This is a genomic window from Geodermatophilus sp. SYSU D00708 (assembly GCF_054050115.1).
This window is the reverse complement of record NZ_JBJGYS010000015.1, coordinates 57,672-112,356: the sequence shown is the minus strand read 5'-3', so window position 1 is coordinate 112,356 and position 54,685 is coordinate 57,672. Positions and strand designations below refer to the sequence as shown.

The following is a 54,685-nucleotide window of genomic DNA, read 5'->3' as shown; positions in this document are numbered from 1 at the left end:
GCGACCATGCGCAGCGCGTCGTCGGCCTCCCAGATGTCGCCGTTGCCGAGCACCGGGATGTCGACGGCCTCGACCAGCCGGGCGATCGGCGCCCAGTCGGCGGTGCCGCTGTAGAGCTGGTCGGCGGTGCGCCCGTGCAGGGTGATCGCCGCGGCGCCCTCGTCCTGGGCGATCCGCCCGGCGTCGAGGTAGGTGACGTGGTCGGCGTCGATGCCGATGCGCGTCTTGACGGTGACCGGCACGTCGCCGGCCGCCCGGACGGCGGCCCGCACGATGTCGCGGAAGAGCACCCGCCGCCACGGCAGCGCCGACCCGCCGCCCTTGCGGGTCACCTTGGGCACCGGGCAGCCGAAGTTGAGGTCGACGTGCGCCGGACGGGTGCCGGCCACGCCCTCGTCCACGAGCATCTCGACCGCCCGGCCGACGGTGGCCGGGTCGACGCCGTAGAGCTGCACGGAGAAGGCGTCCTTCTCGTCGGGCGTCGCCCGGACCATCTGCAGCGTCTTCTCGTTGCGCTCCACCAGCGCCCGCGTGGTGATCATCTCGCAGACGTAGAGCCCGGCCCCGAACTCGCGGCACAGCGTGCGGAACGCCGGGTTGGTGATGCCGGCCATCGGCGCGAGCACGACGGCGGGGTCGACGGTGAGGGCACCCAGCTGCAGCGGAGCAGTCCGCGCCACCGGCTCCAGGGTGCTCGTCACGTCCCCAGGGTAGGCGGCGACGCGCGTCACTCCAGCAGTCAGCCACGGTGTCGGGTCCGGGGCGGCCGGGATCCGGCATGCGGACAGGATCTGACCGCATCCCTCCCTAGCGTGCGGTCATGGACCCGACACGGACGACGGTGGACTGGCCGCATGAACTGCTCGAGCAACTGGACTGGCACTGGCGCACCCAGCTGCGGCCGCGGCTGGACGGGCTGACCGACGACGAGTACCGCTGGGAGCCGGTCCACGGAGCGTGGAACGTGCGGCCGCGCGGCACGTCCCCCGCCCCGATCGCCGCCGGCCGGGGCGACTTCACCATCGACTTCGCGTTCCCCGAGCCCGACCCCGCACCGGTCACCACCATCGCGTGGCGGCTCGGGCACGTGGTGGTCGGCGTTCTGGGCATGCGCGCTGCCGCCCACTTCGGCGCCCCGCCGACGGACTACGAGAGCCACGAGTACCCGGGCGACGCGGCCACGGCGCTCGCCCAGCTGGACGCGGCCTGTGCCGCATGGACGACGGGCGTCCGGGAGCTGGGCGAGGAGGGGCTGCACCGGCCGTGTGGCGCCGCCGAGGGCCCGTACGCCGACGCGCCGATGGCCACGCTCGTCCTGCACATCAACCGGGAGGTACTGCACCACGGCGCCGAGATCGCACTGCTGCGCGACCTCTACCGCTGGCGCTGAGCGAGGTGCGGTGCACGTCCGCCGCCCCTCCTGTCGGTTTCCATGGGAACCGACAGGAGGGGCGGGGTTCAGCAGACGGGCAGCCGGGCCTTGAGGTAGCCCTCGACCTGGTCCAGCGAGATGCGCTCCTGGCTCATCGAGTCCCGCTCGCGGACGGTCACCGCGTCGTCCTCGAGGGTGTCGAAGTCGACGGTGAGGCAGAACGGCGTCCCGATCTCGTCCTGCCGGCGGTACCGGCGGCCGATGGCACCGGCGTCGTCGAAGTCGACGTTCCAGCTCTGCCGGAGCTTGGCGGCCAGGTCCCGCGCCTTCGGTGAGAGGTCGGCGTTGCGCGACAGCGGCAGGACGGCGGCCTTGACCGGCGCCAGCCGCGGGTCCAGCCGCAGCACCGTGCGGGTGTCGACGCCGCCCTTGGCGTTGGGCGCCTCGTCCTCGGTGTAGGCCTCGATGAGGAAGGCCATCAGCGAGCGGGTCAGGCCGGCCGCGGGCTCGATGACGTACGGCGTCCAGCGGGTGTTCGTGCCCTGGTCGAAGTACGTGAGGTCGGCGCCGGAGTGCTCCGAGTGCGTCTTCAGGTCGAAGTCGGTGCGGTTGGCGATGCCCTCCAGCTCACCCCACTCCGAGCCCTGGAAGCCGAAGCGGTACTCGATGTCGACGGTGCGGGTCGAGTAGTGCGACAGCTTCTCCTTCGGGTGCTCGTAGTGCCGCAGGTTGTCGCGGGCGATGCCGAGGTCGGTGTACCAGCGGGTGCGCTCGTCGATCCAGTACTGGTGCCACTGCTCGTCGGTGCCCGGCTCGACGAAGAACTCCATCTCCATCTGCTCGAACTCGCGGGTGCGGAAGATGAAGTTGCCCGGGGTGATCTCGTTGCGGAACGACTTGCCGATCTGGCCGATGCCGAACGGCGGCTTCTTCCGTGCCGCGCCCATCACGTTGGCGAAGTTGACGAAGATGCCCTGCGCGGTCTCCGGCCGCAGGTAGTGCAGGCCGGACTCGTCCTCGACCGGGCCGAGGTAGGTCTTGAGCATCATGTTGAAGTCGCGCGGCTCGGTCCACGCGCCCTTCGTGCCGCAGTTCGGGCAGGTGATGTCGGCCAGGCCGTTCTCCGGCGTCCGGCCCTTGCGCGCCTCGAACTCCTCCTCCAGGTGGTCGGCGCGGAACCGCTTGTGGCAGTTCTGGCACTCGGTCAGCGGGTCGGTGAAGACGCCGACGTGACCGGAGGCCACCCAGGTCTGACGGGGCAGGATGACCGAGGAGTCCAGGCCGACGATGTCGTCGCGGCTCTGGACGACGGTGCGCCACCACTGCCGCTTGATGTTCTCCTTGAGCTCGACGCCCAGGGGCCCGTAGTCCCAGGCGGAGCGGGTGCCGCCGTAGATCTCACCCGACGGGAAGACGAAGCCCCGTCGCTTGCAGAGGTTCACCACCTTGTCGAGGCGGGCGGGGTCGTGCTTGGCGGTGCTCTCGCTCACGGCGGGGGGCTCCATCCGGCTGGCGGTCGGCGGGTTGACCCGTCCACGGTAGTTGCCCGCTCCGGGCGGGCCGGTGGCGCACCGGCAGCGCCTCCCCACGTCGGGGGTGCTCGGGCCGGCCGCCTCAGGCCGGGGAGGCGGCGTCCCCGCCCGGCAGGTAGACCCCGGGCTCGTCGAGGGCGTGCACCCACACCGGGGCGCCGGCGATCTTCACCTCGGCCGCCGACAGCGCCCGGCGGTAGGAGCCGACGCCGTCCCAGCGGGTCACCAGCGCCCACAGCCCCGGGTCGTCGGCGGACCGGCCGAGCTCGCCGTCCCGGAAGCCGGGCCGCGCGGCGAGGGCGGCCAGCAGCGCCTCGACGTCGGCGGCCAGGGCGCCGGCATCGCCTCCCGACACCCGCAGGCGGGTCACCGCGAACACGCCGGCCCCCTACGCGGACCCGAAGCGGCGCTGCCGCGAGGCGTACTCCTCGCACGCGGCCCACAGGTGCCGGCGGTCGAAGTCCGGCCAGAGGGTGTCGAGGAAGACGAACTCGGCGTAGGCCGACTGCCACAACAGGAAGTTGCTGGTGCGGTTCTCGCCGGAGCTGCGGACGAACAGGTCGACGTCGGGCATGTCGGGCTCGTCGAGGAAGCGGGCGACGGTCGCCTCGTCGACCTTGTCGGGGTCCAGCCGGCCGGCGGCGACCTCGCGGGCGATCGCTGCGGCCGCGTCGGCGATCTCGGCGCGGCCTCCGTAGTTGACGCACATCGTGAGCGTGAGGACGTCGTTGTCCTTCGTCAGCTCCTCGGCGACCTCCAGCTCCTTGATGACGCTGCGCCACAGCCGCGGACGGCGGCCGGCCCAGCGCACCCGGACGCCGAGCTCGTGCATCTCGTCGCGGCGCCGGCGGATGACGTCGCGGTTGAAGCCCATGAGGAAGCGGACCTCGTCGTGGCTGCGCCGCCAGTTCTCCGTGGAGAAGGCGTAGGCGCTGATCGCGCCGATGCCCAGCTCGATGGCGCCCTCGACGCAGTCGAACAGCGAGGACTCCCCCGCCTCGTGGCCGGCGGTGCGCGGCAGCCCGCGCTGCTTGGCCCAGCGGCCGTTGCCGTCCATCACGATCGCGACGTGCCGGGGCACCTTGTCGGCCGGCAGCTCCGGCGGGCGGGCCCCGGACGGGTGCGGGTTCGGGGCCTTGACCTCACGCCGCACGACCTCACGCCTCACAGCCCCAGGCTCACTTCCCGGCGGGGCGCCGACTCGCTCCGGTCCACCAGCGGCAGCGAGCGCAGCCCACGCTCGAGGTGCCACTGCAGCAGCGCGGCGACCAGGCCGCTGCCCTCGCGGCGGCTGGTGCCCTGGCTGGCCTCGGCGGTCGTCCAGTCCCCGGTCAGCAGGGCGTCGAGCAGCTCGATGGTCGCCGCGTTCGGCATCGCCGACCCCGCGGGCCGGCAGGGCGGGCAGACCATGCCCCCGGCGGGCACCGAGAAGTGCCGGTGCGGGCCCTCCTCCCCGCAGCGGGCGCAGCCGTCCAGCGCGGGCTCCCAGCCGGCCACCGACATGGCGCGCAGCAGGAAGGCGTCGAGCACCAGCCCGGCGGGGTGGGCGCGCTCGGCCAGCGACCGCAGCGCGCCGATGACCAGCAGGAACAGCCGCAGCGAGGGCTCCTTCTCCTCGGCGGTGAGCCGGTCGGCGGTCTCCAGCACCGCGGTGCCGGCGGTGTAGGCGGGGTAGTCGCCGGCGATCGGCTGGCCGTAGGAGCGGATCGTCTCGGCCTGGCTGACGATGTCGAGGTTCCGCCCGGTGTAGAGCTGCAGGTCCACGTGGGTGAACGGCTCCAGCCGGGCGCCGAACTTGCTCTTGGTGCGGCGCACGCCCTTGGCCACCGCCCGCACCTTGCCGTGCCGGCGGGTGAGCACCGTGACGATCCGGTCGGCCTCGCCCAGCTTCTGGGTGCGCAGGACGACGCCCTCGTCGCGGTAGAGCGCCTTCGGTGTGGTGGACATCAGTAGCCGAGCCTGTTCAGCTTCTTCGGGTCGTCCTGCCACTCGCCGAGCACGGTCACGTGCAGGTCGAGGTGCACGCGGGCGCCGAGCAGCGTCTCGATCCCGTGCCGCGCCTCGGTGCCGATCGCCTTGATGACCTCCCCGCCGCGGCCGAGCAGCATCGGCTTCTGACTGGGCCGCTCGCAGTGCAGCAGCGCGTGCACCTCGACCAGCTCGCCGTCCTGGCGCTTGGGGTCGGGCCGGCGGGTCATCTCCTCCACCGTGACGGCGAGGGAGTGCGGCACCTCCTGGAAGACCTTCTCCAGCGCGGCCTCGCGGACCAGCTCGGCGATCTGCCGCTCGACGTCCTCGTCGGTGGTCTGCTCCTCCGGGTAGAGCGGCGGGCCCTCGGGCAGCAGGCCGACCAGCAGGTCCTCCAGCAGCTCGACCTGGTCGCCTGCCACGGCGCTGACCGGGACGACCTCGGCGGCGTCGACGAGCGCGCTGGCGGCCACCAGCTGCTCGGCGACCTGCTTCTTCGAGGCGGCGTCGGTCTTCGTGACCACCACGACGACCGGGGCCTTCACCTCGCGCAGCTGCCGGGCGATGAACCGGTCCCCGTTGCCGACGGGCTGGTCGGCCGGCACGCAGAAGACCACGACGTCGACCTCGGACAGCGTGTCGCGGACGACGTCGTTGAGCCGGCGGCCGAGCAGGCTCTTGGGCTTGTGCAGGCCGGGGGTGTCGACCAGCACGAGCTGCCCGCCCGGCCGGTGGACGACGCCGCGGATCGCGTGCCGCGTAGTCTGCGGGCGGTTGCTGACGATGCCGACCTTCTCGCCGACCAGCGCGTTGGTGAGCGTGGTCTTGCCGGCGTTGGGGCGGCCCACCAGGCAGGCGAAGCCGCTGCGGTACGGCTGGTCCGGCGAGGTCACCCGTCCAGTCTCCCACCGCCGGACGACAGCCCCGGCCTGGCGTGGCCGACGTCGCGCGCCTGGGAGGATGCCCGTGTGGCGGGTCGGCGGAGACGGGAGCAGGACGAGCCGCCGGCGGTGCGGATCGGTCGGGAGCGCCAGCGGCATGCGTCGCAGGTCGCCGCGTACGGCTTCTTCCCCGGGCGTGGCGCGCGCCGCTCGGCCACGGTCGTCCCGGCGCCGCTGCGCTACTGGCAGTACTCCCCGGCCCGGCTGTGGCTCGTGGGAACGGTGGTCCTCGGGCTCGGCCTCTGGCTGGGGCTCGCCGCGTGGCGCGGTGGCGCCGCGGCGCTCGCCGGCGAGGTGCCGCTGGCCGTCGTCCTGGGGCTGGCCGTGCTGGTGCTGTCCACGACCCGGCTGACCGTCTCCGACGCCGGGCTCTCCTCCGACGTCGCCGGACTGCGGGCCACGTCGGTCCTGCACGTGGTCGCCCGCAGCGCCGTGCGGGAGGCCCGCCGCGGCGCCCCGCCGGCCGGCTGGCCCCGGGCGAAGCGCCGGGGCGGCTGGTGGCCGGGGCGCTCGCGGGTCGCCGTCCGGCACCTCGCGGCCGACGGCGCGACGGAGCAGGCCTTCACCGTGTGGGTGCGCGACCCCGAGGCGTTCGCCGCGGCCCTGGACGTGCCGCTGCGCTAGACCGTGGTGCGGACCGCGCCGTCCGGGCCGGCGAGGAACACCGGGGCCGACGGCGTGAGGTCGTGGACGGCGGCCAGCCCGGAGGACTCGACGGCGTCGGCGGCCGAGACGACCGCCGCGGCCTCGAGCCCCTCGACCCCGCTGGAGACGGCGGCGGCGACGGCGGCCTGCAGCGCGGAGAGCTCGAGTGACGGGAGCGCGACGCTGGCCGCCACGTAGGTGCGCCCGTCGGTGTCGCGGACGGCCGCGCCCTCGGCGGCACCGGTGCGGCCCCGGGCGGAGCGGGCGAGGGTGACGAGCTTGGCGTCCTCGGGCTGCAAGGGTGCGGAGGGCTGACTCACGAGGGGTCAGCTTTCCACGGCCGCCGGCACGTCCGCCCGGGTGGCCCCCGACTCCTCGGTCTCCTCGGCCTCCGGCTCGGGCGCGCGGCAGACCAGGATCGTGTCGATCCGGTTGCGCCGTCCGCCGGTGCTCTCGGCCACCAGCCGCAGCCCGGCGACCTCCGCCTCCGAGCCCTCGATCGGCACCCGGCCGAGCTCGCGGGCGAGCAGCCCGCCGACGGTCTCCACGTCGTCGTCCCGGGGCAGCTCGACGTGGAACAGCTCGGCGAGGTCCTCGACCGGCAGCCGCGCGGTGATCCGCACCGCCCCGTCGTCGAGCTGCTCGACCGGCGGCCGCTGGAACGCGTCGTGCTCGTCGGCGATCTCGCCGACGATCTCCTCGAGGATGTCCTCGATCGTGACCAGGCCGGCGAAGCCGCCGTACTCGTCGACGACGATCGCGATGTGGATGCGCTGGGCCTGCATGTCCCGCAGCAGCTCGTCCACCGGCTTGGACTCGGGCACGAACGTCGGCGGCCGCATGATCTCGTCGACCCGCGTGCCGTTCTTCGGGTCGTGGTGGCCCTGCGTCCGGCGGATGAGGTCCTTGAGGTAGACGACGCCGACGACGTCGTCGACGTTCTCGCCGATGACCGGCAGGCGGCTGAAGCCGCTGCGCATGGCCAGCGCGAGCGCCTGCCGGACGGTCTTGGTGCGCTCGATCCACACCACGTCGGTGCGCGGCACCATGACCTCGCGGGCGATGGTGTCGCCCAGCTCGAACACCGAGTGGATCATGTTGCGCTCGCCGGACTCCACGACGCCGCGCTCCTCGGCCATGTCGACCAGTTCCCGCAGCTCGACCTCGGAGGAGAACGGCCCGTCCCGGTAGCCGCGGCCGGGGGTGATCATGTTGCCGACGAGGATCAGCAGGGTCGCCACAGGCCCGAGCACCCGGCCCAGCAGCCGGACCACCCCGGCGCTGGCCAGGGCGACGCCGTAGGCGTGCTGGCGGCCGAGGGTGCGCGGCCCGACGCCGACGAGCACGTAGCTGACGACGGTCATGACGCCGGCCGCGGTGAGCACCGTCTGCCAGCCGCCGCCCCACAGCCGGTACAGCACGACGGTGCCCAGCACCGCGGCGACCATCTCGCAGGCGATCCGCAGCAGGAGCAGCAGCGCCACGTGGCGGGCCCGCTCGTCGACGACGTCGGCCAGCACCGCGGCCCGCTTGACGCCGTCGCGCCGCATCTCGTCGACCCGCGCCTTGGAGACCCGCTGCAGGGCGGCGTCGAGCGCGCCGAAGGTGCCCGCGAGCGGGATCAGGCAGACGGCGATCACCAGGAGGGTGATCTCGCCGGAGGTCATCGCTGGTCCGGCCCCCGGTCGACCGGGTCCCCGGTCACGGGCTCCCGGGGCGCGGAGCGCCAGCCCTCCAGCAGTTTGGACTGCAGGCCGAACATCTCCTTCTCCTCCTCGGGCTCCATGTGGTCGTAGCCCAGGATGTGGAGCACGCCGTGGGTGGCCAGCAGGATCAGCTCGTCGTCCATCGTGTGGCCGGCGGCGCGGGCCTGGCGGACGGCGACCTCGGGGCAGAGCACGACGTCCCCGAGCAGCGCCGGCCCCGGCTCGGGCTCGTCGGGACGGCCGGTGTCGAGCTCGTCCATGGGGAAGGCGAGGACGTCGGTCGGCCCCTTCTCCCCCATCCAACGCTCGTGCAGCGTGCTCATGTAGTCGGTGTCGACGCACAGCACCGACAGCTCGGCCATGGGGTTGACCCCCATCTCGGCGAGCACGTAGGTGCAGATCGCGGCCAGCGAGGACTCGTCGACGGCGATCTCGGACTCGTTGGCGACCTCGACGGGCATGCCGGTCAGCTCCCCTGCCGGCGCGGCCGCGACGGGCGCACCGCCGGCTGCCCCGGGCCGGCCGGCGCGCTGCGCTTCTGGGCGGCGTCCCAGCGCTCGTAGGCGTCGACGATGTCGCCGACCAGCCGGTGCCGGACGACGTCGGAGCTGGTCAGGTTGGCGAAGTGGACGTCCTCGATGCCGTCGAGGATCTCCCGCACGATCCTCAGGCCGCTCTGCGCGCCGCCGGGCAGGTCGACCTGCGTGACGTCACCGGTGACCACGATCTTGGAGCCGAAGCCGAGCCGGGTGAGGAACATCTTCATCTGCTCGGCGGTGGTGTTCTGCGCCTCGTCGAGGATGACGAACGCGTCGTTGAGCGTGCGGCCGCGCATGTAGGCCAGCGGCGCCACCTCGATGGTGCCCGACTGCATCAGCCGCGGGATCGACTCGGGGTCGACCATGTCGTGCAGCGCGTCGTACAGCGGCCGCAGGTACGGGTCGATCTTCTCGCTCAGCGTGCCGGGCAGGTAGCCCAGCCGCTCGCCGGCCTCGACCGCCGGGCGGGTGAGGATGATCCGGTTGACCTGCTTGGTCTGCAGCGCCTGCACCGCCTTGGCCATCGCCAGGTACGTCTTGCCGGTACCGGCCGGGCCGATGCCGAAGACGATGGTGTGCGCGTCGATCGCGTCGACGTAGCGCTTCTGGTTCAGCGTCTTGGGCCGGATCGTGCGGCCCCGCCGGCTGATGATGTCGAGACTGAGGACGTCGGCCGGCCGCTCGGACCCGCCGGCGCGGAGCATGCCGATGACCCGGCGCACCGAGTCCGGGCGCAGCGCCTGGCCGGTGCCGATCAGGGCGATGAGCTCGTCGAAGACGGCGACGGCGAAGGCGTTGTCGGCCGGCTGCCCGGTGACGGCGATCTCGTTGCCGCGCACGTGGACGTCGGTGTCGACCTCGTTCTCGACCAGCCGGAGCAGCTCGTCGCCGGTGCCGAGGAGGGCGACCATGGGGACCGAGTCGGGGACGGTGATGGTGGTCCGGACCGCGGCCGGGACGACGTCCTCCAGGCCGGGCACGGACGGGGCGGGCGAGCCGAGGTGGCCGTCCGCCGCTGCGGCCTGCGCCGATGCCTCACGGGACGTGGGTGCACCCGGCACGGGGACGTTCGGGGAGGAGTCGGGCAAGAACCCTCGACCCTGCCTTCCTGCTACGGCGATGCGGACCTCTCGAGTCTACCCGCGTGCCGACCCCCGGAACCCCGCGTCGAGCAGCCGGTCACCGTCCGGAGTACGTCGCCTTCCCCGGGCCCTCGGCGAGGAAGGACGCGACGGCGCCGCGCAGGTCCTCGGTGCCGAACAGCGCGCCGGAGACCTCCGGGACCAGATCGTCGGCGGCCCGCGCGCCCTGACGGACGGCGGTGGTCACGAGCGTCTTCGTGGCCGCGTGCGCGACGGTCGGCCCGGCGGCGACGCGGCGGGCGTAGCCACGGGCGGCCTCGGCGAAGCCGTCGTCGGGCAGGACGCGATTGACCACGTCCCACCGCTCGAGCACCTCGGCCGGGTATCGCTCGCCGGTGAAGACCAGCTCCTTGGCGCGCGCCGGGCCGGCCCGCTCGGCCAGCCGCTGCGGACCGCCCATCGACGGGGTCAGGCCCACGACGATCTCGACCAGCCCGAAGCTCGCGCTCTCCGCCGCGAGCAGCACGTCGCAGGCCAGCGCCAGCTCGAAGGCGGCGGTCAGGGTGAGCCCGTGCGCGGCGAAGACGGTGGGCACCGGCAGGTCCTCGAACGCCTGGGCGACGCGCAGCAGGCGCCGCCACAGGCCGGCGCCCTCCCCGGTGGGGTCGGGGCCCTCGGCGATGTCGCGGAAGAAGGTGACGTCGACCCCGCCGGAGACGACCTTGCCGCGGGCCTCGACCAGCACCGCGCGGGCGCGGCCGGCGTCGGCCGGGTCGGTGAGTGCTCCCAACTCGTCGGCGACCCGCTCGATCGCGTCGAACACCGGGGCGTCGAAGAGGTTCAGCGGCGGGTTGTCCAGGACGACGACGGCGACGTCGCCGTCACGCTCGATGCGCACGGGCTCGGTCATGCGGCCACCCTGTCGCCGGGGGGCCGAAATGGCCATCTCTGCTCCTCAGGGAGGGGTCAGCCCGGGGGCCAGTTCAGGTGGCGGCCGCCCAGGACGTGCAGGTGCACGTGGTGCACCGTCTGCCCGGCCGCCGGGCCGGTGTTGGTGACCACCCGGTAGCCGGGCTCGACGTCGTACTCGGTCGCCAGCCCCTCCTGCACCGCCACCTCGTGCGCCGCGCGGACGACGGTGGCGAGCAGGTCGGGGTCGGCGGTGGCGAGCGAGGCGACCGTGGGGTGGTGGTCCTTCGGGATCACCAGCACGTGCGTCGGGGCCTGCGGGTTGATGTCCCGGAAGGCGAGCGTGCGGTCGGTCTCGTGCACCACGGTGGCCGGGACCTCGCCGGCGACCATGCGGCAGAAGAGGCATTCCACGTCCCGGACGATAGGGGGCAGGTCACACCGGCGTGGGCCAGGATGGCCGGGACCCGCCCCCTCTCCGCCGGAGGTGTCCCGTGCCCGCCCTCTCCCCCCGCTCGAGGACGTAGTGAGCACCCGTCGCGTCGCCCGGTCGGGTGGCCCCGGAAGCCCTCTCCCCCCGCTGTCCCGCCGCACCCTGCTGGCCGGCGCCGGCCTCGCCCTCGCCGCCACGGTCACCGGCTGCGGCCGCTCCTCCCCCGTCTCCTCCTCGGCCTCCGGCCCGTCGGGCCCGCTGCGCATCGGCGCCATCCCCGACCAGGACCCCGAGGTCCTCCAGCGCCTCTACGGCACCGTCGCCGACTCGATGGCGACCGCGCTCGACGTCGAGGTGGAGTACCGCCCGGTCACCGACTACGGCGCGGCGGTCTCCCTGTTCAGCACCGGCGACCTCGACCTCGTCTGGTTCGGCGGGCTCACCGGCGTGCAGGCCCGCCTGCAGACCCCCGGCGCCGAGCCGGTCGCCCAGCGCGACATCGACGAGCGGTTCACCTCGGTGTTCGTCGTCAACGCCGGCACCGGCCTGGCCCCGGCCGACGACCTGACCGCCCTGGCGCCGCTGCGGTTCACCTTCGGCAGCGAGACGTCGACCTCCGGGCGGCTCATGCCGGCGCACTTCCTCCACGAGGCCGGCGTCGACCCGCAGGGGTTCCCCGGCGGGCCGGGCTTCTCCGGCTCCCACGACGCCACGCTCGCGCTGGTCGCGTCGAACAGCTACCAGGCCGGCGTGCTCAACAGCCAGGTCTGGACGTCGCGGTCGGCGGAGGGGCAGGCGTCCGTCCTATCGCCAGCGGGTGCGGACCGACAGGGCGGCCAGGGCCGCGGCGCCCGCGGTGGAGGTGCGCAGCACCTCGGGGCCCAGCCGCACCGGGCGGGCCCCCGCGGCGGCCAGGGCGACGACCTCGCCGTCGGAGAGCCCGCCCTCGGGGCCGACGACCACCGCGACGGTGCCCTCCGACGGCAGGTCCAGCCGGGCCAGCGGGTGGCGGGCCTGCTCGTGCAGCACGATCGCCAGGTCGACGTCGGCGAGCACCCCGCACACCTGCCGGGTGGTCATCAGGTCGGTGACCTCGGGCACCCGCGGACGGCGGGACTGCTTGCTGGCCGCGCGCGCGGCGGCCCGCCACTTGGCCACGCCCTTGGCGGCGCGGTCCTCGCGCCAGCGGGTGACGCAGCGCGAGGCCGCCCACGGCACGATCCGGTCGACGCCGAGCTCGGTGGCCAGCTCCACGGCCAGCGGGCCGCGCTCGCCCTTGGGCAGCGCCTGCACCAGGACCAGCTCCAGCGCCGGCGGGGGCACCTCGTGCCGTGCGGAGACCGCCACCCGCAGCCCCTCGGGCCCGGCGGAGAGCACCGCCCCCTCGGCGACGGTCCCCCGGCCGTCCCCGACGCGCACCTTCTCCCCGGCCGTGAGCCGCAGGACGTCGACGGCGTGCCGGCCCTCGGCGCCGTCGACGAGCAGCTCCTCGGCGTCGGGCAGCTCGTCGAGCAGGAACAGCGGCGCCCCGTCCAGCTCGGGCACGCGGTCGTCGGTCACGACGGTCACGCGACCTCCTCGCCGGCGCTCGTCGGCCGCGGTCCCGGCGGTGCCGTGTCCACCGGTGAGCTCGCGAGCTCGCTCACTTGAACGCGTCCCGCACGCGGGAGAACAGCCCGCCCTGCGCCCCGGAGGGGGACGCCGCCGGGTGGTCCTCGCCGCGCAGGGCGGCGAGCTCGCGCAGCAGCTTCTCCTGCTCGGCGTCCAGGCGGGTGGGCGTCTCGACCTCGACGTGCACGTACAGGTTGCCGCGCCCGGTGGCCCGCAGCCGCGGCGCGCCCTTGGCACGCAGGGTCAGCACGCTGGCCGGTTGCGTGCCGGGCCGGATGTCGACCTCCTCCTCCCCGTCGAGCGTCTCGAGGGTGAGGGTGGTGCCCAGCGCGGCGGCGGTCATCGGCAGGGTGACCCGGCAGTGCAGGTCCTCGCCGTCGCGGGTGAAGACCGGGTGCGGCTGCTCGTTGATCTCGACGTAGAGGTCGCCGGCCGGGCCGCCGCCGGGGCCGACCTCGCCGTGACCGGTCAGCCGGATGCGCATGCCGTCCTCGACGCCGGCGGGCACCTTGACCGGGATGGTGCGCCGGGCCCGGACCCGCCCGTCGCCGCCGCACTTGGGGCACGGCTCGGGGATGACCTGGCCGGTGCCGGCGCAGGTCGGGCAGGCGCGGGAGGAGACCACCTGGCCGAGGAAGGAGCGCTGCACGCTCTGCACCTCGCCGCGGCCGGCGCAGGTGGTGCAGGTGGTCGGGTGGGTGCCGGGCGCGGTGCCGGCGCCGGTGCACGCGTCGCAGAGGACCGCGGTGTCGACCGTGATCTCCCGCGTCGTGCCGAAGACCGTCTCGTCGAGGTCGAGGTCGATCCGGATGAGCGCGTCACCGCCGGCCCGGACGCGGCTGCGCGGGCCGCGCGTGGTGGCCCCGCCGCCGAAGAAGGCGTCCATGATGTCGCCGAGGCCACCGAACCCGGCACCCGCGAACGGCCCGCCCGCCCCCGCGCCGGCGCCGTTGTCGAACGGGTCGCCACCGAGGTCGACGATCCGGCGCTTGTCCGGGTCGGTCAGCGCCTGGTAGGCCCGGCTGACCTCCTGGAAGCGCTCCTTGGCCCCCGGGTCGGGGTTGACGTCGGGGTGCAGGTCCCGCGCCAGCCGCCGGTAGGCCTTCTTGATCTCGGCGTCGGTGGCGCCGCGGGACAGCCCGAGCACGCCGTAGTAGTCGGTTGCCATCGAGAAGTCTCAGCCTCAGCTCTCGGCCAGGATCTGGCCGACGTAGCGGGCCACGGCGCGGACCGCGGCCATGTTCATCGGGTAGTCCATGCGGGTGGGGCCGACGATGCCCAGGCCCCCGAGCGCGCGGTCCCCGGAGCCGTAGCCCACGGACACCACCGACGCACCGGTGAGCGCCTCGTGCGCGTTCTCCTCGCCGATGCGGACGAGCACCGCGCCGCCGGTGTCCACCTCGCTGATCAACCGCAGGACCACCACCTGTTCTTCCAGCGCCTCCAGCAACAGCCGCAGACTGCCGGGGAAGTCCCGCGCCTCGCGGGCCAGGTTCGCCGTCCCGCCGACGACCAGCCGGTCCTCCCGGGGCTCGACGAGGGTCTCGATCAGCGCGGCGCCGACCGTGGCGACCAGCGGGCGCAGGTGCGGGGGTGCGGTCTCCAGCAGGTCGGGCACCTTGCCCCCGGCGTCGGCCAGCTTCGCCCCGCTGAACGCCGTGTTCAGCAGGTTGCGCAGCTCGGCGACGTCGTCCCGGTCGACGTCGACCGGGCACTCGACGACGCGCTGCTCGACCCGGCCGGTGTCGGTGATCAGCACCAGCAGCAGCCGGGAGCTGGCCACCTGCACCACCTCGAGGTGGCGCACCGTGCTGCGCGACAACGTCGGGTACTGGACGACGGCGACCTGGTGGGTCAGCTGCGCGAGGAGGCGGACCGTCCGGTTGAGGACGTCGTGCAGGTCCAGCGCGCCGTCGAGGAAGCGCTCGATGGCCTTGCGCTCGGCGGCCGACAGCGGCTTGAGCCCGGAGAGCCGGTCGACGAAGAGCCGGTAGCCCTTGTCGGTGGGCACCCGGCCGGCGCTCGTGTGCGGCTGGGTGATGTAGCCCTGCTCCTCGAGCACGGCCATGTCGTTGCGGATGGTGGCGGGCGAGACGCCGAGGTCGTGCCGCTCGGCGAGGGCCTTGCTGCCCACCGGGTCGTTGGTGGACACGAAGTCCTGGACGATCGCCCGCAGGACCTGCAGGCGGCGCTCGTCGTGCGCCACGGTGACACCTCCCCGTACCGGTCGACGCGTCGTGCGACCCCGTCGCGGAGGCGCCCGGGCGCTCCCGGCACCGGCCGCTCGGACGGCTGGCACTCGCACGGACAGAGTGCCAGAACAGCATACTTGAAGGACCCCGTCCCCCTCACCGCTCGCAAGCTCGCGGCGAGCCTCCGGACGGGGCCGTCCACGAGGCGGCCGATAGGCTCGCGCCGTCGGTCCGGTGCCCACGCGGGCCCGCAGAGCGGAGGTCGGTGCCCTGATCTTCAAAGCGGTCCGCAACGGCCGGCCCTATCCCGAACACGGCCTCTCCACGCGGGACTGGGCCATGATCCCGCCCCGGCAGATCCGGCTCGACACCCTGGTCACGACCAAGAGCGAGCTGGCGCTGGACACCCTCCTCGCCGACGACTCCACCTTCTACGGCGACCTGTTCCCGCACGCGGTGCAGTGGCACGGCGACCTCTACCTGGAGGACGGGCTGCACCGGGCCCTGCGGGCGGCGCTGCAGCAGCGCAACGTCATCCACGTCCGGGTGCTCGACCTCGACGCCCTGATGCCGGCCGAGGCCGCCGGCCCGACCACCGCGGCCATCCCCGCCCAGCCCCCGGTCCCCGGCCGCCGGGACTGAAGGCCCCTGGGGCCCCGCCGCCGGCCTCCCTGCAGGGCCCCGCCGTGAGCCTGCGAGCGGAGGGGGGCAGGGAGGTCCTCCTCCGGTGGGGGGCGAGGGGGTCCTCCTACAGCCAGCCCTTCTCCTCGGCCACCCGGGCGGCCTCCACGCGGGTGCGGGCGCCGGTCTTGCCGATCGCCGAGCTCAGGTAGTTGCGCACCGTCCCCTCGGACAGGAACAGCCGCCGGGCGATGTCGGCGACGGTGGCGCCGTCCGCGGCCTCCCGGAGGACGTCGGCCTCCCGCGCCGACAGGGGCGTCGCGCCCAGGGCGAGCGCCGCCGCGGCGAGGTCGCGGTCGATGACCCGCTCCCCCGCCACCACGGCGCGGATGGCGCGGGCCAGGTCGGCGACCGGCGCGTCCTTGACCAGGAACCCGGCGGCGCCGACCTCCATGGCGCGGCGCAGGAACCCCGGCCGGCCGAAGGTGGTGAGGACCACCGCCCGGCAGGCGGGCACCACCTCCGCCAGCTCCCGCGCCGCCTCGATGCCGTCCCCGCCGGGCATCTCGATGTCGAGCAGGGCGACGTCGGGCCGGTGCTCCCGTGCCGCGGCGACCACCTGGTCCCCGCGCCCGACCTCGGCGACGACGTCGATGTCCTCCTCCAGCTCGAGCAGGGCGCGCAGCGCCCCGCGGACCATCGTCTGGTCCTCGGCGATCAGCACCCGGATCACGGCGCCCCCACCCGGGCCGCGAACGGCACCTCCGCGGCGACGCGGAACCCGCCGCCGGGGGCCTCGCCGGCCTCGAGCCGGCCGTCGAGCACGGCCAGCCGCTCCTCGAGCCCGGACAGGCCCGCGCCCCGACCGCGCGCCGCCTCCGCGCAGCCGCGGCCGTCGTCGGTCATGGTCAGCGCCGCCCGGCCGTCGGTCACCGCGACGTCCACCGTGACCGTGCGGGCACCGCTGTGCCGCAGCACGTTCGTCGTCCCCTCGCGGACCACCCAGCCGAGGACGGCGTCCACCGGGCCGGGCAGCGGCGGCACGCTGCGCGGCGCCCGCAGCGTGATGCCGGCGGCGGACAGCGCGGCGCGGGCCTCGGCGAGGGCGAGCGTGACGCCGATCTGCCGGTAGCCGCTCACCGCCTCCCGCACCTCGGCCAGGGCCCGGCGGGCCGCGGCCTCGACGTCGGCCATCTCCGCCCGCGCCCGCGCCGGGTCCCGCTCGGCCAGCCGGCCGGCGAGCTCGCTCTTCAGCGCGATGAGCGACAGGCTGTGGCCCAGCAGGTCGTGCAGGTCACGGGCGAAGCGCAGCCGCTCCTCGGCGACCGCCGCCCGCGCCTGCTCCTCCCGGGCCTCCACCAGCTCGGCGTTGACCGAGACCAGGTAGCGGGTGCCGCGCAGGGCGAAGCCGGTGAGCACGCAGATCACCGGGAGGATGAACAGGTCCGGGAACATGCCGTGCGCGGCGATGACCGACGCGCAGACCGCCGCCGCCCCGCCGACGGCCGGCCAGACCCAGCGCTCGGGCAGGCCGCCCGACGACGCCGCGGCCACGTAGATCATCAGGCCGGCCCAGGACGGGCCCAGCCAGACGGACAGCGAGACCCCGAGCACCGCCACCACGAGCAGCGCGCGCCACGGCCAGGCGCTCCCGCGGCGGCCGAACAGGCTGCTGAACACGACCAGGTACGCGGCGGTGAAGACCAGCAGCCCGGCCAGCGCCACCACCCGGACCCAGGCCGGCCGGGGCGTGGTGACCAGGTCGGCCAGCGGGAAGACCTGGAACAGCAGCCACGGCACGGCCCAGCCGAGCCGGTGCCAGCGAGTGCGCGGGTCCACGGCGCGGAACGCTAACCCGCTCACCCCGCCACGGCGTGCAGCGGACGACGCCGCGCCACCGCCGTGGCCAGGACGCCGAAGGCCGCGGCGAACCCCGCCACGGCCAGGACCGTCAGCGGGGCCGGCGCGCCGTCGGCGACCACGTCCCGGCCCAGCTCGGCGTACCAGTACGAGGGCAGGGTGTGCGCCAGCGCCCGCAGCGCCTCGGGGAAGACCTGCACCGGGACCCACAGCCCGCCCAGCGCGGCCAGGACGACGCCGAGGATGCCGATGGCCCCGCCGGCGGCCTTCTCCTCGAGGGCGAACCCGACCAGCAGGCCGAGCGCGACGAACGCCGCCGACCCGATCCAGAGGACCGCCACCAGCCCGGCCCACGTCCCCAGCCCGAGCTGCACGCCGTTGACCACCCGGCCGACCAGGGCGACGACCAGGAGGCTGGGCAGGGTCAGCAGCATGCCGACCAGCACGTCGACGGCCACCACCGAGGAGGTCGGCACCGGGGTGATGCGCAGCTGGCGCAGCCACCCGGAGGCCCGGTCGAACGAGATCCGGATGGTCGCGCCGAGGGCGGCTCCCAGGGCGCCGTAGGCCATCATCGAGACCATCGAGGTGGTCGCGTACGCCTGGTACTGCGCACCGCTGCCCGCCTGCGCCCCGAAGACCTTCGTGAAGAAGACCGTGAACAGCGCCGGCAGCAGCACGGTGAAGAACAGGTACTGCCGGTTGCGGGCGACCCGGCGCAGCTGGAAGGCGAACAGCGTGCTCATCGGTCGGCTCCGATGGGGGTCGCGGTGCGGGCGGTGAGGGACAGGACGGCGTCCTCCAGGCTGGCGCCGCGGACCTGCAGGTCGGGCAGCCGGCCCCCGTCGGCCAGCAGGGCGAGCAGGGTGGCCTCGACGTCGTCGGTGGCGAGGCTGACCCGCTCGCCCAGCCGCTCGACGGCCGTGACGCCGGGCAGCCCGTCCAGCCGGGTGCCCGCAGCGGCGGTGAAGCTCACCGTGCGGCCGGAGATCCCGGCCTTGACCTGCGCGGCGGTGCCGTCGGCGACGATCCGCCCCCCGGCGACGACGACCACGCGGTCGGCGACGGCGTCGGCCTCGTCGAGGTGGTGGGTGGCGAAGACGACGGTCGTGCCGCGGGCGGCCAGCGCGCGCATCGTCGTCCAGAAGGCCCGGCGGCCCTCGACGTCCATGGCCGAGGTGGGCTCGTCGAGCAGCAGCAGCGGGGGCTCGCCGGCCAGGGCGAGGGCGAGCAGGACCCGCTGGCGCTGGCCGCCGGAGAGCGCGTCGACCGGGCGGGCCAGCAGCCCCTCGATGCCGGCGGTCGCCGCGAGGTCGTCGAGCGGCCAGGCTCGCGGGTAGCTGCGCCGGACCAGCTCGAGGACCTCGCCCACCCGGCTCTCCCCCGGCAGCCCGCCGTGCTGGAGCATCGCGCCGACGCAGCCGGCCCGCACCGCTGCCGCCGGCGTCCGGCCGAGCACGCGGACGGTCCCGGACGAGGGCACCAGGCCCAGCACGGCGTTGACGATCGTCGACTTGCCGGCGCCGTTCGGGCCGAGCAGCGCGACGGTCTCACCGGTGCGCAACTGCAGGTCGAGGCCGTCGACGGCGACGGTGTCGCCGTAGCGGGCGGTCAGGTCCTGGACGTCGAGGGCGGTCTCCCGGGGCACCCGACCAGCCTGCGGACACCGGCCGCCCGCCAGTAGTGCGGGACGTCGGGAGTCCGGTCTGACATCCGTCAGGTGCGCTGGGAGCAGGCCACGCAGCTGGTCGCGAAGGGGCGCAGCTCCAGCCGCTCCTCGGGGATCTCGGTGCCGCAGCCGGTGCACCGGCCGTAGGTCCCGGCGGCGATGCGGCCCAGCGCCGCGTCGATGTCCTCGATGGTGCGCCGGAGGCTCGCCACCCGGGTCACCGCGACGTCGTCGGGCAGGGACTGCACGGTCTCGGCGAGGGCCAGCTCGCGTTCGTGCACCAGCTCGGCGCGCTGGCTCTCCAGCCGGAGGCGGAAGTGGTCCCAGCGGGAGTCGCCGGTGTCGGCGGGACTGCTCGGGATGCTGCTGGTGGTCACAGCGGGCCCCCTTCCTGGCCTGGCTGGCTCGCCCGGGAAGCCGGACGATAGCCCGCCCGAGGGGGTTCTGGAACGGGTCCGTCGGCCCCGCCGGGTCAGTCGGTCAGCTCCCGGACGAGGGCGTCGGCGAGCAGCCGCCCCCGGTCGGTGAGGACGGCGCGGCCGGCCTCGTGCGCCGCCGGCTCCAGCAGGCCGCGGGCCACGGCGCCCTCGGCGCGGGCCCGTCCCGCGGGCGACAGCGCGGTCAGCGGCAGGCCCTCCCGCAGCCGGAGGCCGAGCATGACCGTCTCCAGGGCGCGGTCGGCGTCGTCGAGCAGTTCGGAGTCCTGGGCGGGGCTCTCCCCGCGCAGCAGCCGGCCGGCGTAGGCCGCCGGGTGCTTGACGTTCCACCAGCGCAGCCCGCCCACGTGGCTGTGCGCGCCCGGTCCGACCCCCCACCAGTTCGCGTTGGCCCAGTACAGCTCGTTGTGCCGGCAGCGGGCGGCGTCTCCCCGGGCCCAGTTCGACACCTCGTACCAGTCGAAGCCGGCTCCGCGCAGCGTCGCGTCGGCCTGCTCGTAGCGGTCGGCGAGGACGTCGTCGTCGGGCATCGGCAGCTCCCCGCGGCCGATCCGGCGGGCCAGCCGCGTGCCCTCCTCCACGATGAGGGCGTAGGCGCTGACGTGGTCGATCGGCGCGGCGAGGACGGCGTCCAGCGAGGCGGCCCAGTCGGCGTCGGTCTCCCCGGGCGTGCCGTAGATGAGGTCGAGGTTGACGTGCTCGAAGCCGGCCTCCCGCGCCTCCCGCGCCGCCTCGACCGCCCGGCCGGGGGTGTGCCGCCGGTCGAGCACCGCGAGCACGTGCTCCGCGGCGGACTGCATGCCCAGGCTGACCCGGGTGAAGCCGGCCTCGCGCAGCCGGGCGAGGCTCGCCGGCGTCACCGTCTCCGGGTTGGCCTCGGTGGTGACCTCGACGTCGTCGGCGACCGGGAACAGCTCGCGGACGGCGGCCAGGACGGCGGCGAGGTCGTCGGCGGGCAGCAGGGTGGGCGTCCCGCCGCCGACGAAGACCGTCTCGACGATCGGTCGGTCCGGGCCCAGGACCTCGGCCGCCCGGCGCAGCTCGGTGATCGCGGTGCCGGCGTACTCGGTGCGGCTGGCGCCGGGCCCCAGTTCCTCGGCGGTGTAGGTGTTGAAGTCGCAGTAGCCGCAGCGGGTCGCGCAGAACGGCACGTGCACGTAGAGCCCGAAGGGCGTGGCGGTCAGCCCCTCGCGGGCGCTGTCGGGGAGCTGCCAGGAGACCGGCGGGGTGGGCAGCAGGGGCAGGACGGCGTTCATCTGCTCCCAGTGTGCCGCGCCGGCGGGTGGGCGCGACGGGGTGCGCAGCGTGACCTGCGCCCGGCCCCCGGGCCCCGGCCCGAGCCCGGTCGCCCGCGGTCGACCTGTCCTCCTGCCAGCTCGTGCTCTGCCCACCACCGTGGGCAGAGCACCAGCACCGGCGGGAGGCAACGGCGCCCGGAGCCCCGCGGCCAACAGGCGCTCCGGCCGGACCACCTGCCCCACCGGCCTGCGGCGCCCTTGCCCGGCACCGGCCCGCGCGGCACGCTGCGGCCATGACCGACCCGGACGACCACGAGCCCTACCGCCGGCTGCCCGACCCGGTCCGGCTCGAGGACCTCGTCGAGACCGTCGACACCTCCTCCGCGCCCGCCCGGGACGCCGCCGACGAGCGGGAGGTGCTGCTGCGCGAGGCGGGCGGCTGACCGCCCGGGCCTACCGCAGCCGGCGGGTGTTGTCGGGCAGCCGCTCGGTCACCCCGCGCGCGTCCAGCCACTCCATGAGCGGGACGGCGACCCGGCGGGTCGTCCCCCACGCCGACCGCGCCTGGCTCAGCGTGAACGGCGCCGGCACGCCGGCGAGCCGTTCCCGCGCCGCCCGCTCCACGCCCGGTGCCAGGTAGACGCCGTCGGCGATCCTGACCAGCTGCCCGTCGCGCACCGCGGCCGCCAGCTCCCGCGGGCCCAGCCCCGCCGCGGTCAGGTCCCCGGCCTCGGGGGCGGCGAACGGCTCGGCGGCCAGCCGGGTGCGCAGCGCGTCGACGGCCTGCTGCACCCGCGGCGGCAGCCCGGCGGCCGCGACCGCCACCCGACCCTCGCGCAGCGCCAGCGGCGGGCGCACGAGGGCCGGGACGAGCTCGTCGTCGGGGAGCTCCAGGGCCCGCCGGACGACGGCGATCGGCGGCCCGGCCTCCAGGGGACGCAGCTGCCGGTAGCGGCCGACCACCCCGGGCAGGGCCGCGGCCAGCTCGTCGACCAGGCCGGGAGCCAGCAGCCACGGCCCCACCTGCGTCGTCCCCTCGGGCACCGGCCAGCCCATCGCGGTGAAGTCCGCCGTCCGGACGACGCGGCGGCGGGCCAGGTCGGCGGCGGCGCCCGCGGCACCGGCGGGCTGCTCGGCCAGCTCCGCGGCCCGCGCCCGGGCGGCGCCCCGGCGGCGCAGCTCCGGCGGGTCGACGTCGCGGACGTCGGCGCCGAGCACCCGACGGGCACCCGGGTCGCGCAGCAGCAGCCGGTCGCCGACCCGCAGCGGCAGCGGGGCGGCCAGCCGCAGCCGCACCGCCGTCCCGTCCAGGGGCCGCAGGCGGGCGCCGACCGCCGCGGAGCCCACGTGCACCACGGCCTCGGCGGGCAGCCGCTCGGGCACGACGGCGAGGGTCACGTCGACGTCCTGGGTGGAGCGGAACGCGCCCGGGGTGAGCAGGGCGGCCCCGCGGGCGAGCTCCTCGACGGCGATGCCGCGCAGGTTGAGCGCCACCCGGGCGGTCGCGTCCGCCCGCTCCACCGGCTCCCCGAGCGAGTGCACCCCGCGGACGCCGACCTCCCGGTCCCCGATGCGCAGCCGGTCGCCGGCGGCCACGCTGCCGGCGGCGAGAGTGCCGGTGACCACCGTGCCCGCCCCCTTGATCGGGAAGGCCCGGTCGATCCACAGCCGCACCGGCGCGGTCCGGTCGGGCGCGGGCAGCCCGTCGAGCAGGGTCTCCAGCGCGGCGGCGACGTCCGGCACCCCGGCGCCGGTGGCCGCGCTGACCGCCACCCCTGACACCTCCCCCATCGACGTCCCGGCCAGCCGCTCGCGCGCGTCGGCGAGCACCGGGGCGGGGTCGGCGAGGTCGGCCTTGGTGACGGCGAGCAGCGCGTGCCGCACCCCGAGCGCGTCGAGGACGGCGACGTGCTCGGCGGTCTGCGCCGACCAGCCGTCGTCGGCCGCGACCACCACGAGCGCCGCGGGCACCGAGCCGACGCCGGCGAGCATGTTGCCGATGAACCGCTCGTGCCCCGGGACGTCGACGACCGCGAGCCGGCGACCCGAGGGCAGCGTCGTCCAGGCGAAGCCGAGGTCGATGGTCAGGCCGCGGCGGCGCTCCTCCTCCCACCGGTCGGGCTCCATGCCGGTCAGGGCGCGGACCAGCGTCGACTTGCCGTGGTCGACGTGCCCGGCGGTGGCGATCACGTCCATGCTGCTCACCGGCACCGCGCCGCCACCTCCAGCACCGCGCCGGCCAGGGCGTCGTCGGCCGAGGGCGGCAGGCTCCGCAGGTCGAGCAGGGTGCGGTCGTCGGCCACGTAGCCGACGACCGGCGGCGTGCCCGCGCGCAGCGGCTCGGCGAACCCCGCGGGCAGCGAGACGGCGGCGCTGGGCAGCGGGTGCTCCGGCGCTCCTCCCCCGCCGACCCTCGCCTGCGAGTCGACCGCGACCGCGTCGACGCCGTCAGCAGTGAGCCGGGCGGCCAGGTCCTCGGCCCGGCGGCGCAGGCCCGCGACGTCGGCGGCGAGCATCTGCTGCACCGGCGGCAGCGGGCCGCGCAGCGTGGCCTCCAGGGCGGCCAGGGTGGTCTTGTCCACCCGCAGCGCCCGGTAGAGCGGGTGCCGGCGCAGCCGCTTGACCAGGTCGGCCCGGCCCAGCACCAGCCCGGCCTGCGGACCGCCGAGCAGCTTGTCCCCGCTGGCCAGCACCAGGTCGGCGCCGTCGGCGAGGGTGGTCTGCAGGTCCGGCTCGTCGGGCAGCGCCGGGTGCGGGCGCAGCAGCCCCGAGCCGACGTCGGCCACCAGTGGCACCCCGCTGTTGCCCAGCCCCGCCGAGAGCTCGGCGACCGACACCGACCGGGTGAAGCCCCGGACGACGAAGTTCGACGGGTGGACCTTGAGCACCGCGCCGGTCTCCTCGTGGAGGGCGTCGCGGTAGTCGTCGAGGGTCACCCGGTTCGTCGTCCCCACCTCGCGCAGCCGTGCGCCGGTGGCGGCCAGCAGCTCGGGGATGCGGAACCCGTCGCCGATCTCGACCAGCTCGCCCCGGGCGATGACCAGTTCCCCGCCGAGGGCGGTGGCGACGAGGGCCAGTGCGGCGGCGCAGTTGTTGACGACCAGCGCGGCCTCGGCGGCCGGCACGGCGGCGAGCAGCGCCGCCAGCGCCGCCTCCCCGCGCGGACCCCTGCGGCCGGTGGTCAGGTCCAGCTCGACGTCGGTGGTGCCGCTCGCGGCGGCGACCGCCTCCACCGCCGCCGGCGACAGCGGTGACCGGCCGAGGTTGGTGTGCACGAGCACCCCGGTCGCGTTGAGCACCGGGCGCAGGCTGCTCGCCGTCGCCGGAAGGGTCGCCAGGACCGCGGCGACGGCGCCGTCGGGGGGCACCGCCCCCTCGCGGACCCGCTGCTGCACCTCCTGGACGGCGGCTTTGACCAGCTCGCGCCCCAGCCGCTCGGCGGCGGCGGCCAGTTGGGGGTCGGCGAGCAGCGTGTCGGTGCGCGGCACCTGCCGCCGCGGGTCGGCGCTCATCGACTGCGGAGCGTATGCGCAGGGCGGGCGGGTTGACGGGACAGCGGGGACGTTGGCGGAGGCGGACGGGAATCGAACCCGCCTGACCGAGGTGCTCGGCCACGTCGGCTTTAGAGGCCGCGGGGGCCACCAGGCGCCCTGACGCCTCCGCCGGGCAGCTTACGTGCACGCCCGCGCCCGCCGCGGCGATCCCGGAACTGTCGGAGGTCCCTGCCAGCATCCCGGTCGTGAAGCGCACCCAGCCCCGCGCCACCCAGCTGCCGCCGGTCACCCTCACCCCGGAGGAGGCGGCGGCCGTCGCGGCCGCGCTCGCCGCCCGCCCCGACGGCCCGTTCGCCGCCGCCGGGCGGACGGCGCTGGAGAAGGTCCTCGACGCCCTCGAGCCCGATCCGCGCCGGCGCGCCCGGCTGGCCGCGTCCACGCGGTGGGTGAGCGACGACGCCCGCCGCGCCGCCGAGCTCCGGTCGGCCCTCGAGCAGGCGGTGACCCGGCGGCGGGTCCTGGTCCTGCGGTACCGCGACGGCGAGGGGGTCGTCTCGCGGCGCGCGGTGGAGCCGCAGCTGCTCGCCCGCAGCGGCCGGCACTGGTTCCTCGTGGCCTGGTGCCGGGAGCGGCAGGCGCTGCGCTGGTTCCGGGAGGACCGCATCGAGGGCGCCGAGCCCACGGAGGAGACCGCCGCCCGGCGTGACCTGACCGGCCTGGGCGCCCCGCCGGCCGACACCCACCCGGCGGGCCGGCGGTTGGGCGGCGCCCCGGCGGCGACGGCAGCACCCCGGCTGCGGGTGCTCCCGGGCGGCCGGGCCTAGATTCGCACGCGTGACCACCGCTCCCGCCCGCGTCCGGCTCACCCAGTACGCACACGGCGGCGGCTGCGCCTGCAAGATCCCGCCCGGCGAGCTCGAGGCCGTCGTCGCGGGCCTCACCGCCGCCGGGCCGGTCGACCCGGCCGCCGAGCTCGTGGTCGGGCTGGACGACGGCGATGACGCGGCGGTGGTCCGCATCGCCGGGGGCCAGGGGCTGGTCCTCACCACCGACTTCTTCACCCCGGTCGTCGACGACGCGCACACGTTCGGCCGGATCGCCGCGGCCAACGCGCTCTCCGACGTCTACGCGATGGGCGGCACCCCGGTCGTCGCGGTCAACCTGCTCGGCTGGCCGCGCGACGTGCTGCCCGCCGAGCTCGCCGCCGAGGTGCTGCGCGGCGGGCTGGAGGTCGCCCAGGAGGCCGGCTGCCACGTCGGCGGGGGGCACTCCATCGACGACCCCGAGCCGAAGTACGGCATGGCGGTCACCGGCGTCGTCGACGTCGACCGGCTGATCACCAACTCCGCCGCCGTCGCGGGGACGCCGCTGTCGTTGACCAAGCCGCTGGGCGTCGGGGTGCTCAACAGCCGGATGAAGGCGACCGGCGAGGTGTCGGAGGAGGCGGTCGCCTCGATGACGACGCTCAACCGCGACGCCGGGCGGGCCGCGGTGGCGGCGGGCATCCGGGCCGGCACCGACGTCACCGGCTTCGGCCTGCTGGGCCACCTGTACAAGATGGCCCGCGCCAGCGGCGTGACCGCGGTGGTCGACGCGGCCGCCGTCCCGTACCTGGCCGGGGCGCGGGAGGCGCTGGCCGACGGCTTCGTCTCCGGCGGCACGCGGCGCAACCTCGACTGGGTGCGCCCGCACACCGACCTGTCGGCGGTATCCGAGGACGACGCGCTGTTGCTGGCCGACGCGCAGACCTCCGGCGGGCTGCTGCTGGCCGGCGAGGTGCCGGGCGCCCCGGTGATCGGCGAGTTCGTGCCGCGGCAGGAGTACGTCGTCGTCGTGAGGTGACCCGGCGGTCGGACGGCCCCGTCGCAGCAGGTGGGTGACCTCCGTTACGGTCCGGGCATGCTGGCTGCCTTCGTCTCCACGCCCGCCCCGAAGGACCCGCTCTCCGTGCTGGAGATCGGCGAGCGCCCCGAGCCGGAGGCGCCCGACGGCTGGACGACGGTGCAGGTGAAGGCGGCGTCGCTCAACCACCACGACCTGTTCAGCCTGCGCGGGGTCGGGCTGCCGCAGGAGCGGATGCCGATGATCCTCGGCACCGACGCGGCCGGCCTCGACGAGGACGGCAACGAGGTCATCGTGCACGGCGTCGTGGCCAGCCCCGGTTGGACCGGTGACGAGACCCTCGACCCCAAGCGGAGCCTGTTCTCCGAGCTGCACCAGGGCACGATGGCCGAGCGGGTCGCCGTCCCCCGGCGCAACCTGGTGCCCAAGCCCGCCGAGCTCTCCTTCGCCGAGGCCGCCTGCCTGCCCACCGCATGGCTGACCGCCTACCGGATGCTGTTCGTCAAGTCCGGCCTGCGTCCCGGTGCCACCGTGCTGGTGCAGGGCGCCAGCGGCGGGGTCGCCACGGCCCTGGTCGCCCTCGGCCGCGCCGCCGGCTACCGGATGTGGGTCACCGCCCGCAGCGAGGACAAGCGCCAGGCCGCGCTGGCCCTCGGCGCCGACCAGGCCTTCGAGACCGGCGCGCGGCTGCCGGAGCGGGTCGACGGGGTCATGGAGAGCGTCGGCGAGGCGACCTGGAGCCACAGCGTCAAGTCGCTGCGGCCGGGCGGGGTCATCGTGACCTGCGGGGCGACCACCGGCTTCAACCCCGGCGCCGAGCTCAACAGGGTCTTCTTCACCCAGCTGTCGGTGATCGGCTCGACGATGGGCACCCGCGACGAGCTGGAGTCGCTGGTGCGGATGTGCGCGGTGACCGGCGTCCGCCCGGTGATCGACGTCGAGCTGCCCCTGGACAAGGCGCGCGAGGGCTTCGAGCGGATGGAGCAGGGCCGCACCGCCGGCAAGATCGTCTTCACGGTCCCGTGAGCCCGGTCGACCGGGTGGTCGCCGCGCTGCACGCGGCCGGCGTCGAGGCCGACGTGCGCCGCTTCGACGTCCCGGTGCCCACGGCGGCCGCCGCGGCCGAGGCGCTCGGCTGCCCGGTCGGGGCCATCGCCAACAGCCTGGTCTTCGACGCCGACGGCGCCCCGCTGCTCGTGCTCGCCAGCGGGGCGCACCGGGTGGACACCGCCGAGGTGGCGGCGCTGGTGGGCGCGGCCCGCGTGCGCCGGGCGAGCCCGGAGTTCGTCGCCGCGGCGACCGGCCAGGAGGTGGGCGGGGTCGCCCCGACCGGGCACCCGGCGCCGGTGCGCACCGTCGTGGACGTCGACCTGGCCGCGTACCCGCTGCTCTGGGCCGGCGGCGGCGACCACCACACGATGTTCTCCGTGACCTACGCCGACCTGCTGCGGCTGACCGGTGGCGAGGAGGCCGCCGTCGCCTGAGGGGAGCAACTCCGGTGATCGCCCGCATCTGGCGGGGCTGGGTCCGCACCGAGGACCGCGACGCCTACGCCGCCTACATCGACGAGACCGGCATCGCCCACTACCGGCGGACGCCGGGCAACGAGGGCGCGCACATGCTGCTGCGCGACCTCGACGACGGCCGGACCGAGGTCGTCACGCTGAGCTTCTGGACGTCCTACGACGCCGTCCGCGCGTTCGCCGGGGACGACGTGAGCGCCGCGGTCTTCTACCCCGAGGACGACCGCTACCTGGTCGACCGCGAGGTCACCGTCACCCACTACGAGGTCCACGAGACCCGCTGACGGCGCGGACGCCTGTCAAAGTGGGTTGACACAGCCGTCAGAGTCAACTTAAGTTGACGGCATGGCCGACACGACACAGGTGGCCTCCGCCGCCAGCAGCCGCGACCCCGCCGTCGGGCTGAAGGCGGTGCGCGCGCTCCGCACCCTCGTGGAGCGACTGGAGGCCCTCCAGGTGGACAACGCCCGCGACCAGGGCTGGACGTGGGAGCAGATCGCCCAGCTGCTCGGCGTCACCCGCCAGGCGGTGCACAAGAAGTACGCCGGCGGCCGCGGGCCGCTCCGACGGAAGGACTGACCGTGTTCGAACGCTTCACCACCGACGCCCGCGAGACCGTCGTCCGCGCCCAGCACGAGGCCCGGGAGCTCCGGCACGGGACCATCGGCACCGAGCACCTGCTGCTCGCCCTCTTCGACCTGCCGTGGACACCGACGGCACAGGTCCTCGGCCGGCACGGGCTGACCCGCGAGCAGGTGGTCGCGGCGGTCACCGCGCTGGTCGGCCGCGACGACCTGGACGCCGACGCGCTGCGCGCGGTCGGGATCGACCTGGACGCCGTGCGCGACCGGGTCGAGGCGACCTTCGGCCCGGGGGCGCTCGACGAGCGCCCGGGCGGCCGGGCCAAGGGCGGCCACATCCCCTTCTCGCCGCGCGCCAAGAAGGTGCTGGAGCTGTCGCTGCGCGAGGCGGTCGCCCAGCGGTCGCGGACCATCCGCGAGGGGCACATCGCCCTCGGGCTGCTCTGCGAGGGGCAGGGACTGGCGGTGAAGGTGCTGCACGACCGCGGGGTCGACCTGGCCGCGCTGCGGCGGGACCTCGAGGCCACCCTGGCCGCCGCCTGACCGGTCCCGACCTGTCACCTGCACGTGCGACGGTGCCGGGCATGGAGATCCTCTTCGTCGCCAGCACCAGCGTCATCACGCCCGACCCGGTCGAGAGTCGTCGGCTCTACGTGGATGCCCTGGGGCTGCCCCTCGAGCGCCTCGACGGCGAGTACTTCGCCAGCGAGCACATCGACGGCAGCAGGCACTTCGGGGTGTGGCCGCTCGCCCAGGCCGCGGTGGCCTGTTTCGGTACGCCGGACTGGCCGGCCGACCACCCGGTCCCGCAGGCGAGCATCGAGTTCGAGCTGGCCGACGAGGCCGCGGTGACCAGCGGCGCGGCGGAGCTGGAGGCCGCCGGCCACCGGCTCCTGCACGGGGCCCGGACGGAGCCGTGGGGGCAGACGGTCGCTCGGCTGCAGTCCCCGGAGGGACTGGTCGTCGGGCTGTCCTTCGCGCCGTGGATGCACTGAGGCCCGGCGCGGTCAGACCCCGGCGCCGGTCCGTGCGGCGATCTTGGCCGCGATCTTGTCCCGCGTGCGCTCGGGCAGGTGGCGGACAGCGGGGCCCAGCTCGGGCAGCCGGTGCTTCTGCGTGGTGTAGGCGCGGAACGCCAGCCCGACGGTGACCCCGTGGCCGGGGCGGTGGACGACGTCGACGCGATCGCCGGCGCCGACCTCCCCGGCCTCCAGCACCCGCAGGTAGGCCCCGCTCGTGCCGCGCGCGGTGAACCGCCTGACCAGCTGCGGCACGCCCCAGAACCGCTCGAAGTTGGCGCACGGGATCCGCGGGTCGGTCACCTCGAGCAGGGCCGTCCCGACCCGCCACTGCTCGCCGAGCAGCGCGCCGGTGAGGTCGAGCCCCGCCGTCCGCAGGTTCTCGCCGAACCGGCCGGGCGGCAGGTCGCGACCGAGCTCGGCGGCCCACCAGTCGGCGTCCTCCTGCGCGTAGGCGTAGACCGCCTGGCCCTCGCCGCCGTGGTACCGGCGGTTGACCTGGACGTCGCCGTCCAGGCCGAGCCGCTCGACGGCGACCCGGCCGGCGACCGGCCGCTTGTCGATCCCGCTGCGGTTGGGACGCCGGTCGGGCAGCGGCAGCAGGTCGGGACCGGAGACGCAGACGGCCTCGAGCCGCCCGCTCACTTCTTGGAGGTGGTGGGCTCGTTGGTGGAGAGGGCGGCGACGAACGCCTCCTGGGGGACCTCGACGCGGCCCACCATCTTCATCCGCTTCTTGCCCTCCTTCTGCTTCTCCAGCAGCTTGCGCTTGCGGGTGATGTCACCGCCGTAGCACTTGGCCAGGACGTCCTTGCGGATGGCGCGGACCGTCTCGCGGGCGATCACCCGGGAGCCGACGGCGGCCTGGATCGGCACCTCGAACTGCTGCCGCGGGATGAGCTCGCGCAGCTTGCCGGCCATCATCACGCCGTAGCTGTAGGCCTTGTCCTTGTGCACGATCGCGCTGAACGCGTCGACGGCCTCGCCCTGGAGCAGGATGTCCACCTTCACCAGCGAGGACTCCTGCTCGCCGGCCTCGGCGTAGTCGAGCGAGGCGTAGCCGCGGGTGCGGGACTTCAGCGCGTCGAAGAAGTCGAAGATGATCTCGCCCAGCGGCAGCGTGTAGCGCAGCTCGACCCGCGACTCGGACAGGTAGTCCATCCCGCCGAGCTGGCCGCGCCGGCTCTGGCACAGCTCCATGATCGCGCCGGTGTAGTCGCTGGGGGCGATGATCGTGGCGCTGACGACCGGCTCGAAGACCTTGTCGATCTTACCCTCGGGCCAGTCGCTGGGGTTGGTCACGGTGATCTCCGAGCCGTCCTCCATCACCACCCGGTAGACGACGTTCGGCGCGGTGGAGATCAGGCTGATGCCGGCCTCACGCTCCAGCCGCTCGCGGACGATCTCCAGGTGCAGCAGGCCGAGGAAGCCGACGCGGAAGCCGAAGCCCAGGGCCGCGGAGGTCTCCGGCTCGTAGGTCAGCGCGGCGTCGTTGAGCAGCAGCTTGTCCAGCGCCTCGCGCAGCAGCGGGTACTCGCTGCCGTCGATCGGGTAGAGCCCGGAGTACACCATCGGCTTGGGGTCGCGGTACCCGCCGAGGGACTCGGTGGCCGGCTTGTGCTGCAGGGTGACGGTGTCGCCGACTCGGGACTGGCGGACGTCCTTCACCCCGGTGATGAAGTAGCCGACCTCGCCGACGCCGAGGCTCTCGACCGGCTTGGGCTCCGGGGAGATCACCCCGATCTCCAGCAGCTCGTGGGTCGCGCCGGTCGACATCATCTTGATCCGGTCGCGGGCGGCGATCCGGCCGTCGACGACGCGGACGTAGGTGATGACGCCGCGGTAGATGTCGTAGACGGAGTCGAAGATCATCGCGCGGGCCGGGGCGTCGGCGTCGCCCTCCGGGGCGGGGATCTGGTCGACGATCGCGTCGAGCAGCGCGGGGACGCCCTCACCGGTCTTGCCGCTGACGCGCAGGACGTCGTCCGGGTCGCAGCCGATGATGTGCGCGAGCTCGGCCGCGTACTTCTCCGGCTGGGCGGCCGGGAGGTCGATCTTGTTGAGCACCGGGATGATCGTGAGGTCGTTCTCCATGGCCAGGTACAGGTTGGCCAGGGTCTGGGCCTCGATGCCCTGGGCGGCGTCGACCAGCAGCACCGCACCCTCGCAGGCGGCCAGCGACCGGGACACCTCGTAGGTGAAGTCGACGTGGCCCGGGGTGTCGATCATGTGCAGCACGTGGGCGGTGCCCGCGTGGTCGCCGGCGTTCGGCGTCCACGGCAGGCGCACGTTCTGCGCCTTGATGGTGATGCCGCGCTCGCGCTCGATGTCCATGCGGTCGAGGTACTGAGCACGCATCTGCCGCGCCTCGATGATCCCGGTGACCTCGAGCATCCGGTCGGCCAGCGTCGACTTGCCGTGGTCGATGTGGGCGATGATGCAGAAGTTCCGGATGCGGGCCGGGTCGGTGTAGGCGGGAGTCGTCACAGTGCTCCCATCGTCCCACGGCTCGGTGCCTCGTCCAGCGATCGGCCGGTCCGGGCCGGTCTACCCGCGGGTTGGGGTCGCACGCCCGACGCTGGTATCTTGGCAGACCGGTCCGCCGACGCACGCCGTCGCGACGGACGCACTGTCAGAAGTACTCCCTCCCGAGAGACAACCCGAGGCTCACGCGTGGCGAACATCAAGTCCCAGATGAAGCGGATCAAGACCAACGAGAAGGCGCGTCAGCGCAACGTTGCCGTCAAGTCCGCCCTGAAGACGGCCGTCCGGCGCGTCCGGACCGCGGCCGCGTCCGGGGACGCCGCCGCCGCGCAGGATGCCCTGAAGACCGCCAGCAAGGCGCTCGACAAGGCTGCCAGCAAGGGCATCATCCACAAGAACCAGGCCGCGAACCGCAAGTCGGGTCTGGCCAAGCAGGTCGCCGGCCTCTGAGCCGGCGCACCGCGCACCCGCGCGGTCCGCGACGAGAGCCCCCCTCCCCCACCGGGACGGGGGCTCTCGTCGTCTTCGGGGACGTCTGCGCCTGTCGGGGCCCCGGCGTCCTGGGGCTCGCGTCGCCTCCGGGGCTCGCCCCGTCCCGCGGGCCGGTCGCGGGCTCGGTGACCCCGCCGGGCAGGACCCGGCGCGCCCGGTCAGACCCGGCCGCGCCCGGTCAGACCCGGCCGCGGCCGGTCTCCCGGCGGATGGCGACGATCCGGCGCACGGCGCGCTCCAGCGCGTAGTCGGCGCTGGCCGCCACGCCCTTGACGTCGGCGTTGAGCTCCGCGGCGACGCCGACCGCCTGCTGCAGGCCCTCGATGCTCCAGCCCCGCGCCTGGGCCTGCGCCTTCTTCACCTTCCACGGCGGCATCTTCAGCGTGCGCGCCAGCTCCCCGGGGTTGGTGCTGCGCAGTGCGCTCACCCGCGCCGCGGTGCGGACGCCGTCGGCGATGGCGTCGGCGATGAGGACGTGGGCGACGCCCCGCTGCAGCGCCCAGCGCAGCATCTCCAGCGACCCCTGCCGGTCGCCGACGAGCACGCGCTCCGCGACGGTGAAGCCGCTGACCTCGGCCTGCCCGCGGTGGAAGCGGGCGACGGCGTCGGCGTCGACGGTGCCGCCGAAGTCGGAGACGAGCTGGGCGGCAGCCGCCGACAGCTGGCGCAGGTCGGCGCCGATCGCCTCCACCAGGGCGCTGGCCGCGTCGGGGGTGATCCGCCCACCCGCCGTCCGGACCTCGTTGCGCACGAACGCGATGCGGTCCCCCACCGAGCTGACCTTCGGGCAGTCGTCGAACGCGGCGCCGGCGGCCTTGAACGCCTTGAGCAGCGCCTCGTTGCGCTTGCCGCCGTGGTGCACGACCACCAGCGTGAGATCGGGGTCCGAGTCCTTCGTGTAGGCGGTCAGTGCATCGGCCAGCGCGCCGGCGGCCTCGTGGACCCCGGTGACCACCACGAGCCGGTGTTCGCCGAACAGCGAGGGCGCGAGCACGTCGGCCAGCTGACCCACCGGCAGGCCCGCGGCGGGCAGCTCGTGCACCTCGGCCTCGGGGTGGCGCTCGAGCACGGCGGCCCGGACGGCGGAGACCGCGCGGGAGCGCAGCAACTCCTCCTCGCCCACCACGGCGCGCAGTCGGGATGTCGGCGCGGGAGGTGCGGCAGCCACACCGGCATGGTCCCACGCGGCGGTGACGGTCCCGGTGAGCCGCGACCCGTGCCGCCCGGGCCGACGCGCGGTCCGGCCCGGCCGCGCACGGCCGAAGCCCGGCCGCGGACGGGAGCACCCCGGCCGCGGCGTGGTGGCGCCCCGGCCACCACCGACGGCACCCCCGGCGCAGAGCCCGCCGGCACGGCCACGGACTGCCCCGGCTCACGACCGCGGGCGGCCACCCCCCACGCGCCGGCGTCACCGGCGACGGCGAGGTCCCCCTCCCGGTCGGTGCGGTGCACCCGCATGCCGTCCTGCGTGAGCCACGACAGGACGCGCGCGGTGGGGTGCCCGTAGGTGTTGTCGGCCCCGACCGAGACCAGTGCCACCCGGGCACCGGTTGCGGCGAGGAAGCCACGGTCGGCGTCCGCGCTGCCGTGGTGCGGCACCTTGAGCACGTCCGCGCTCAGGTCCACGCCGCGGGCGACGATGCGCGCCTGCGCCTCGCCGCCGAGGTCGCCGGTGAGCAACACCCGCACGCCGTGGCGGGTGACCCGCACGACCAGGGACAGGTCGTTGGGCTCGGCCGCGGCCGTGGCCAGCTCCGGCGGCGGGGCCAGCACCTCGATCACGGCGTCCCCCACGGTGCGGCGCTCGCCGGGGACGAGCAGGACCCGCTCCGCCCCGGCCTCGCGCGTGGCGTCGGCCAGCGGGCCGGCGCGGTCGTCGGCCGGGGAGAGCGTCCCCGTGGCGACCACACCGACCGACCGCCCCGACAGCGCGCCGGCGAGGCCACCGGCGTGGTCGGCGTCCAGGTGGCTGAGCAGGACCAGCGGCAGGCGGTCGATGCCCAGCCGGTCGAGGCAGCGGTCGACCGGCCCCACCTCCGGCCCGGCGTCGACGAGCACCCCCTCCCCCGGCCCGGTCGGCACCACCAGCGCATCGCCCTGGCCGACGTCACAGGCGACCACGACCGTGCTGTCCGGCGGCCACCCCCGGGTCAGCTGGCGGACCGGCCAGCCCAGCACCACCGCACCGACGAGGGCGGCCAGCGCCAGCGGCCGCGCCCGGGGGAACCGCCAGAGCAGCCAGGCGCAGGCGAACAGCAGCAGCGTCAGCAGGACGGCGCCCCTCGTGCCGACCGGCCAGCCCAGCGCGCCGTCGGGCAGGGCCGCCGCCCGCTCGGCCACGAGGACCAGCCAGCGGACCGGCCACCCGGCCAGCCAGACCAGCACGTCGCCCAGCGGCGGGACCACGACCGCGGCCAGCGCCGCCAGCAGCCCCAGCACGGTGGCCACGGGCACCGCCGGTGCGGCGAGCAGGTTCGCCGGCAGGGAGACGGGGCTGACCACGCCGGACAGTGCTGCGACCAGGGGCGCGGTGGCCAGCCCGGCGGCTGCCGCGACGGCCACCGCGTCGGCGACCGAGCGCGGCCAGCCGCGGTCGCGGAGCCGCCGCGCCCAGGTCCGCGCGAGCAGGACGATCGCGGCCGTCGCCGCGACCGACAGGGCGAAGCCGGCATCGCGGGCGAGGCCGGGGGCGACCAGCAGGAGCACGACCACGGCCCCGAGGAGCGCCGGGAGGGCCACCCGCGAGCGACCGCTCGCGAGCGCCAGGAGGGTCACTGCGCCCATCGCCGCCGCCCGCACCACGCTGGCGCTGGGACGGGCCAGCAGGACGAAGCCGACCAGGGCCGCCGCGGCCACGAGGGCCTGCACCCGCCGGTCGACGGCGCGCCGGCGCAGCGGGGCCAGCACGCCGGTGAGCACGATGGCGACGTTCGCGCCGGAGACGGCGGTGAGGTGCGCGAGGCCGGCGCGGCGGAAGTCCTCGACGAGCACCGGGTCCATGGCGCGGGTGTCGCCGACGACCAGGCCGGGAAGCAGGCCGCCCGGCCGCGGGTCGAGGACGCGGAGCGAGCTCTCGGCGAGGCCGTCGCGCAGGGCTCCGGCGGCCCGCTGCTCCCACGGCGGGGCCCCGAGCACCGCCGGTGGCCCCCGCGCCGACAGGCGGGCCACCAGCCCCTCCGCGGCGTCGGCCGGCGTCACGGTCGCCCGCACCCGCACGGACTGGCCGGGGAGCAGCCCGAGCCACTCCTCCGCGGGGGCGAAGAGGACGACGTCGTCCTCCAGGCCGATCGGGGTGCCCCCGTCGGCCAGCCGTGTGACGGTCGCCTCGGTGACCGCCCGGGCCGGCCCGACGCCGCGCACCGGCCGGGGGTCACCGGTCAGCACGAGGTCGACCAGCACGGTCCGCCGTCCCTCGGCGACCGCGTTCAGCGGGGAGGCGTCCCGGGCGGCCGCACGGACGGCGGCGGTCGTGGCGGTGACGGCCACGGCCGCGAGCACGCCGAGCAGCACCACCGCCCACGTCGTGCGGCACCGCCGCGCGAGCAGGGCAGCCGCCACCGTGGCGACCAGCGCCGCAGCGGCCAGGCCGGCGGCGCTGGTCGCCGGAGCCAGCAGCGTGGTGAGCCAGACCGCCGCGGCGACGGGCGCCAGCCGCAGGTCGATCCACGCCCACCGCGCGGAGGGCACGCTCACACGGTCACCAGCTCGGCCAGTTCCGCGTAGGTGGACGGGCCGATCCCCGGGACGTCGTCGAGCTGCTCGACGCTGGCGAACCGGCCCTGTTGCTCGCGGTGGTCGACGATGCGCTGGGCCAGCACCGGCCCGATGCCCGGCAGCGCGTCGAGGTCCGCGACGGTCGCCGTGTTGAGGTCCACGAGTCCGGTCCCGGCGGTCCCTGCCGCGGCCGGACCGGCGGGCGCCGCACCGGGCACCCCCACGGCGACCTGCTGGCCGTCGCTCACCACGGCGGCGAGGTTGACCGAGGCGGGGTCGGCCTCCGGCAGCAGGCCGCCGGCGGCGGTGACCGCGTCGGCGACGCGCGCCCCCGCGGGGAGGGTGACCAGCCCGGGCCGGGAGACCAGGCCCACCACCGAGACCACGACCGTCGGGGACGCGTCGGCCGCCATCCCGACCGAGGGCGTGGCGGGGGCCGTGGACGACGTGGACGGCGCCGCGGACGTCGGCGCGGGAGCCGGTTCCACCCGCGGACGGTCCACCCAGGTCCCCGCCGCCACGGCGAGCGCCGCGAGCACCCCTGCCACCCACAGCGCCCACACGCCGCGCCGTCCCGGGCCGAGCCGGACGGCGGTGCCCGGAGCGCGGTGCCGGCCGATGCCGTCGGGCAGTCCCGGGTCCGGTTCCTCCTCAGGCCGGCCCGGTTCGGGGAGCTCGTCGCCGTCCGCGCCGTCGGGGTCGTCGTCGACGTGGTCGTCGGGCTCGTCGTCGGGGACCCAGCCCCGCGCGCGCCCACCCTCGTCGAGGAGGACACGCAGGCGCGCGCGGATCAGATCGGCGTCGTCGCTGCGGCGGAGAGGGAGGTGCACCGGCCGGACGCTAGGCAGCGTGGCCGCGGTGCGGCCGGGTCGCGGGGCGACTGTGGACGGAGGCCGCGCCTGTGGACGGACCGGCCACCGGCGGAACGGGTCGGGTGCAGGCTGCGCGGGTGCTCCTGCTCCGCGTCTCAGTCCGCCGGCTGCTCGCCCTCCTGCTGCAGGAGCGGCACCGACGCCGGCGCCACGACCAGTCCGACGGCCCCCGGCCCGACGTGCGCACCGATCGCCGCCCCGAGCTCGCTGACGTACAGCTCCCGCAGCCCGGGCAGCCGGTCCCGCAGCTCGCGGGCCAGCCGCTCGGCGCGGTCGGGTGCGGCCAGGTGGTGGACGGCGACCGACACCGGTCCCCCGTCCGCGGCCTCCACGCCGCGCTGGACCAGACGCGTCAGCGCCCGCGCCGTCGTGCGGACCTTCTCAAGGGGGACCACCCGCCCCTCCGCGACGTGCAGCACCGGCTTGACCGCCAGCGCGGTTCCGATCATCGAGGCCGCGGCCCCGATGCGGCCGCCGCGCCGCAGGTGCTCGAGGGTGTCGACCACGAAGAGGGTGCGCGTCGCGGCGGCCGTCTCCCGCGCCCTGGCCGCGACGGTCGCCGCGTCCTCGCCGGCCGCCGCCGCCCGGGCGGCGGCGACGACCGCGAACCCGCTGCCCATGGCGGCCGACCGGGAGTCGACCACGGTGACGATGTGCTCACCGACCTGCGCGGCGGCCAGACGCGCCGCGTCGACGGTGCCCGACAGCTCCGCCGACAGGTGCACCGAGACGATCCGCTCGGCTCCCTCGGCCAGTCGCCGGCGGTAGACGCCGACGAAGTCCCCGGGGGTCGGCCGGGAGGTGGAGACGGTCTGCCCGCGGGCGCCGAGGGCACGGGCCACGTCTGCCGGGCTGATCTCCGCCCCCTCCCGGCCCGAGTGGCCGGCCATGACCACGTAGAGCGGGACGACCTCGACCGAGTACTGCTCGACCAACCGGGCAGGCAGGTAGGCCGTGGAGTCGGTGACCACGGCGACGGACACCCGGCGAGGCTAGCTGGCCGCCGACGCGTACCGGCGGGGGTCGGTCCCGGCGACGCCTCGCCGGCGACCCGTCAGAGGACGGCGTCGGCGTCCTGCGCCGGAGGTGCGGCCCCCTCCTCGGGGCTGGCACCGGCCTCCAGCGGCCCCGTCTCCGGGCGGGAGGGGGGCTGCGGCTCTGCCGGCAGCCGCGGCGCGGAGTTGTTGTGCCGCAGCAACCGCCAGCGGTCGCTCTGCACCGCCAGTTCGCTCCACGCGCAGTTCCCGAGGGGCCCGAACACGCGGCGGTGTTCCGGCCCGAGCCCGAGGAGGGTCTCCATCAGCCGGGCGGCGGTGCCGCCGTGGGTGACCACCACCGCCGCCGGCGCCTCGGGCAGGTCGCGGAGGGCGGCGAGCGCCCGGCGCGGGACGTCGGCCGGGTCCTCTCCGCCGCGTCCGTGGACGGGCCGGCCGGCGAGCCAGTCGGCGTACTGCTCGGGATGCCGCTGGGCGACCTCCTCGCGCGTGAGGCCCTCCCAGGACCCGAGGCCGAATTCCCGCAGCCGCGGGTCCAGCCGCAGTGGGACCCCGAGGACGGCAGCGAGCGTCTTCGCGGTCTCGGCGGCCCGGCTCAGGTCGCTGGAGACGAGGACGGTCCCCTCGGGGAGCGGGCCGCTCGCGGCCAGGTGGGGAGCCGTCTCGGTGGCCTGCCGCCGCCCCTCGGCGTCCAGCGGGGGGTCCAGCTGGCCCTGGAACCGCCCGGTGGCGTTCCACTCGGTCCGCCCGTGCCGCCAGACGACCAGCCGCGGCACGGGCAGCCGGGAGGCGCCGTCGGTCACCGTCCGGTCGCCTCCGGGGAGGAGTCCTCCGTGGCGGGATCGTTCTCGACCGGCTCGGGCGGCAGCGGCCTGGGGTCGGCGCTCATCGGGTCGACGTCGTCGGCCGAGAGGGTCTGCCGGCTCGCCGGGACCGGGGCGTCGGCGCCGGCGGCGGCCTGGCCGTCGGACGGGGCGGCCCGGTCGCTGAAGGGGATGGTCGGGCAGTCCTTCCAGAGCCGCTCGAGGGCGTAGTAGGCGCGCTCCTCGGCGTGCTGCACGTGCACGACGACGTCGACGAAGTCCAGCAGCACCCACCGGGCCTCGGCGACGCCCTCCCGCCGCACCGGCTTGAGGCCGTGCTGCCGCAGCCGCTCCTCGACCTCGTCGACGATCGCCTGCACCTGGCGCTCGTTGGGCGCCGAGGCGAGCACGAAGGCGTCGGTGATCGCCAGCCGGTCGCTGACGTCCACGATCGAGACGTCGGTCGCCAGCTTGTCGGCGGCGGCCTGCGCCGCCAGCAGTGCGGTCTCCCGCGCCTCGGACGAGGCGGTCATCGGGGTACCTCCTGGAGATGGGGGGACGGTGGTTCGGAAGGCGGCCCGTCCGGTCCGGCGGGGGGCGGCGGCCGGTCGTAGGTGGGGTGGCCGGCCTCGGCGACCGCGCCCCCGCCGCGGACGACGCTCTCGCGCGGCGCCGGCCGGACCGGGCTCCGCGAGTGGTAGAGCTGCCGCTTCTCGATGTACTGGACGACGCCGTCGGGGACGAGGTACCAGACCGGCATGCCGCGGCCGACCCGCTCCCGGCAGTCGCTGGAGCTGATCGCCAGCGCCGGCACCTCGACCAGGCTGACCGCGCCCTCGGGCAGGTGCGCGGCGCCCAGGTCGAAGCCGGGCCGCGTCACGCCGATGAAGTGCGCCAGCTCGAAGCACCGGTCGCTGTCCCGCCAGCTGAGGATCTGGGAGAGCGCGTCGGCCCCGGTGATGAAGAACAGCTCGTCGTCGGGCCGCTGCCGCTGCAGGTCGCTGAGGGTGTCGATGGTGTACGTGGGCCCGCCGCGGTCGATGTCGACGCGGCTCACCGAGAACCGGGGATTGGAGGCGGTGGCGATGACCGTCATGAGGTAGCGGTCCTCGGCGGGGGCGACCTCACGGTCGCTCTTCTGCCACGGCTGACCGGTCGGCACGAAGACGACCTCGTCCAGCCCGAAGAGGACGGCGACCTCACTCGCCGCCACGAGGTGCCCGTGGTGGATGGGATCGAACGTCCCACCCATCACCCCGACCCGCCGACCAGCCACCGATCGAGCCTATCCGGGCGGCCGCGGGAGCGGCCCGCGAGGACCGGTCCGGCCGGGGTCGACAGGCGACGTGTCGACAGGTCGCCTCGTCGACAACTCGCCCGGTCGACACGTCGGTCGACGGGCAGACACCGCACCCGCCCGCGCCCGGAGCGCCCGGAGCGCCCGGAGCGCCCGGCACGGTCGGCTCAGAGCGTGGTCACGAAGTCGGCGAGCTGGGCGGCGGTGCGGCACTCGACCATGTCGATGACCTCGGCGTACCGGTTCGCCGCCGAGTCGCCGCTGCCCCACAGCCGCCGCGGCTCGGGGTTGAGCCAGTGCGCCGAGCGGCACCGGCGGACCAGGTCGGCCAGCACCGGCACGCCGGGCTGGCGGTAGTTGGTGCGGCCGTCGCCGAGCACGAGCAGCGAGGTCTTCGGGCCCACGGCGCCGGGCCACCGGTCGGCGAACACCTCGAAGGCGGTGCCGTAGTCGCTGTGCCCGTCGAAACCCACGACGTCGGCCTCCCGGCCGATCCGGGCGACCGCGTCGGTCACGTCCGCGCCCGGCCGGAAGAACCGGGTGACCTCGTCGGTGGAGTCCACGAACGCGAACGCCCGCACGCCGGAGAAGTGCTCGCGCAGCGCCTGCGTGAGCATCAGCGTGAAGTGGCTGAAGCCGGCCACCGAGCCGCTGACGTCGCAGAGCACCACCAGCTCGGGCTTGTGCACCTTCCGCGGCCGGTGGTGGGTCACCACCGGCACCCCGCCGGTCCCCAGCGAGGCGCGCACCGTCTTGCGGAAGTCCAGCCGACCCTCCCGCCCGTGCCGGCGCCGGGCGGACAACCGCACCGCGAGGCGCCGGGCCAGCGGGGCCACCGTCCGGCGCAGCTCGGCGAGGTCGGCGGCCTGGGCCCGCAGGAACTCGACCTGGTCGGCCAGCGGCCGCACGGCGCTCTTCGCGACCTTGTCGCGGCCGCGCTCGGCCGCCGTCCGCCGCCGGACCTCGGCCTCCACCGCCGCCCGGAACGCCGCCAGCCGCTCGCGGACGGTCTGCCGGGCCACCTGCTCGGCCAGTCCGCCGCGCTCGCCGTCGCCGAGCAGGCCGGCCAGCAGCTGGGCGACCAGCGTGTCCGGCGACAGCGCCCGCATCACCCGGTAGCTGAAGAACGACTGGCCCGACGGCGACGGCGTGGCCCGCCCCAGCCGGTCGACGGCCTCGCGGGCGAAGCGGCGCAGCGCCTCCTCGTCCCCGTCGAGCAGCAGCTGGGCCAGCCGGTCACGGAGCAGCCCGGCGAGGTCCACGCCGTCGGGCAGGTCGAGGGTCGACTCCGGGACCTCCCCCGCGTCGCCATCCCCCTCGGGGTCGTCGGCCACCACCGGCCGCTCCCCCAGCGGCCACCACAGGTCGAACAGCACGTCGTAGGCCGGCCGCTGCGCCGCCCGCTGCAGCAGCACGGCAGCCAGCCCGTGCCGCAGCTGCTCGCGGTCGAGCAGGTCGACGACGGTGAGGATCTCGGCGGCGTCCACGGCCTGGCTGATCCCGACCGGGATCCCGGCGTCGCGCACCGCCCGGACGAAACCGTCCAGGTGCCCGGCCAGCCCGCCGGGCCCGGCCGGTGAGGTCGCGGGCACCGGGGACGACGGCACCGGCGCGGCCATCAGTTCAGCCGCAGCTCGGCCGAGGCCCGCTCCTGGTCGCTGGCGTGCTTGAGCACCACGCCCAGCGTCGACCGCACCGCCGACTCGTCGAGGGTGTCCAGCCCGAGCTCGAGCAGGGTCTGCGCCCAGTCGAGGGTCTCCGAGATCGACGGGGACTTCTTCAGCTCCAGCGCGCGCAGCGCCCGGATGGTGCGCACCAGCTGCTCGGCCAGCCCGGGCGCCAGGTCGGGCACGCGGGAGAGCACGATCTCCCGCTCCCGCTCCGCCGACGGGTAGTCCAGCGCCAGGTACAGGCAGCGCCGCTTGAGCGCCTCGGACAGCTCGCGGGTGGCGTTGGAGGTCAGCACCACCATCGGCCGGCGCACCGCGGTCACCGTGCCCAGCTCGGGGATGGTGACCTGGAAGTCGCTGAGCACCTCCAGCAGCAGGCCCTCCACCTCGACGTCGGCCTTGTCGGTCTCGTCGACCAGCAGCACGGTCGGCTCGGTGCGCCGGATCGCGGTGAGCAGCGGCCGGGAGAGGAGGAACTCCTCGCCGAAGATGTCGTCGTGGACGGTGCCCCAGTCGGCGCCGTCGGTGCCCTGCGCGGCCTGGATGCGCAGCAGTTGCTTCTTGTAGTTCCACTCGTACAGCGCCCGCGCCTCGTCGAGGCCCTCGTAGCACTGCAGCCGGATCAGCTCGGACCCGGTCGCCGCGGCCAGCGCCTTGGCGAGCTCGGTCTTGCCGGTCCCGGCCGGCCCCTCGACCAGCAGCGGCTTGCCCAGCCGGTCGGCGAGGAACACCGTCGTCGCGATCTGCGCGTCGGGCAGGTACCCGGCGCTGGCCAGCCGCTTGCCGACGTCCGCGACCGACGAGAACTGCGGCGACTGCGACGGCGGGCGGGGCATGCGGCTCCTCGGTCGGGGTGGCAGGGGCGGGCCGGACGACGGCGAGGGCCGGTCAGCGGCGGGTGTGGCCGCTCCCGGTGACGACGTAGGTGGTGGAGGTCAGCTCGGGCAGGCCCAGCGGGCCGCGGGCGTGCAGCTTCTGCGTCGAGATGCCGATCTCCGCGCCGAAGCCGAACTCCCCGCCGTCGGTGAACCGGGTGGAGGCGTTGACCAGCACCGCGGCGGCGTCCACGCCGGCGGTGAACTCGGCGATGGCGCGGGCGGAGTCGGCCACGATCGCCTCGCTGTGCCCGCTCCCCCACCGCTCGATGTGGTCCAGCGCCGCGGGCAGGTCGTCGACGACGCGGACGGCCATGTCCATCGACAAGTACTCGGTGGCCCAGTCCTCGTCGGTCGCCGGGACGACGGTGTCGTGCGCCGCCTGCGCCGCGGCGTCCCCGTGCAGGGTCACGCCGGCGTCGGCCAGCGCGGACAGCAGCCGCGGCAGGAACGGCACGTCGCGGTGCACCAGCAGCGTCTCCGCGGAGTTGCAGACGCTCACCCGGTGGGTCTTGGCGTTGAGCACGATCGCCTCGGCGATCGCCGGGTCGGCCGACGCGTCGACGTAGACGTGGCAGTTGCCCTCGCCCGTCTCGATCACCGGCACCCGCGCCTCGCGCACCACCCGCTGGATGAGCGAGGCCCCACCGCGCGGGATCACCACGTCGACGTGGCCGCGGGCGTTCAGCAGCTCGCCCACGGAGGCGCGGTCGGCGGGCAGCAGCTCGACCGCCCCCTCGGGCAGGCCGGCCTTGGCCCCGGCCTCGGTGAGGACGGCGACCAGCGCGGTGTTGGTGCGGAACGCCGACGCCGACCCCCGCAGCAGCGCCGCGTTGCCGCTCTTCAGGCACAGCCCGGCGGCGTCCACGGTCACGTTCGGCCGGGCCTCGTAGACGATCCCGACCACGCCGAGGGGCACCCGCACCTGCCGCAGCTGCAGCCCGTTGGGCAGCGTCGAGCCGCGGACGACGTCGCCGACCGGGTCGGGCAGGGCGACGAGCTGGCGCAGCGCGTCGGCCACCCCGGCGATCCGTCCGGTGTCCAGCCGCAGCCGGTCGAGGATGGCCGCGGGCGTGCCGTCGGCCGCGGCCGCCTCGACGTCGGCGGCGTTGGCGGCGAGCACCTCGTCGGCGCGCTCCACCAGCGCGTCGGCCATCGCCAGCAGCGCGGCGTCCTTGGTGTCGGTCGGGAGGGTGCGCAGCACGCGGGCGGCGGCGCGGGCACGCAGCGCCGCGGCGCCGATCAGCGGCAGGCCGGAGACGTCGGACACGCACGGAAGGGTACGCGTGCGGCCGCGCGCCCCGGCCGGTCCGACGACCCACCGGTATATGCGAGAATGATTCTCATGAACATCAAGACGGTCGCCGTCGCCGCTGCCACCACCCTGCTGCTCGCCGGCTGCGGCGACTCCGGCGGCGAGGGCGGCGAGGGCGGCGGCTCGGGCGGGCTGACCGTCGTGGCCGGCTTCTACCCGCTGGAGTGGGCCACCGAGCGGGTCGGCGGGGACCGGGTCGACGTCTCCTCGCTGACCCCGCCCGGGGCCGAGGCGCACGACCTCGAGCTCACCCCGCAGGACGTCGGCGCGGTGGCCGGGGCCGACCTGCTGGTCTACCTGGACGGCTTCCAGCCGGCGCTGGACGAGGCCGCGAATACCGAGGCCGCCGACACCGCCTGGGACGCCGGCCGGGCCGCGGACCTCTCCCTGACCAGCGAGGAGCACTCACACGAGGGCGACGAGGCCGACGCCGCGGAGGAGCACGCCGCGGAAGGTGGCGAGGAGCCGGTCGACCCGCACTTCTGGCTCGACCCGCTCCGGCTGGCCGCGGTCGGCGACGCCCTCGCCGACCGCCTCGCCGAGCTCGACCCGGACGGCGCGGCCGCCTTCGAGCAGAACGCCGCCGCCCTGCGCGCCGACCTGGAGGGCCTCGACGGCGAGATGCAGGCCGGCCTGGCGAACTGCGCTGTGGACACCCTGGTCACCAGCCACGACGCCTTCGGCTACCTGGCCGACCGCTACGGTCTGCAGGTGGTCGGCATCAGCGGGCTGAGCCCGTCGCAGGAGCCGAGCCCGGCCCAGCTCGCCGAGATCTCGACGCTGGTGCGCGAGCGCGGGATCACCACCGTCTACACCGAGACCCTCGTCGACCCCGCCGTCGCCGAGACCGTGGCGGCGGAGGCCGGCGTCCGCACCGCCGTCCTGGACCCGCTCGAGGGGCTGACCGACGACTCGGCCGGCGCGGACTACCTCTCGGTGATGCGCACCAACCTGACCAGCCTCCAGGAGGGGCAGTCCTGCTCATGACGCCCGCCATCGGCCTCCGCGGGGCCAGCGTCGGCTACGGCGACGTGCCGATCGTCCGCGGCGTCGACCTCACCGTGCAGCACGGGGAGGCGGTCGCCGTTCTCGGCTCCAACGGGTCGGGGAAGACGACGCTCGCCCGCGGCCTGCTGGGCCTGGCTCCCGTGCTCGACGGCGAGGTCGAGGTGCTCGGCGCCCCGGTCGGCCGGCTGCGCGAGCGCGGCCGGGTCGGCTACGTGCCGCAGCGGCACACCGTGACCGGCGCGGTCCCCGCCACCGTGCGCGAGGTCGTCGGCGTGGGCCGGCTGGCCCGGCTGGGCCTGTTCCGGCGGCTGCGCCCGGCCGACCGGGCCGCGGTGGCCGACGCGGTCGCCGCGGTCGGGCTCGCCGACCGCATGGGCGACCCGGTCGCCTCCCTGTCCGGCGGGCAGCAGCGGCGCGTGCTCGTCGCCCGGGCCCTGGCCGCGCAGCCGGAGCTGCTGGTCATGGACGAGCCGACCGCCGGCGTGGACGCCGCCAGCCAGGAGGCGCTCGCCGCCGTCCTCGCGGGCGTCGCGGCGAGCGGGACGACACTGGTGGTCGTGACCCACGAGACCGGCCCGCTGGCGGGGGTGCTGACCCGTGCGGTCGTCGTCGACCACGGCCGGATCAGCTACGACGGCCCGCTGGCCGGGGCCGAGCCGCACGCCGGCGGCGGCCACCACCACGCCGAGGACGCCGGGCAGCCGCCGCGGCCCGGGTACCGGATCGACCAGCCGCGGGTGACCGCCGAGGGGGGCCGCTGACCGTGGAGGTCCTCGAGTTCGCCTTCATGCAGCGGGCCCTGCTCGCCTCGCTCATGGTCGGGCTGGTGGCGCCGGCGGTCGGCGTCTTCCTCGTGCAGCGCCGCCTGTCCCTGCTCGGCGACGGGCTCGGTCACGTGGCGCTCACCGGCGTGGCGATCGGCGTCCTGACCTCGACCGCACCGGTGGGGACGGCGCTGGTCGCCGCGGTCCTGGGCGCGGTGCTCATCGAGCTGGTCCGCGCCCGCGGCCGCACCAGCGGGGACGTCGCGCTGGCCGTCCTGTTCTACGGGGGTATCGCCGGCGGCGTGGTGCTGCTGTCACTGGCGCCGCGTGGGCAGGCGACCAACCTCGAGTCCTACCTGTTCGGCGCGATCACCACCACGAGCACCGCGGACGTCGTCGTCTTCGCCGTCATCACGGTGGTCGTGCTGGGCGTCGTCTGGCTGCTGGGCCAGCGGCTGTACGCGGTGAGCGACGACGAGGAGTACGCGCGGGCCGTCGGGCTGCCGGTGCTGGCGCTCAACGTCGTGCTCGCCGCGCTGGTCGCCTCGACGGTGGTCCTGTCCATGCGCGTGGTGGGCCTGCTGCTGATCAGCGCGCTGATGATCATCCCGAGCGCGATCGCCCAGCTGCTCGCGCGCAGCTTCCGCCAGACGGTCTACCTGGCCTGCGCCATCGGCCTGGTGGTCAGCGTCGCCGGGACGACGACCTCCTACTACACCGGGACGCCGTCGGGCGGGACGATCGTGCTGCTGGCCATCGCCCTGTTCCTGCTGGTCACCGCCGCGGCCGCGATCCGCGGGGCCACCGCCCGGCGCCGCCACCAGCGCCGCGCCGAGGTCCACGCGGCCCATCCGCACGAGCACGGCGAGGGCTGCGGGCACACCCCGGTGCCACACGGCGACCACGTGGACTACGACCACGACGGGCACCTGCACGCGCCGCACCGCACCGGCACCGGGGTGCACTACGACGAGCACGGCGAGCACGCCGCTCCGTCCGGAGGCCGGTCGTGACGCGCTCCGAGCCGGCCGAGGTCCCCGGACGCCGCCAGACCCGGCAGCGCAGCGCGGTGCTCGCGCTGCTCGACGACCTCGACGGCTTCCGCACCGCGCAGGACCTGCACGCCCTGCTGCGCGAACGCGGCGACCCGGTCGGGCTGGCCACGGTCTACCGCGCGCTGCAGGCTCTGGTGGACGACGGCCTGGTCGACGTGCTGCGGAGCAGCGACGGGGAGGCCGCCTACCGGCGCTGCTCGCCGGTGCACCACCACCACCTGGTGTGCCGCTCCTGCGGGCGGACGGTGGAGGTCGCCGACCCGCCGGTGGAGCGCTGGGCCGCCCGCATCGCCGCCGAGCACGGGTTCGCCGACGTCCAGCACCAGCTGGAGGTCTTCGGCACCTGCTCGGCCTGCACGGCTACGGCCGGCGGTACGGGTCGGTGACCTCGCGGAGCCGGGTGAGCGCCTCCCGCAGCTGCTCCGCGACCTCCTCCCCCAGGTAGGCCGTCCACTCGGCCTCCACCTCGGCCTCCACCCGCCGGGCGAGGGCCACGACCCGCTGGCCGCGTTCGGCCATCTGCACCAGCCGCGCACGGGCGTCGGTCGGGTCGGGCACCCGGCGGACGTAACCGGCCCGCTCCAGCTGGTCGACGAGGTGACCCGCCGTCTGCTTGGTCACCAGCGCCTGCTCGGCCAGGTCGGTGAGCCGGGTGCCGTTCGGACCGATCCGGGCGGCGACCCGGCCCTGCGCCGCCGTGATGTCGTCGAACCCGGCCGCGGCCAGGGCGGCGAGGATCCGGGCCTCCATTGCCCGGTACGGGTAGAAGCACAGCAGTCCCAGGTTCTGCCGGTCCTCGGTCACGTGCCCCCTTGACGATGGTCAGATCTTCTGACGGAATGGTCAGGAGATCGTACCGATCAGGGAGGCGTCATGGACCTCGACGACGTGTGGCGCACCATCGACGCGGAGCGGTCGAGCCTGGCCGACCTGTTCGAGGAGCTCTCGCCCGCCGAGTGGGAGACGGCGTCCCTCTGCGACGCCTGGCGCGTCCGCGACGTCGCGGCCCACCTGACACTCGCCCACATGGGTCCGCGGGAGGCCCTCGTCGGCGCGATCCGGGCGCGCGGCAGCTTCGACCGGATGATCCGGGACACGGCCCTGCGCGCGGCGCACCTGCCCGTCGAGGAGTACCCCCGGCGGTTGCGGGCGATGGTCGGTTCCCGGCGACGCGCGCCGCTGGTGACCCCGCTCGAGCCGCTCACCGACGTGCTGGTGCACGGCCAGGACGTCGCCGTCCCCCTGCGCCGGGAACGGCCCGTGCCGCCGGCCGCCGCGGCCGCCGCGGCCACCCGCGTGTGGGAGACGGGCTTCCCGTTCCGGGCCCGGCGACGACTGGGCGGCGTACGGCTGACCGCGACCGACGTCGGGTGGTCCGTCGGACAGGGCCCGGTCGTGGAGGGCCCGATCGCGGCACTCCTCCTGCTGCTCACCGGGCGGGAGGAGGCGGCGCTGCGCCGGCTGGACGGGGACGGCGCCCAGCACCTCGCCGAGCGTCGGCACCGGTCGGCCGCGGACCGGCCCCGCTGAGCGGCCGGCGCTCAGTTCAGGTTGCGGGTCCCGGCCGGCAGCGTGCCGCCGCGGGTGACCTCCGCGGCCGCGTCCTGCAGCGCGGTCAGCGCGACCCGCTGGGTGAACGGGCCGGTGGAGACGCGGGCGACGCCGAGCTCCTGCATCTCCCGGGCGGGCAGCGACGCGCCGGGCACGCTGATCAGCGTCAGCTTGTTGCGGCCCAGGCCCTCGACCACCGCGGCGATCTCGTCCCGGTCGACCAGGCGCGGCACGAAGACCACCGGCGCGCCCGCTTCGAGGAAGGCCCGGCCGCGGCGGATCGTCTCGGCGACCAGCCCGGCGCGGTCGGCGTCCGAGGGCGCCGCGACGAAGGTGTCGGTGCGCGCGTTGAGCACGAAGTCGATCCCGGCGTCCCGCCCGGCGCGCAGCACCGCCTCGACGGCGGCGACCGCGTCGTCCAGCGGCTCCATCTGGTCCTCGAGGTTGCCGCCGACGACGCCGGCCTCGATCGCCCGACGGGCGGTCTCCCCCGGGTCCCCGTAGCCGGCCTCCATGTCCATCGACACGGGCAGGTCCACCGCGGCGACGATGCGGGCGACCATGTCGAGGTGCAGGTCCAGCGGGATGTTCTCGCCGTCCTCGTAGCCGAAGGTGGCGGCGATGGAGTGGCTGGCGGTGGCCAGGGCCCGCACGCCGTCGGTGCCGGCGACGACCCGGGCGGAGACGACGTCCCACACGTTGGCGAGGACGAGGATCTCCGGCGCGGTGTGCAGGTCGAGCAGGGTGCGGGCGCGGGTGGCGAGATCGGTCACCCGCGCACCGTACGGCCGCTCAGCCGGGGCGCGGCGCCAGTCGCTGCCGCAGTCCGTTGCGGACCGCGGGCCACTCCGCGTCGGTGATGGAGAAGACGACGGTGTCCCGGAGCGACCCGTCGGGCAGCCGCCGGTGGTTGCGCAGCACGCCGTCCTGCTTGGCGCCCAGACGTGCGATCGCCGTTCGGGACTGCACGTTGTGCCAGTGCGTGCGGAACTCGACGGCCAGGCAGCCGAGCACCTCGAAGGCGTGGGTCAGCAGCAGCAGCTTGCTCTCGGCGTTGACTCCGGTCCGCTGCGCCGACGCGGCGGTCCAGGTGGCGCCGATCTCCAGCCGGGGCACGTCGGGCTCGGCGTTGAGGAAACTGGTCATGCCGACGACCGCGCCGTCCGCCCTGCGCCGCACGGTGAACGGCACCATCTCCCCCACCGCCTGGCGGGCCAGGCGGGCGTCGATCTCGGCGGCCATGCCCCCGGGGTCGGGGACGGAGGTGTACCAGAGCTCCCACAGCCGGCCGTCCGAGACGGCGGTCACCAGCTCGTCGTGGTGGTCGCGGTGCAGCGGCTCCAGGGCGACCAGGTCACCGGTCAGCGTCCCCGGGTGCGGGAAGGCCCCCGTCACCGGTCGCGGAGCGCCCGCAGGGCGTTCTTGCGGGCCTCGCCGGTGAGCCGGTCGAGGAAGACCTTGCCGTCGAGGTGGTCGACCTCGTGCTGCAGCGCCCGCGCCATCAGCCCGGTGCCCTCCAGGCGCAGCGGCTCGCCGTTCACGTCGAAGCCCTCGACGACGGCGTGCATCGCCCGCACCGTCGGCGCCCAGATGCCGGGGATGGACAGGCACCCCTCGTCGCCGTCCTGGGTCTCGTCGGACAGCTCCACGATCCGCGGGTTGACCAGGTGACCGATGACGCCGTCCACGTTGTAGGAGAACGCCCGCAGGCCCACCCCGATCTGCGGCGCGGCCACGCCGGCGCGGCCCGGGTCGGCGACGGTGTCCTCGAGGTCGCGGATGAGGGCGGCCAGCTCCTTGTCGAAGGAGCGGATCTCGTCGGCGGGGGTGCGCAGGACCGGGTCTCCGAGCTCGCGGATCGGGCGGATCGTCACGCGGCGCAGTCTCTCAGCCGAGGGCGGGACGCCGGACGAGCACCAGTTCGTCGCGGTGCACGATCTCCCGCTGGTACTCCGGGTCGAGCTCGCTGGTCTTGCGGCCGAGCAGCGGCGGCAGCTCCCGGGCGTCGTAGGCGACTAGGCCCCGGGCGATCACGACGCCGTCCGGGCCGACCAGCTCGACGGGGTCGTCGGCGAGGAAGTCCCCCACCACGTCGGTGATCCCGGCGGGCAGCAGCGAGGCGTGCCGCTCGCGCACCGCCCGCACCGCGCCGGCGTCGAGCACCAGCCGGCCCCGCGGCCGGGTGGCGAACCGCAGCCAGAACTGGCGGGCCCGCGGCCGCGGCCCCATGACCGTGAAGTACGTGCCGACGGGCTCGCCGGCCAGCGCGGCGGCGGCCTGGGCGGTGGAGGTGACGACGACGGGGACGCCGGCGTGCGCCGCGATCAGCGCGGCCTCCACCTTGGTCGCCATCCCGCCGGTGCCCACCCCGTTGCGGCGCGCGCTGCCGAGGGTGACGACCTCGAGGTCGGCGGGGTCGCGCACGGTGTCCAGCAGCCGGGCCGGGCCCTGGCGGGGGTCGCCGTCGTAGACGCCGTCGACGTCGGAGAGCAGCAGCAGCGCGTCGGCCCGGGCGACGTGCGCCACCAGGGCGGCCAGCCGGTCGTTGTCGCCGAACCGGATCTCCTCGGTGGCCACCGTGTCGTTCTCGTTGACGATCGGTAGCACACCGAGGGTGAGCAGCCGGTCGACGGTCCGCTGGGCGTTGCGGTAGTGGCTGCGGCGGGTGAGGTCGTCGGCGGTCAGCAGCACCTGCCCGACGGTCACCTGGTGCTTGGCGAAGGCGTCGGCGTAGGTCTGCGCCAGCCGGACCTGGCCCACGCTGGCCGCGGCCTGAGCGGTGGCGAGGTCGCGGGGCCGGCCGGTCACGCCCAGCGGGGCCAGCCCCGCGGCGATCGCACCGGAGGAGACGAGCACGACCTCGCGGCCCTGGGCGCGCACCCCGCCGAGGACGTCGACGAGCGCGGTCAGCCGCGCCTCGTCCAGGCCCCCGGGCAGCGTGGTCAGCGACGAGGAGCCGACCTTGACCACGACCCGGCGGGCGCCGGCGATCGCCTCGCGGACGGTCACCGGTCCTCCTCGGGCAGGTCCTCGTCGGTCCAGGTCTCGGTGAGCTCGTAGGGCACCCGGCGGGCCCGCTTGGCCGCCAGCCGCTCCTCGGCGCGCACCCGGTGCGGAGCGTCGATCCGCGCGTCGGTGCCACGCCCGCCGAGGCCGGCGGTCTCCTCCGCGGAGAGCGTGCCGGCGGGCAGGGTCGGCACGAAGTCGAAGGTGACCTCGCCGATGGTGACCGCGTCGCCCTCCTGCGCCCCCGCCTCGGCCAGCGCCTCCTCCACGCCGAGCCGGTTGAGCCGGTCGGCCAGGTAGCCCACGGCCTCGTCGTTGGTGAAGTCGGTCTGCCGCACCCACCGCTCGGGCCTGACCCCGCGGACGATGAACGCCCCCTCCTCGTCCGGGTCGGCCTCGACGGTGAACCCGGTGTCGTCCACCGCGCGCGGGGTGAGGGTGATCCGGACCGGCTCGGGCTCGGGCAGCGCGGCGCGGTACTCCTCCACGGCCGCGGCCAGCGCGAAGCCCAGCTCCTTGAGCCCCTCCCCGGTCGCCGCGCTCACCGGGAAGACCCGCAGGCCGCGCGCCTCCAGCGGCTCCCGCACCAGGTCGACCAGCTCCCGCGCGTCCGGCACGTCGATCTTGTTCAGGACGGCGAACCGCAGCCGGCCGACGAGGTCCTCGCGGTACTGGGCCAGCTCGTGCACCAGCGCGTCGATGTCGCTCTCGGGGTCGCGGCCGGGCTCCATGGTCGCCATGTCGACGACGTGCACCAGCACGGCGCAGCGCTCGATGTGGCGCAGGAACTCCAGGCCCAGGCCCCGGCCCTCGGAGGCGCCGGGGATCAGCCCCGGGACGTCGGCCATCGTGAAGGCGACGTCGCCGGCGCGGACCACGCCGAGGTTGGGCACCAGCGTGGTGAACGGGTAGTCGGCGATCTTCGGGCGGGCCGCGGACATCGCCGCGATCAGCGAGGACTTGCCGGCCGAGGGGAACCCGACCAGGCCGACGTCGGCGATGCTCTTGAGCTCGATGACCGCGTCGAACGCCTCGCCCGGCTCACCGAGCAGCGCGAAGCCGGGGGCCTTGCGGCGGGTGTTGGCCAGCGCCGCGTTGCCCAGGCCACCCTTGCCCCCGTGCGCGAGGACGACGCGGGTCCCGGCGCCGACCAGGTCGGCGACCACCCGCCCGTCGGGGGTGCTGACCACCGTGCCCGCGGGGACGCGCAGCACGCGGTCCTCACCGCGGGCGCCGTGCCGGTTGCTGCCCTCACCCGGGCGGCCGTTGCCGGCCTTCTGGTGCGGCCGGTGGTGGAAGTCCAGCAGCGTGTGGACGCTGGGGTCGACCTCGAGGACGACGTTGCCGCCGTCCCCGCCGTTGCCGCCGTCGGGGCCCCCGAGCGGCTTGAACTTCTCGCGGTGGATCGAGGCGACGCCGTGCCCGCCGTTGCCGGCTGCCACGTGCACGACCACGCGGTCGACGAAAGCGGCCATGTCAGTTCTCTGTCGTCAAGCGCCACGAGCGCACGGGCCGACGGCCCGTGCGCTCGTGAGCGGAGTGGAAGAGGTTCAGGCCTCGACCGCGGAGATGGAGACGGTCTTGCGACCCCGCCGCGTGCCGAAGGTGACCGCACCCGGCTGCAGCGCGAACAGCGTGTCGTCGCCGCCACGGCCGACGCCGAGACCCGGGTGGAAGTGGGTACCGCGCTGGCGCACGATGATCTCGCCGGCCTTCACGACCTCGCCACCGAAGCGCTTGACGCCGAGGCGCTGCGCGTTCGAGTCGCGGCCGTTGCGGGAGGACGAGGCGCCCTTCTTGTGAGCCATGTCGGCGTCAGCCCTTCGTGATGTCGCGGATGACCACGTCGGTCAGCGGCTGACGGTGGCCCTGACGCTTGTGGTAGCCGGTCTTGTTCTTGAACTTGTGGATGCGGATCTTCGGGCCCTTGCCGTGGCCGACGATCTCGCCGGTCACGGTCACGCCCGCCAGGGCCTGAGCGTCGCTGGTGACGGTCTCACCGTCGACCAGGAGCAGGGCCGGGAGGGTGACGGTGTCGCCCGCCTCACCCGCGAGACGGTTGACCGTGAACCGGTCGCCCACGGCCACCTTGTGCTGCCGGCCACCGGCCTTCACGACTGCGTACACCACTGACTCCTCGATCGCTTCTACGTGTCCTGCGTGCATCCCGGCGCCGGGCGCCGGGGCTGGACGGGCTGCTCGCCTCCCAGGCGGCACCGTGCGGCGCCCCGCCCGGGGCGGTGCAACCCGACCAGCGTACCCGAGCGGGCCGCACCGGGTCGAACGGGGGACGGACCACCCGGGGTGGGCCCCGTCTCCCTCCGGAGGCGGGGCCCGGCCGGGGGCCTAGCTGGCGGGGGGCCCGGCCGGGCGGCTGGCCGCCCGACGGCGGCGCGGGCGGGTCCCCGTGACGACCGCGGTGCCGGTGCCGTCGTCGGCGGCCGGCGGCGCGTCGTCCGCGGCGGGCTGGTCGTCCACGGGCCCGGCGTCGTCGGGACCGGCGCCCGCGGGCACCGCCTCCTCGTCGTCCGTCGCCGCGGCCGGCTCGACGACCGCCGGGGCCGGCTCGACCACCGCGGGCTCAGCGGGCGCCGCCTCGGCCTGCGCCTCCTCGACCGGGGCCTCCTCGGCCGGGGCCTGCTGCTCGACCGGCTGCGCCTCGGCCGGGGCCTGCTGCTCGACCGGCTGCGCCTCGGGCTGCTGCGTCTCGGCCTGCTCCGCCGCCGGCTGCGGCGCCTCGTCCGGGACGACCGCGTCGGGCTGGTCGGGCACGGAGGGCGCCTCGGCGTCGGCCACCTCGACGTCGGTCACCTCGACGTCGGCCACCTCGGCGTCCGCGGTCGCGTCGTCGTCCTGCGCCGGGCTCCCGGCGGCGGCGAGCACGGCGGCGTCCTCGGCCGCCCGCTCCTCGCCGGCCTGGCCGCGGTTGCGGCGTCCCCGGCTGCGACGCCCGCCGGAGCGGCCCTCGCCGTCGGGCGCGCCGGCTCCGGAGGCCTCCGCCACCACCGAGACGCTCTCGCGGACCTCGGCCGGGCCGTCGTCCCTCGCCCCGCCGTCCTTCTGCGCGGCGTCCTTCTGCCCGGCGTCCTTCTGCGCGGCGTCCTTGCCGCCCCGGTCGGACCGGCCCTGGTCCCGCCGGCCGTTGCCACCGCCGCTGCCGGACCCGCCGCCGGAGCCGTTGCCGCCCCGCCGTCGCTCGTCGACCGGGTCGGTGTGCACCAGCACGCCCCGGCCGCGGCAGTGCTCGCACGGCTCGGAGAAGACCTCCAGCAGGCCCTGACCGACCCGTTTGCGGGTCATCTGCACCAGGCCCAGCGAGGTCACCTCGGCGACCTGGTGCTTGGTGCGGTCGCGGCCCAGGCACTCGGTGAGCCGCCGCAGCACGAGGTCCCGGTTGCTCTCCAGGACCATGTCGATGAAGTCGATGACGATGATGCCGCCGATGTCGCGCAGCCGGAGCTGGCGGACGATCTCCTCGGCCGCCTCCATGTTGTTGCGCGTGACGGTCTGCTCGAGGTTGCCGCCCGAGCCGGTGAACTTGCCGGTGTTCACGTCGACGACGGTCATCGCC

The 54,685-nt window shown here is 75.5% G+C and carries 61 protein-coding genes, 1 tRNA gene and 2 pseudogenes (2 of these 64 only partly in view); 19 read left to right on the top strand and 45 right to left on the bottom strand.

Annotated elements, in window-relative coordinates; genetic code table 11:
- Positions 1-701: the 5' portion of a tRNA dihydrouridine synthase DusB gene (gene dusB, locus ACI79D_RS14415; RefSeq protein WP_456919107.1), read on the bottom strand. 457 nt of this gene lie to the left of the window's left edge; 701 of the gene's 1,158 nt are visible here — the first part of the coding sequence; the start codon lies at positions 699-701; its stop codon lies beyond the left edge, outside the window.
- Between the two features lie 119 nt (positions 702-820).
- On the opposite strand from dusB, the gene ACI79D_RS14410 reads away from it, so the two are divergent.
- Positions 821-1,390 carry a DinB family protein gene (locus tag ACI79D_RS14410; protein WP_456919106.1) on the top strand — a complete coding sequence of 190 codons (570 nt, stop codon included), beginning with the start codon at positions 821-823 and terminating at the stop codon, positions 1,388-1,390.
- Between the two features lie 68 nt (positions 1,391-1,458).
- Here the strand turns inward: ACI79D_RS14410 and ACI79D_RS14405 are convergent, their stop codons facing one another.
- From ACI79D_RS14405 to era, 5 genes are all read right to left on the bottom strand, one after another.
- On the bottom strand, positions 1,459-2,862 hold the full coding sequence (locus ACI79D_RS14405) for a glycine--tRNA ligase (protein WP_456919105.1): 1,404 nt from the start codon (positions 2,860-2,862) through the stop codon (positions 1,459-1,461).
- A 124-nt stretch (positions 2,863-2,986) separates the two neighbouring features.
- Positions 2,987-3,283, bottom strand: coding sequence for an antibiotic biosynthesis monooxygenase family protein (locus ACI79D_RS14400; protein ID WP_456919104.1), 297 nt, complete (start codon positions 3,281-3,283; stop codon positions 2,987-2,989).
- 9 nt (positions 3,284-3,292) lie between these two features.
- Entirely contained in the window at positions 3,293-4,072 is a 780-nt protein-coding gene (locus ACI79D_RS14395) for an isoprenyl transferase (RefSeq protein ID WP_456919103.1), read from the bottom strand.
- Complete coding sequence (recO, locus tag ACI79D_RS14390; RefSeq protein ID WP_456919102.1) at positions 4,069-4,851, bottom strand: DNA repair protein RecO; 783 nt, start codon at positions 4,849-4,851, stop codon at positions 4,069-4,071. Before recO ends, ACI79D_RS14395 begins: the two co-directional genes overlap by 4 nt.
- Positions 4,851-5,765, bottom strand: a complete 915-nt coding sequence (gene era, locus ACI79D_RS14385) for a GTPase Era (protein ID WP_456919101.1) — start codon at positions 5,763-5,765, stop codon at positions 4,851-4,853. The genes recO and era overlap by 1 nt, the downstream gene beginning before the upstream one ends.
- Before the next feature lie 117 nt (positions 5,766-5,882).
- Here era and ACI79D_RS14380 point away from each other — a divergent pair, with 117 nt between their 5' ends.
- Positions 5,883-6,437, top strand: a complete 555-nt coding sequence (locus ACI79D_RS14380; RefSeq protein ID WP_456919100.1) for a hypothetical protein — start codon at positions 5,883-5,885, stop codon at positions 6,435-6,437.
- Here the strand turns inward: ACI79D_RS14380 and ACI79D_RS14375 are convergent.
- The 6 genes from ACI79D_RS14375 to ACI79D_RS14350 all read right to left on the bottom strand — a co-directional run bounded on the left by ACI79D_RS14375 (position 6,434) and on the right by ACI79D_RS14350 (position 11,108).
- The gene (locus ACI79D_RS14375) at positions 6,434-6,778 is read right to left on the bottom strand and encodes a cytidine deaminase (protein WP_456919099.1); all 345 of its coding nucleotides are present in this window, start codon (positions 6,776-6,778) and stop codon (positions 6,434-6,436) included. The genes ACI79D_RS14380 and ACI79D_RS14375 overlap by 4 nt on opposite strands.
- Before the next feature lie 6 nt (positions 6,779-6,784).
- Entirely contained in the window at positions 6,785-8,125 is a 1,341-nt protein-coding gene (locus ACI79D_RS14370; RefSeq protein ID WP_456919098.1) for a hemolysin family protein, read from the bottom strand.
- On the bottom strand, positions 8,122-8,625 hold the full coding sequence (ybeY, locus tag ACI79D_RS14365) for an rRNA maturation RNase YbeY (RefSeq protein WP_456919097.1): 504 nt from the start codon (positions 8,623-8,625) through the stop codon (positions 8,122-8,124). The genes ACI79D_RS14370 and ybeY overlap by 4 nt, the downstream gene beginning before the upstream one ends.
- 5 nt (positions 8,626-8,630) lie before the next feature.
- On the bottom strand, positions 8,631-9,683 hold the full coding sequence (locus ACI79D_RS14360) for a PhoH family protein (protein WP_456919096.1): 1,053 nt from the start codon (positions 9,681-9,683) through the stop codon (positions 8,631-8,633).
- 199 nt (positions 9,684-9,882) lie between these two features.
- Positions 9,883-10,695 carry an enoyl-CoA hydratase/isomerase family protein gene (locus ACI79D_RS14355; RefSeq protein ID WP_456919095.1) on the bottom strand — a complete coding sequence of 271 codons (813 nt, stop codon included), beginning with the start codon at positions 10,693-10,695 and terminating at the stop codon, positions 9,883-9,885.
- Positions 10,696-10,751: 56 nt separating this feature from the next.
- The gene (locus tag ACI79D_RS14350; protein ID WP_456919094.1) at positions 10,752-11,108 is read right to left on the bottom strand and encodes a histidine triad nucleotide-binding protein; all 357 of its coding nucleotides are present in this window, start codon (positions 11,106-11,108) and stop codon (positions 10,752-10,754) included.
- Between ACI79D_RS14350 and ACI79D_RS14345 the strand changes: the two are divergent.
- Positions 11,020-11,910: pseudogene (locus ACI79D_RS14345) on the top strand (PhnD/SsuA/transferrin family substrate-binding protein); the annotation flags it as partial. The gene ACI79D_RS14350 and the pseudogene ACI79D_RS14345 overlap by 89 nt on opposite strands.
- A 21-nt stretch (positions 11,911-11,931) precedes the next feature.
- Here ACI79D_RS14345 and ACI79D_RS14340 read toward each other — a convergent pair.
- From ACI79D_RS14340 to hrcA, 3 genes are all read right to left on the bottom strand, one after another.
- Positions 11,932-12,696 carry a 16S rRNA (uracil(1498)-N(3))-methyltransferase gene (locus tag ACI79D_RS14340; RefSeq protein WP_456919093.1) on the bottom strand — a complete coding sequence of 255 codons (765 nt, stop codon included), beginning with the start codon at positions 12,694-12,696 and terminating at the stop codon, positions 11,932-11,934.
- A 73-nt stretch (positions 12,697-12,769) separates the two neighbouring features.
- Positions 12,770-13,906: a molecular chaperone DnaJ gene (dnaJ, locus tag ACI79D_RS14335; RefSeq protein WP_456919092.1), complete on the bottom strand. Its 1,137-nt coding sequence runs from the start codon at positions 13,904-13,906 to the stop codon at positions 12,770-12,772.
- 15 nt (positions 13,907-13,921) lie between these two features.
- Positions 13,922-14,944, bottom strand: coding sequence for a heat-inducible transcriptional repressor HrcA (gene hrcA, locus ACI79D_RS14330; protein WP_456919091.1), 1,023 nt, complete (start codon positions 14,942-14,944; stop codon positions 13,922-13,924).
- Positions 14,945-15,164: 220 nt separating this feature from the next.
- Here hrcA and ACI79D_RS14325 point away from each other — a divergent pair, with 220 nt between their 5' ends.
- Positions 15,165-15,572 carry a type II toxin-antitoxin system VapB family antitoxin gene (locus ACI79D_RS14325; RefSeq protein ID WP_456919090.1) on the top strand — a complete coding sequence of 136 codons (408 nt, stop codon included), beginning with the start codon at positions 15,165-15,167 and terminating at the stop codon, positions 15,570-15,572.
- 106 nt (positions 15,573-15,678) lie between these two features.
- Here ACI79D_RS14325 and ACI79D_RS14320 read toward each other — a convergent pair whose 3' ends face one another.
- The 6 genes from ACI79D_RS14320 to hemW form a co-directional block, all read right to left on the bottom strand.
- Positions 15,679-16,284: a response regulator transcription factor gene (locus ACI79D_RS14320; RefSeq protein WP_456919089.1), complete on the bottom strand. Its 606-nt coding sequence runs from the start codon at positions 16,282-16,284 to the stop codon at positions 15,679-15,681.
- Complete coding sequence (locus ACI79D_RS14315; RefSeq protein WP_456919088.1) at positions 16,281-17,390, bottom strand: sensor histidine kinase; 1,110 nt, start codon at positions 17,388-17,390, stop codon at positions 16,281-16,283. Before ACI79D_RS14315 ends, ACI79D_RS14320 begins: the two co-directional genes overlap by 4 nt.
- Positions 17,391-17,410: 20 nt before the next feature.
- The gene (locus ACI79D_RS14310; RefSeq protein WP_456919087.1) at positions 17,411-18,157 is read right to left on the bottom strand and encodes an ABC transporter permease; all 747 of its coding nucleotides are present in this window, start codon (positions 18,155-18,157) and stop codon (positions 17,411-17,413) included.
- Positions 18,154-19,059: an ATP-binding cassette domain-containing protein gene (locus tag ACI79D_RS14305; protein WP_456919086.1), complete on the bottom strand. Its 906-nt coding sequence runs from the start codon at positions 19,057-19,059 to the stop codon at positions 18,154-18,156. Before ACI79D_RS14305 ends, ACI79D_RS14310 begins: the two co-directional genes overlap by 4 nt.
- Before the next feature lie 68 nt (positions 19,060-19,127).
- Positions 19,128-19,457 carry a TraR/DksA family transcriptional regulator gene (locus ACI79D_RS14300; RefSeq protein ID WP_456919085.1) on the bottom strand — a complete coding sequence of 110 codons (330 nt, stop codon included), beginning with the start codon at positions 19,455-19,457 and terminating at the stop codon, positions 19,128-19,130.
- Between the two features lie 95 nt (positions 19,458-19,552).
- Positions 19,553-20,773, bottom strand: a complete 1,221-nt coding sequence (hemW, locus tag ACI79D_RS14295; protein WP_456919084.1) for a radical SAM family heme chaperone HemW — start codon at positions 20,771-20,773, stop codon at positions 19,553-19,555.
- A 275-nt stretch (positions 20,774-21,048) separates the two neighbouring features.
- Between hemW and ACI79D_RS14290 the strand changes: the two genes are divergently transcribed.
- The gene (locus tag ACI79D_RS14290; RefSeq protein WP_456919083.1) at positions 21,049-21,198 is read left to right on the top strand and encodes a hypothetical protein; all 150 of its coding nucleotides are present in this window, start codon (positions 21,049-21,051) and stop codon (positions 21,196-21,198) included.
- Positions 21,199-21,208: 10 nt separating this feature from the next.
- Here the strand turns inward: ACI79D_RS14290 and selB are convergent, their stop codons facing one another.
- The 3 genes from selB to ACI79D_RS14275 all read right to left on the bottom strand — a co-directional run bounded on the left by selB (position 21,209) and on the right by ACI79D_RS14275 (position 24,416).
- The gene (selB, locus tag ACI79D_RS14285; protein ID WP_456919122.1) at positions 21,209-22,951 is read right to left on the bottom strand and encodes a selenocysteine-specific translation elongation factor; all 1,743 of its coding nucleotides are present in this window, start codon (positions 22,949-22,951) and stop codon (positions 21,209-21,211) included.
- 5 nt (positions 22,952-22,956) lie between these two features.
- Positions 22,957-24,267, bottom strand: a complete 1,311-nt coding sequence (gene selA / locus ACI79D_RS14280; protein ID WP_456919082.1) for an L-seryl-tRNA(Sec) selenium transferase — start codon at positions 24,265-24,267, stop codon at positions 22,957-22,959.
- Between the two features lie 53 nt (positions 24,268-24,320).
- Positions 24,321-24,416 (bottom strand) — tRNA-OTHER (locus ACI79D_RS14275).
- Positions 24,417-24,494: 78 nt separating this feature from the next.
- Here ACI79D_RS14275 and ACI79D_RS14270 point away from each other — a divergent pair.
- From ACI79D_RS14270 to ACI79D_RS14235, 8 genes are all read left to right on the top strand, one after another.
- Positions 24,495-25,073 (top strand): helix-turn-helix transcriptional regulator, encoded by a 579-nt coding sequence (locus tag ACI79D_RS14270; protein ID WP_456919081.1) that lies wholly within the window; start codon positions 24,495-24,497, stop codon positions 25,071-25,073.
- Between the two features lie 10 nt (positions 25,074-25,083).
- On the top strand, positions 25,084-26,091 hold the full coding sequence (selD, locus tag ACI79D_RS14265) for a selenide, water dikinase SelD (RefSeq protein WP_456919080.1): 1,008 nt from the start codon (positions 25,084-25,086) through the stop codon (positions 26,089-26,091).
- A gap of 57 nt (positions 26,092-26,148) precedes the next feature.
- Complete coding sequence (locus ACI79D_RS14260) at positions 26,149-27,117, top strand: zinc-binding dehydrogenase (protein WP_456919079.1); 969 nt, start codon at positions 26,149-26,151, stop codon at positions 27,115-27,117.
- Positions 27,114-27,575, top strand: coding sequence for a YbaK/EbsC family protein (locus ACI79D_RS14255; RefSeq protein ID WP_456919078.1), 462 nt, complete (start codon positions 27,114-27,116; stop codon positions 27,573-27,575). The genes ACI79D_RS14260 and ACI79D_RS14255 overlap by 4 nt, the downstream gene beginning before the upstream one ends.
- Positions 27,576-27,589: 14 nt before the next feature.
- A complete protein-coding gene (locus ACI79D_RS14250) occupies positions 27,590-27,898 on the top strand; it encodes a hypothetical protein (RefSeq protein WP_456919077.1) in 309 nt (102 codons plus the stop codon).
- Between the two features lie 61 nt (positions 27,899-27,959).
- On the top strand, positions 27,960-28,193 hold the full coding sequence (locus ACI79D_RS14245) for a helix-turn-helix domain-containing protein (protein WP_456919076.1): 234 nt from the start codon (positions 27,960-27,962) through the stop codon (positions 28,191-28,193).
- Positions 28,194-28,195: 2 nt separating this feature from the next.
- Positions 28,196-28,738, top strand: a complete 543-nt coding sequence (locus ACI79D_RS14240) for a Clp protease N-terminal domain-containing protein (protein ID WP_456919075.1) — start codon at positions 28,196-28,198, stop codon at positions 28,736-28,738.
- Positions 28,739-28,779: 41 nt separating this feature from the next.
- Entirely contained in the window at positions 28,780-29,190 is a 411-nt protein-coding gene (locus ACI79D_RS14235; protein WP_456919074.1) for a VOC family protein, read from the top strand.
- 12 nt (positions 29,191-29,202) lie between these two features.
- Here ACI79D_RS14235 and ACI79D_RS14230 read toward each other — a convergent pair whose 3' ends face one another.
- Positions 29,203-29,859, bottom strand: coding sequence for an MOSC domain-containing protein (locus tag ACI79D_RS14230; protein ID WP_456919073.1), 657 nt, complete (start codon positions 29,857-29,859; stop codon positions 29,203-29,205).
- Positions 29,856-31,700 (bottom strand): translation elongation factor 4, encoded by a 1,845-nt coding sequence (gene lepA, locus ACI79D_RS14225; protein ID WP_456919072.1) that lies wholly within the window; start codon positions 31,698-31,700, stop codon positions 29,856-29,858. Before lepA ends, ACI79D_RS14230 begins: the two co-directional genes overlap by 4 nt.
- Before the next feature lie 186 nt (positions 31,701-31,886).
- Between lepA and rpsT the strand changes: the two genes are divergently transcribed.
- On the top strand, positions 31,887-32,147 hold the full coding sequence (rpsT, locus tag ACI79D_RS14220; protein WP_456919071.1) for a 30S ribosomal protein S20: 261 nt from the start codon (positions 31,887-31,889) through the stop codon (positions 32,145-32,147).
- A 220-nt stretch (positions 32,148-32,367) separates the two neighbouring features.
- Here the strand turns inward: rpsT and holA are convergent, their stop codons facing one another.
- From holA to ACI79D_RS14170, 10 genes and pseudogenes are all read right to left on the bottom strand, one after another.
- On the bottom strand, positions 32,368-33,258 hold the full coding sequence (holA, locus tag ACI79D_RS14215; protein ID WP_456919070.1) for a DNA polymerase III subunit delta: 891 nt from the start codon (positions 33,256-33,258) through the stop codon (positions 32,368-32,370).
- Between the two features lie 557 nt (positions 33,259-33,815).
- Positions 33,816-35,189, bottom strand: a pseudogene (locus ACI79D_RS14210) (ComEC/Rec2 family competence protein); the annotation flags it as partial.
- 689 nt (positions 35,190-35,878) lie between these two features.
- Positions 35,879-36,733: a helix-hairpin-helix domain-containing protein gene (locus ACI79D_RS14205; protein WP_456919069.1), complete on the bottom strand. Its 855-nt coding sequence runs from the start codon at positions 36,731-36,733 to the stop codon at positions 35,879-35,881.
- A gap of 137 nt (positions 36,734-36,870) precedes the next feature.
- Positions 36,871-37,758 carry a DegV family protein gene (locus ACI79D_RS14200; protein WP_456919068.1) on the bottom strand — a complete coding sequence of 296 codons (888 nt, stop codon included), beginning with the start codon at positions 37,756-37,758 and terminating at the stop codon, positions 36,871-36,873.
- A gap of 71 nt (positions 37,759-37,829) precedes the next feature.
- Positions 37,830-38,573: a histidine phosphatase family protein gene (locus ACI79D_RS14195; RefSeq protein WP_456919067.1), complete on the bottom strand. Its 744-nt coding sequence runs from the start codon at positions 38,571-38,573 to the stop codon at positions 37,830-37,832.
- On the bottom strand, positions 38,570-39,106 hold the full coding sequence (gene rsfS / locus ACI79D_RS14190; protein WP_456919066.1) for a ribosome silencing factor: 537 nt from the start codon (positions 39,104-39,106) through the stop codon (positions 38,570-38,572). The genes ACI79D_RS14195 and rsfS overlap by 4 nt, the downstream gene beginning before the upstream one ends.
- Positions 39,103-39,849: a nicotinate-nucleotide adenylyltransferase gene (gene nadD / locus ACI79D_RS14185; protein ID WP_456919065.1), complete on the bottom strand. Its 747-nt coding sequence runs from the start codon at positions 39,847-39,849 to the stop codon at positions 39,103-39,105. Before nadD ends, rsfS begins: the two co-directional genes overlap by 4 nt.
- A 188-nt stretch (positions 39,850-40,037) precedes the next feature.
- Entirely contained in the window at positions 40,038-41,489 is a 1,452-nt protein-coding gene (locus tag ACI79D_RS14180) for a vWA domain-containing protein (RefSeq protein WP_456919064.1), read from the bottom strand.
- Entirely contained in the window at positions 41,489-42,376 is an 888-nt protein-coding gene (locus tag ACI79D_RS14175; protein ID WP_456919063.1) for an AAA family ATPase, read from the bottom strand. Before ACI79D_RS14175 ends, ACI79D_RS14180 begins: the two co-directional genes overlap by 1 nt.
- A 52-nt stretch (positions 42,377-42,428) precedes the next feature.
- Positions 42,429-43,685: a glutamate-5-semialdehyde dehydrogenase gene (locus ACI79D_RS14170; protein ID WP_456919062.1), complete on the bottom strand. Its 1,257-nt coding sequence runs from the start codon at positions 43,683-43,685 to the stop codon at positions 42,429-42,431.
- A 75-nt stretch (positions 43,686-43,760) separates the two neighbouring features.
- On the opposite strand from ACI79D_RS14170, the gene ACI79D_RS14165 reads away from it, so the two are divergent.
- Genes ACI79D_RS14165 through ACI79D_RS14150 form a run of 4 tightly spaced genes read left to right on the top strand, consistent with a single transcriptional unit; the run spans position 43,761 to position 46,943 of the window.
- Complete coding sequence (locus ACI79D_RS14165; protein ID WP_456919061.1) at positions 43,761-44,717, top strand: metal ABC transporter substrate-binding protein; 957 nt, start codon at positions 43,761-43,763, stop codon at positions 44,715-44,717.
- Positions 44,714-45,499 (top strand): metal ABC transporter ATP-binding protein, encoded by a 786-nt coding sequence (locus ACI79D_RS14160; protein WP_456919060.1) that lies wholly within the window; start codon positions 44,714-44,716, stop codon positions 45,497-45,499. The genes ACI79D_RS14165 and ACI79D_RS14160 overlap by 4 nt, the downstream gene beginning before the upstream one ends.
- 2 nt (positions 45,500-45,501) lie before the next feature.
- Positions 45,502-46,515, top strand: coding sequence for a metal ABC transporter permease (locus tag ACI79D_RS14155; protein WP_456919059.1), 1,014 nt, complete (start codon positions 45,502-45,504; stop codon positions 46,513-46,515).
- On the top strand, positions 46,512-46,943 hold the full coding sequence (locus tag ACI79D_RS14150) for a Fur family transcriptional regulator (RefSeq protein WP_456919058.1): 432 nt from the start codon (positions 46,512-46,514) through the stop codon (positions 46,941-46,943). The genes ACI79D_RS14155 and ACI79D_RS14150 overlap by 4 nt, the downstream gene beginning before the upstream one ends.
- Here the strand turns inward: ACI79D_RS14150 and ACI79D_RS14145 are convergent.
- Positions 46,918-47,361, bottom strand: coding sequence for a MarR family winged helix-turn-helix transcriptional regulator (locus tag ACI79D_RS14145; protein WP_456919057.1), 444 nt, complete (start codon positions 47,359-47,361; stop codon positions 46,918-46,920). The two genes, ACI79D_RS14150 and ACI79D_RS14145, sit on opposite strands and share 26 nt — an antisense overlap.
- Positions 47,362-47,430: 69 nt before the next feature.
- On the opposite strand from ACI79D_RS14145, the gene ACI79D_RS14140 reads away from it, so the two are divergent.
- The gene (locus tag ACI79D_RS14140; RefSeq protein WP_456919056.1) at positions 47,431-48,087 is read left to right on the top strand and encodes a maleylpyruvate isomerase family mycothiol-dependent enzyme; all 657 of its coding nucleotides are present in this window, start codon (positions 47,431-47,433) and stop codon (positions 48,085-48,087) included.
- An 11-nt stretch (positions 48,088-48,098) separates the two neighbouring features.
- Here ACI79D_RS14140 and ACI79D_RS14135 read toward each other — a convergent pair whose 3' ends face one another.
- The 8 genes from ACI79D_RS14135 to ACI79D_RS14100 all read right to left on the bottom strand — a co-directional run.
- Complete coding sequence (locus ACI79D_RS14135) at positions 48,099-48,881, bottom strand: isocitrate lyase/PEP mutase family protein (protein ID WP_456919055.1); 783 nt, start codon at positions 48,879-48,881, stop codon at positions 48,099-48,101.
- A 19-nt stretch (positions 48,882-48,900) separates the two neighbouring features.
- Complete coding sequence (locus ACI79D_RS14130) at positions 48,901-49,503, bottom strand: GNAT family N-acetyltransferase (protein WP_456919054.1); 603 nt, start codon at positions 49,501-49,503, stop codon at positions 48,901-48,903.
- A complete protein-coding gene (def, locus tag ACI79D_RS14125; RefSeq protein ID WP_456919053.1) occupies positions 49,500-49,982 on the bottom strand; it encodes a peptide deformylase in 483 nt (160 codons plus the stop codon). Before def ends, ACI79D_RS14130 begins: the two co-directional genes overlap by 4 nt.
- A gap of 13 nt (positions 49,983-49,995) precedes the next feature.
- Entirely contained in the window at positions 49,996-51,117 is a 1,122-nt protein-coding gene (proB, locus tag ACI79D_RS14120; RefSeq protein WP_456919052.1) for a glutamate 5-kinase, read from the bottom strand.
- Positions 51,114-52,589, bottom strand: coding sequence for a GTPase ObgE (gene obgE / locus ACI79D_RS14115; RefSeq protein ID WP_456919051.1), 1,476 nt, complete (start codon positions 52,587-52,589; stop codon positions 51,114-51,116). The genes proB and obgE overlap by 4 nt, the downstream gene beginning before the upstream one ends.
- Before the next feature lie 75 nt (positions 52,590-52,664).
- On the bottom strand, positions 52,665-52,922 hold the full coding sequence (gene rpmA / locus ACI79D_RS14110; protein ID WP_456909774.1) for a 50S ribosomal protein L27: 258 nt from the start codon (positions 52,920-52,922) through the stop codon (positions 52,665-52,667).
- Between the two features lie 7 nt (positions 52,923-52,929).
- Positions 52,930-53,241, bottom strand: coding sequence for a 50S ribosomal protein L21 (gene rplU, locus ACI79D_RS14105; protein ID WP_456875603.1), 312 nt, complete (start codon positions 53,239-53,241; stop codon positions 52,930-52,932).
- Between the two features lie 219 nt (positions 53,242-53,460).
- A protein-coding gene (locus ACI79D_RS14100; protein ID WP_456919050.1) for an Rne/Rng family ribonuclease crosses the window boundary here: on the bottom strand, positions 53,461-54,685 show its 3' portion. It continues 1,973 nt past the right edge of the window; the window shows 1,225 of its 3,198 coding nt (coding positions 1,974-3,198); its start codon lies beyond the right edge, outside the window — the gene reads right to left on this strand; its stop codon occupies positions 53,461-53,463.

Bases quoted from the DNA above. Each gene is read 5' to 3' on its own strand.
- ACI79D_RS14165 (WP_456919061.1), top strand. From the start codon at position 43,761: ATGAACATCAAGACGGTCGCCGTCGCCGCTGCCACCACCCTGCTGCTC.
- selA (WP_456919082.1), bottom strand. From the start codon at position 24,267: ATGAGCGCCGACCCGCGGCGGCAGGTGCCGCGCACCGACACGCTGCTC.
- rpmA (WP_456909774.1), bottom strand. From the start codon at position 52,922: ATGGCTCACAAGAAGGGCGCCTCGTCCTCCCGCAACGGCCGCGACTCG.
- rsfS (WP_456919066.1), bottom strand. From the start codon at position 39,106: ATGACCGCCTCGTCCGAGGCGCGGGAGACCGCACTGCTGGCGGCGCAG.
- dnaJ (WP_456919092.1), bottom strand. From the start codon at position 13,906: ATGGCAACCGACTACTACGGCGTGCTCGGGCTGTCCCGCGGCGCCACC.
- ACI79D_RS14140 (WP_456919056.1), top strand. From the start codon at position 47,431: ATGGACCTCGACGACGTGTGGCGCACCATCGACGCGGAGCGGTCGAGC.
- ACI79D_RS14290 (WP_456919083.1), top strand. From the start codon at position 21,049: ATGACCGACCCGGACGACCACGAGCCCTACCGCCGGCTGCCCGACCCG.
- ACI79D_RS14355 (WP_456919095.1), bottom strand. From the start codon at position 10,695: ATGACCGAGCCCGTGCGCATCGAGCGTGACGGCGACGTCGCCGTCGTC.
- hemW (WP_456919084.1), bottom strand. From the start codon at position 20,773: ATGAACGCCGTCCTGCCCCTGCTGCCCACCCCGCCGGTCTCCTGGCAG.
- ACI79D_RS14370 (WP_456919098.1), bottom strand. From the start codon at position 8,125: ATGACCTCCGGCGAGATCACCCTCCTGGTGATCGCCGTCTGCCTGATC.
- ACI79D_RS14410 (WP_456919106.1), top strand. From the start codon at position 821: ATGGACCCGACACGGACGACGGTGGACTGGCCGCATGAACTGCTCGAG.
- ACI79D_RS14180 (WP_456919064.1), bottom strand. From the start codon at position 41,489: ATGGCCGCGCCGGTGCCGTCGTCCCCGGTGCCCGCGACCTCACCGGCC.
- ACI79D_RS14235 (WP_456919074.1), top strand. From the start codon at position 28,780: ATGGAGATCCTCTTCGTCGCCAGCACCAGCGTCATCACGCCCGACCCG.
- ACI79D_RS14260 (WP_456919079.1), top strand. From the start codon at position 26,149: ATGCTGGCTGCCTTCGTCTCCACGCCCGCCCCGAAGGACCCGCTCTCC.
- recO (WP_456919102.1), bottom strand. From the start codon at position 4,851: ATGTCCACCACACCGAAGGCGCTCTACCGCGACGAGGGCGTCGTCCTG.
- ACI79D_RS14175 (WP_456919063.1), bottom strand. From the start codon at position 42,376: ATGCCCCGCCCGCCGTCGCAGTCGCCGCAGTTCTCGTCGGTCGCGGAC.
- ACI79D_RS14160 (WP_456919060.1), top strand. From the start codon at position 44,714: ATGACGCCCGCCATCGGCCTCCGCGGGGCCAGCGTCGGCTACGGCGAC.
- ACI79D_RS14310 (WP_456919087.1), bottom strand. From the start codon at position 18,157: ATGAGCACGCTGTTCGCCTTCCAGCTGCGCCGGGTCGCCCGCAACCGG.
- obgE (WP_456919051.1), bottom strand. From the start codon at position 52,589: ATGGCCGCTTTCGTCGACCGCGTGGTCGTGCACGTGGCAGCCGGCAAC.
- ybeY (WP_456919097.1), bottom strand. From the start codon at position 8,625: ATGCCCGTCGAGGTCGCCAACGAGTCCGAGATCGCCGTCGACGAGTCC.
- ACI79D_RS14245 (WP_456919076.1), top strand. From the start codon at position 27,960: ATGGCCGACACGACACAGGTGGCCTCCGCCGCCAGCAGCCGCGACCCC.
- selB (WP_456919122.1), bottom strand. From the start codon at position 22,951: ATGGACGTGATCGCCACCGCCGGGCACGTCGACCACGGCAAGTCGACG.